A 57,671-nucleotide genomic window follows, 5' to 3' on the forward strand; every position below is an offset into this window, starting at 1 on the left:
TCTACGCGGTCATCCGCGAGCTGCAACGACTCCTCGCGACCTGGACCGGCGCCTGCCTCACCTGCCACCAACCCGTGAAGCCGTTACACCGCAACAAACGCCACAGAACCTAACAAAGCACTACTAGCGAGCCAGACGAACTGGGCGACCTCTTGCGGCCGAACGGCAGGAGCCGCGCGATCACCGCGATCCCCCGAAGATCCGCCGCATCGGCGGGGGCGTGTCACCGCGCCGCCGCCACTCCCGGGGGTAGCCCAGCGACACCTCCTCGAAGCGCACGCCATCGTAGTAGGTGGTGCGGGGGATGTGCAGGTGCCCGTACACGGCCACGGCGGCACGAAAGCGCAGGTGCCAGTCCGCGGTGGCGACGGTGCCGCACCACTGCGCGAACTCCGGGTACCACATCACCTCGGTAGGCGCCCGCACCAGCGGCCAGTGGCTGACCAGCACCGTGGGCAGCATGGGGTCGACGGCGGCGAGGCGCCGCTCGGTCTGCGCCAGTCGGGCGTGGCACCAGGATTCCCGGTCCGGGTACGGGTCCGGGTGCAGCATTCTCTCGTCGGTGCACACGACGCCGACGTCGTACGCTCGCCGCAGCGACTCCTTCTTCGTCATCCCCGGCGCCCGGAACGTGTAGTCGTAGAGCTGGAAGAGTGGAGCCACCGTCACCGGCCCGCCCGTTCCCCGCCACACCGGGTAGGCGTCCTCGGGGGTGAGCACGCCGTTGTCGCGACACATGCGCACGAGCGCCTCGTAGCGCGCCACGCCGCGCAGCTGTACGGGGTCGGAGGCGTGCGTCCACAGCTCGTGGTTGCCCGGGGTCCAGATCACGGTGTGGAACCGGCGGCGCAGTTGCCGCAGGATCGCCTCGACGTCACCGAAGATCTCGCCGACGTCGCCGGCCACGACGAGCCAGTCCTCGTCCGACTCGGGTCGTAAGTCATCGGCGACCTGCCTGTTCTCGGCGTACGAGACGTGGAGGTCGCTGATCGCGAACAGGGAGGCCACCTCTACCTCGATCCTTCCGTGTACCTGTCGCCCAAGCGTGTCGAACACGTTCCGGGATCGACAATGGACGACCACGATGCGCACCGTTTCGCGGAGGCGTCCGCGGTGGCCGCCCCACCCGCCTCCGGTGTTGAAGAGTCGGCCGTGCGCCCGCGCGCCCGGCCTCGGGCGTCATCTGACGATTCACCTGGCCGCACCAACAATCTCAGCGAGGAGATCCAGGAACCTCCTACTCCACGTTTCGATCGTCGACTGGTCGAACAGTTCGGTGGAATACTCGACCACGCCACGCAAGCCGTCGGCGAGAGGCGTGACGACCACCGCCAGGTCTCGCCGTGCGCAACCGAGTTCCTGGTCCGACACCTGCACGAGGAGGCCGGGCAGCTCGACCTGCGGCATCCCCGGGTTCATTCCGAACAGCATGGTGGCTACCGGCGGCGATCCGGTGTGCCACACGGGATCAACCGCCGCATAGATCGCGGGCAGGGGTGCTGGCTGGTGTCGGATCGCGTCGAGGAACGCCTGCTCGGTGCCGGCCACCAGTTCCGTAAAGGACGCCGCGGTCTCGAGCGGTGGCCGCAACAGCAGAGGGCTGGTGAACAGACCGACCACCGACTCGTAGCTCTGATCATCGCGGTGGGCGTAGGGGCACGCGAGCACGATGTCGCCGCTGCCGGTCAGTTCGCGCATCAGGGAGGCGTAGGCCGCCGCCAGGACCGGGAAGATTGTGCTGCCGCTGTTGGCCGCGAAGGCTGTCAGCAGCGCGGTCAGGTCCGCGGGGATGTCGAAGGTGAACTCCTCACCGCGGCCGGACAGGCGGGCCGGCCGTGGTCGGTCCGTAGGCAGCGACAACGTCCGGGGAGCGCCGGCGAGCTGGCGTCGCCAGTACGCGAGCACCGCGGGTTCCACCTGCGTGGCACGCTGCCGGCGCGCGTACTCCAGGTAGGTGGGGGCGGAAGGCGCTGGGACTGTTCGGCTCCCGCGCTGTGCCGCGGCGTACCCGAGCCCCAGCTCGTGGAGAAGCTGGAGCATGGACCACCCGTCGCCGTGCAGGTGGTGCACGACGAGCATCAGCACCCAGGTTTCGTCGTCGACCCGGGCGAGTCGGGTGCGGAGCCAGGGGCCGGCCTCGTCGGGGAATGCCTCCCGCCCGACCCGTACACACCAGTCGTCGACCTGGTCGGCAGGAAGGTCGGCCACGGGCAGCATCACCTTGCCCGCAGCCAGGACCTCCTGGGTCAACTCGCCGTCACGATCCACCAGTCGGGTCCGCAGGGCCTCGTGCCTCGCGACGAGCCCGTCGACCGCACGTTCGAGAGCGGGCAGGTCGAGCCGGCCGGTGAGGTCCATCCGTACCGCCATGTGCACGGCGGCCGGGTTGGGTGCCCGGCGCTGGCGGCGCCACATCAGCTCCTGCTGGTACGTCGCTGGCGCCCGGTCCAGGACTGCGTCGCCACCCGCCGGCGACAGGGCCGCCGCCATATCCCGGATGCCGCGGCTGCGCAGCACCTCGTGCACGCTCACCTTGACCTCGGCGAGCGCGGTCAGGCGGTTGGCCAGACGTACGGCGGCGAGCGAGCGGCCACCGGCCGCGGTGAAAGGGACGTCCACCGACATCTGGGGCAACGCCAGCTCGGCGCACCAGGCGTCGTGGACGAGCTGTTCCCGGCTCGTGCGGGGCCGCTCGTCGCCGGGCGCGGCGGCTGGCGCCGGCAGTCGGGTGGTGTCCACCTTGCCGGCTTCGGTGGTGGGCAGGGCGTCGAGCAGCACCCAGGCCGTCGGCATCAGGTGGTCGGGGAGGCGTTCGGCCAGCCGGGCGGCGAGCCGCGCGGTCCGGGTCTCGGCCGACCCGTCGTCATCATCGGTCACCACGTACGCGGCCAGGTAGGCATCGTCGCCCCTGTCGTGGCGTGCGATCACCGCCGCCTGCCGTACGCCGGGGAGCAGTGCCAGCTCGGCGGCCGCCTCGCCCGGCTCCACCCGATGTCCGGCAATCTTGACCTGCTCGTCCACCCTGCCGACGAACTCCAGGGTGCCGTTCCCGCGCACCCGGACGAGGTCCCCGGTGCGGTACATCCGGTCACCAGGCTGGTGCCGGTCCGCCACGAAGACGGCCGCGGTGTCGGCCGGTCGCCCCAGGTAACCCCGGGCAACCCCGGTGCCGCTCACGCACAACTCCCCGACCGCCCCCGTCGGCACCGGCAGGCCGGCCACGTCCAGGACGTGCAGCCTGTGATTGTCCACCGGGGTGCCGATGTCGATCGGCCCGGACCCGTCCGGCGACACCGGGCCGGCCGTGGTCACGATGCTGCACTCGGTCGGCCCGTATGCGTTGATCACCTCCGCGGGGAAACCGGCGGGTGGGCGGCGCCGCAACTGGCTGCCCCCGACGACCAGCGTCCGGAGGGTGGCGGACGGCCGGGCTGGTAGCGCGAAGACGAGTTCGGCCAGGGGTGCCGGCAGTAGTGCGACGGTGACGCCGTGGCGGGACCACTCGTCTAACAGGGCAGCCGGATCGGACCGGACCTCTGCGGGGACGAGGTGCACGGTGGCGCCGGCGGCGAGCGCCGGGTGGATCTCGGCGAGGTTCGCGTCGAAACCCAGCCCCAGGCCGTGCGCCACGGTGTCCGCCGAGGTGAGCGCGAGTGCCCGCACATGCCAGGACACCGCGTCCACGGCGGCCTCGTGCGGTACCAGGACTCCCTTCGGTCGGCCGGTCGAGCCCGAGGTGTACACGCACCAGGCGACGTGCTCCGGTGAGGGCACCCGGTCGGGCAGCGGCAGGGTGGGATCCACCGGCGCTTCCACGAGGACGTACGCCACATCGGTCGGGTGCTCGATCTCGGCGGTGGTGAGCAGCAGCCGCGCGCCGCTGTCCGCCAGCAGGGCGTTGACGCGGGCGATCGGCAGCGCCGGGTCGAGCGGGAGGAACCCGGCACCGGCCATCAGGACGCCGAGCTGCGCGGCGATCAACTCGGGCCGGCGTGGCAGGAGCACCGCCACGATGTCGTCCGGTCCCACCCCGGTGCCGGCGATTCGTCGGGCCAACAGCTCGGCCCGCCGGTGCAGCTCGCCGTAGGTCCACCGGGTCTGCCCGCAGACCACCGCGACGGCGTCGGGCGCGCGGGACGCCTGCCGGACGAACGGGTCGTGCAACCGATCGGCGAGCGGTTCGCCGCGTGGCCCACGAAGCTGATCGGCGGGCGCGTCCAGAGTTGTCGCCAGGCGGGACAGGTGATCCCCCGGCCGCCGGGTCGCCGCGTCGAGCACCCGTCCGAAGTAGTCGAGGAACCGCTGCACAGTGGTGCGGTCGAACACCTCGGTCCGGTACTCCACGTGGCAGTGCACGCTGTCCCGGTGGGAAAGGTAGATGATGAGATCGACCGGGGCCTTGTCCAGACCGATTCTGAGGGGCGTGGCCGTGACCCCGGGCAGGTCGAACGCGAAGAGTTCCTCGCCGCTCTCGTACTCGACGACAACGTCGAAGAGCGGATGGTGACCGGCCTGCCGGTCCAGGGCGAGTGCGTGGGCAAGGACGTCGAACGGGACGACGTGGTCGTACCCGTCGACCGCGCTGGCCTGGATCCGGGCGACCAGCTCCCGGAACGTGGGGTCGCCGCTGAGGTCCAGTCGCAGCGGCAGGGTGTTGACGAAGAACCCGACCAGGTTCTCCGAGCTCTCGTCCCGTCCGCTCGTGCCGGTGCCCACGACCAGGTCGGGCTGACCGCTGAATCGGAACAGCATCACAGCGAACGCGCTGAGCAGCGTGCTGAAGGCGGTAACTCCCTCTGCCCTGCTGAATCGCCGGATCCGGTCGCTCAGGTCGGGGGGGAGGTCCACGAAGAGGCTCTCGCCGGCGGCCGACGGGACGGCTGGCCGCTGCCGGTCGGACGGCAGGACCAGGGTGGGCGGCAGCGGGTCGAGCTGGTTGAGCCAGTAGTCGAGATGCTTGTCAGGCTCATCGGCGACGGCACGAGCCCGCGTGAGTTCCGGGTAGCTCACCGACAGCGGGGGCAGGTGCGGCTTACGGTCGGCGACCCGGGCCTGGTAGCACGCCGACACCTCTCGGGTCAGCACAGAGTACGAGCCGCCGTCGGTGGCCAGGTGGTGGAACGACATCACCAGTACGTGGTGCGTCGGGGAGAGGCGCAGAAGCTCGAATGCGAACACCGGGCCGTCGAGGAGGTCGAACAGCCGTACGCTCACCGCGGCCATCGCCGCCCCTACGACTGTCTCCTCGTCGGCTCCCTGGTGGTCGTGTACGGGGATGTCGACCTCCAGTCGCGGATGGATGATCTGGCGGGGCTCCCCGTCGATCTCCCGGTAGGTGGTCCGCAGCGGGGCGTGCCGGTCCACGACGTCCTGCACGGCGCCGCGGAGCGCAACCGGGTCCAGCGCGCCCTGCAGCCGTACCGCCGCACCCTCGGTGTAGGCCGAGGTGCCGGGATGGATCTGTTCCGCCAGCCACAGCCGCCGCTGACCCGGGGAGAGTGGTGCGATGTCGACGACGTCAGCCCTGGTCCGGGAAACCTGGCGGCGGGTCGACCGGCGTAGCGTGTCGATGACCGGCAGCCCGTTGCGGACCGCCTGCGCCGGCAGGCCGAAGTCGACGAAGCAGGCGACCTCGTCGGCACCGGCCTCGAGGATCTGGTCCAGCACAGGCCGGCAGCTCTCCGGCGAGCCGATGAGCGCCCGCTGGTCGCAGTACCGCTCGTAGGCTCGGGAGAGCACGAACCGTACGTCGTCGTCGGGGGTGTCAGCGAGGTCGATGTTCATCCCGAGGCTGTTGACCACCTGTCCGAGCAGGCTGAATGACGAGCGTAGGTACGCGCAGAACGGCTCGAACGCCGTCGCGCGGGCCTGCTCGGCGTTCTCGTCGAGGTACGTGTGCATCAACACCACGACCCGTCCGGCATCGGGGTCGAGCCCGTGCTCGGCGCGGGTGCGGCGGTACAGCGCGATGTTCTCTGCCAGCTGCGCGACGTCCTGCGTCATCAGATTGGTCACCACACCCAGATCGCGGCGGGCGGCCTCGCGGTAGCTGTCCGGGTTTCCGACGATGGCCGTGAAGATCGGCGGCTCGGCCTGCACGGGGCGGGGGAATAGCCGAACGTCGATGTCGTCACCGCTGCCGGAGCGGGCCCGGACGGCCTCGCCGCGCCACAGCCGCCGGACGGTGTCCAGGTTCTCGTACATCACCTGCTTGTGGCGTGGGTAGTTCTCCGGAAAGAACACGAAGTCGTTGGCGTGCCAGCCGGATGCACAGCCGATGCCGACCCGACCTCTGGAGAGGCGGTCCACCATGGACCATTCCTCGGCGACCCGGATGGGATGGTGCAGCGGCAGCACCACCGACCCGGCGTTGAGCCGCAGCCGGTGGGTCCGCACCGCGAGAGCTGCGGCGAGCACCGAGGGATTGGGAAAGATCCCGCCGAACGAGTGGAAGTGCCGCTCCGGCAACCACACGGCGTGGAAGTCGTGGGTGTCGGCGAACTCGGCCGCGTCCAGGATGACCTCGTACGAGTCGTCCCGGTCCTGGTCTGCGTAGTCGCCGAAGAAATAGAGGCTGAAGTCGACGGTGTCGGCCGCCTCGACGTCCCGTGCGTCAGGCACCCGCCGCGGGTGGACCGCCGGCCGCGGGACCGGAACAGGCTGCGGCGGTGGCACGGTTTGGAACGATGGGGCTGACGGGGCCGGGACCGCACTCCCGAGCAGAGCCAGCTGTTCCCGCATCAGTTCGAGCTGGCCGTGCACCACAGCGACGAGATCGGCCGACACCTCCCGGGTGCCGTCGACCGGTGACACAGGCAGCGGTGCGGGCAGCAGCGGTGCGGGCAGCAGCGGCGCTGCTGTCGCCGGCTCCGCCGCCGGTCCCGGCACCGTCACCCGCGAGGTCGACGGGGTGGGCGGACTCGACTGGGCCGCCGAGGTCGCCGCCGCCGAGGCACCGCCGACCACCGCCTCGGCGAGCAGGCGGGGCGTGCCGATGGCACCGAACAGGTCGCGTACCGGCATCCGGACGCCGAAGGCATTGTTGATCTCCCGAGACATGGTCATCAGGAGCAGCGAGTCGGCACCGGCTTGCAAGAACGTCTCGTCCGGGTCGATCTCGTCCGCGCCCACGCCCAGCCGCTCCGCGGTCAGGGCCAGAACCCGCGTCAGCGCCGAGTCCACAGCCTGGTCGGACAGCTCTTCCAGCGCTGGCGCAGCCGACGCGGCGGCCAGCGGCGGGGACCCGATGCCCTCCGCCGGCGCAGCGGCGGCCACGGACGAGGTCACATCCGCATCTGCGGGAAGCGTCACCGGTATCCGCGTCTCGGCCCAGAACCGCCGCCGCTGGAAAGGGTAGGCCGGCAACGACGTCCGCCGACCGCCACAGTCGGCGGTGATCGCAGCCCAGTCCAGCCCGACGCCCGCGACGTGCAGCTCGGCAACGGCCTGCCAGAGTCCGTCGACCGGCTCCAGCTCCTTCCGCTGGGATGGCACCCATCGCAGCTCCGACCCGGAGCCCCGGGCGATCCCGGTCAGCACACCGTCCGGCCCCGCCTCCACGACCGTCCCGACGCCCTGCTCGAGGAGGGTCCGCACCGCGGTGTCGTACGCGACGGGCTGGCGGGCCTGGCGGCACAGGTAGTCGCCGTCGAGCAACCAGCCCGGCCGCCGCAGCTGCCCGTCCACGGTGCTGACCAACGGCAGCCGGGTCGGTCGCACCGTCACCTCCTCGACCACCCGCCGGAACCGGTCGAGCACCGGCTCCACCGCCGCCGAGTGGAACGCGCGGTCCACCGAGAGCCGGCGGGTCACCACCGCGAGTCGTTCGGCACGGCCGGCCAGCGCCTCCACCGCCCCGGGTGGCCCGGAGACCACGTACTGGTTCGGACCATTGCGGGCGGCGACCTCCACCTCGCATCCGGTGAGTAGCTCCTCGATGACATCGGCGTCCGCCAGCACCGCCAGCATCGCGCCACGCGGCAGGTCCTGCTGCATGAGGCGACCACGGTGAGCGGTGAGCGTGACCGCGTCGGTCAGCGACAGTGCGCCCGCGACGACCAGGGCGGCGTACTCCCCCACGCTGTGCCCGAGGAGGTACCCAGGGTCCACCCCCCACGACCGCCACAGTTCCGTCAGCGCCACGCCGGTGATGACCAGGGCCGGCTGTGCCACCTCGGTCGGATGGGTGCCGACAACCGGCCGCTCCCGCAGCCGGGCGACAAGGTCGCCACCGACCACCCGCCGGTACGCCTCGGCCCCCTCATCGAGCACCTCTCGCACCACCGGAAAGCGCTCGGCGAGATCGAGGACGACCCTGGGCAGGTCCCCCTGGCCCGGGAAGGCCAGCGCGAACGTGCCAGGCGCGACCGAGCCGACCTGCCCGGCCAGCACCCTGCCGACGCTGCCGCCGCTCACGTACCCGTCCAGAGCGTCGGCCAGCGCGGCCGTGGAGCTGCCGCGAGCAACCAGACGGTGTCGCAGATGACGGCGACCCCGGCCTGCCGTCGAGATCACATCCGGCAGCGGCAGCCCCGGCTGGGAACGCAGCCGATCGCGGTACCGGACAGCGAGTTCCCGCAGCGCCACGGGGTCGGCCGCGGAGAGCGGCAGCAGTCCCGGCGCCGGATGAACCCGGGTCTCACCGGCCAGAACGGGCGCCGCCTCGGGCGGCTGCTCCACGAGCAGGTGGGCGTTAGTGCCGCCCACCCCGAGTGCGCTCACCGCCGCCCGGCGCGGGTGGGAGGCCTCCGGCCAGTCCGTGCGGCTGGTCGCGATAGTGAAGGGCCCACCGGACAGGTCGATCGCCGGGTTCGGCCGGGTGAAGTTGATCTGCGGAGGGAGCTGGGCGTCGCGGACGCTCATGATCACCTTGAGCAGCCCGGCCATGCCGGCGCAGCAATCCAGGTGACCGATGTTGGCCTTGACCGATCCGAGGAACGGTCGGCCGCCCGCGTACACCTCGGCGAGGGCGTGGTGCTCCACCGGGTCGCCGAGTGCGGTGCCGGTGCCGTGCGCCTCGACGTAGCCGATCGACTCGGCCGGCACCGCTGCGGCACCGAGCGCCCGTCGGGCGACGTCGATCTGGCCCGACACGCCTGGTGCGGTGAAGCCGACCTTGCCGGCACCGTCGTTGTTGACAGCCGAACCGAGGATCACCGCATGGATGCGGTCCCCGTCAGCGAGGGCGCGGTCGAGCGGTTTGAGGATCACCGCGGCAACACCGTTGCCGCCGACCGTTCCGTCGGCGTCGGCGTCGAACGGCCGGCACCGCCCGCGGGCCGACAGGATGGATCCGGGGGTGGACTGGTAGCCGGTCACCTGCGGTACGTGCAGCGCCGCGGCCCCGGCGATCGCCAGCTCCGCCTCCCCGTCGAGCAGGGCCCGCACCGCCAGGTGCACAGCGACCAGGGAGGTCGAGCAGGCGGTCTGCACGTTGATCGCCGGCCCGGTCAGCCCGAGGCGGTAGGCGACCCGGGTGGCCAGGAAGTCGGGCTGATTGCCGAGCGCTGCGCCGATGGAGGCCACCGGATCGGCGGACCCGGCAAACTCCCCGAGTTGGTGCCGCAGATAGGTGTGGTGCGGGTAGAGGTTCATCCCGCTGCCCGCATAGACCGCAGTGCGACGGCCCGGGCCGTCGCCCGGGTGCCCCGCGTCCTCCAGCGCGTGGTGGCAGGTCTCGAGGAACAATCGGTGCTGCGGGTCCAGCATCTGGGCCTCCCGGCCGGTGATGCCGAAGAATCCCGCGTCGAAGCCGGTGATGTCGTCCAGGGTCCCGCTCGCAGCGACGAAGTCGGGCGCGGTAGCGGTCTCCGGCGGAATTCCCGCCGCCAGCAGCTCATCCGGGGTGAAGGACCGGATGCTCTCCACCCCGGCGAGCAGGTTTGCCCAGTACCGCTCCACGGTGTCGGCACCCGGAAATCGGGCAGCCATGCCGATCACCGCGATGCGTCGATCCCGCGGCGGCGTCCCGATCGGCTCCGGTGACGGTGAGTTGGAGGCGGGGGCGGCGAGGTGGGCGCTGAGTGCCTCGACCGTGGGGTGGGCGAAGAGCGTGGGTGCGGAGACTCGGCGGCCCAGCACCCGTTCCAGATGCGACCGGAGCTGGACCATCTCGACCGATCCGACCCCGAGCTCGTAGAACGGCACGGCGGGATCGACCAGTCCGCCGGTCAGGTCGGCGAGGATGTCGGCCACCAGTGCGTGCACCTCCGCGCGGCCGTACGCGGCCGGCTGGCCATCGACCGGGGCAACCGCGCCGTCGACGGTGGAGCCCGCGCCCCCGTCGTGGTCCGGCGTCGGAAACTCCCCCGCCAGGTAACGCCGGCGCAGAGCCGCACGCTGGATCTTCCCGCCCGACGTCCGTGGGAACCCCTCTGCCGGTACCGCGAGGACCTGAGCCGGCGTGACCTGCCAGCTCCGGGCGACCACGGCGGTGACGGCCCGGGCCACCCGCGCGACGGGTACGTCCCCGTCGGAGACGTAGAAGATCACCAGCGATTCCGTGCCGGTCCGAGAGTTCGGTACGCCGACCGCGGCGACCAGCCCGTCGCGTACCCCGTTCACCCCGCCGACCACCCGCTCAACCTCGTAGCAGGGAAGGTTTTGCCCGTTGAGGATGATCAGGTCCTTGGCCCGTCCGGTGATCGCGATCTCCCCATCGCGCATGAACGCGAGGTCGCCCGTGTCCAGCCAGTCGTCTCCGTCCGGGAAGGCGAGCCGGGACGCCTCTGGATCAGCAAGGTATCCGCGAATGACCCGGGCTGACGCGAGCTGAAGGCGACCGATGCGGCCCTCGGGGAGTACCGCCCCGCTCTGGTCGACGATCCGCACGGTGGCCCCTGGGGCCGGGCGCCCGACGGACAGATACTCGGTGACGGTCTCCGAGGCGTCCTCCCCGGTTGCCCATTCCAGGTCTCCATCCAAACTGGCCGTACGGAGGCGGTGCCGGGAACCGGGCGCTCCGTAGGAGGCGTACGTGATCCCCGTGGTGGTTTCGGACATGCCCCAGGCTGGGCGCACAGCGGCCGCCGGCACCCCGCTGGCGGCCAGGAACGCCTCGATCGTCTCGGGCAGGCACTGCTCCCCACCGCTGACCATGCATCGCACCCCGCGAAGGTCCCACTGCCGGTCGGGCGTACGGGCGAACGCTTCGGCCACCAGCCGCAGTCCGAAGTTCGGCGCCCAGCTGTGCGTCACCCGGTGCCGCCGCATCAGCTCCAGCCAGCGCAGTGGGTCGGCGAGCACCAGCTCGGTGGCGACGTTGACAGAGGTGGCGCCGAGGAAGACGCCGGCGACGTGGTAGAGCAGCAGGCCTGCGGAGTGGTCCAACGGCAGCCAGTTGAGCAGCACGTCACTCGGGCCGATGTCGAGCATCTCCCGTGCGCCGATGGCATTCTCGGCGAGCGCCCGGTGCGTCAGTGGCATGATCTTGGGCGTGCCGGTGCTGCCGGAGGACAGCTGCAGGAGTGCCACCGCCGCGGGATCGGGGTCGGCATCGTCCTGTCCCGCCTCGCCGGAGATCCGCCCCTGCCGGCGATCACCCCCGACGGTGGTCAGCTCGGGCACCGCCACCACCCGGTCCCGCACCGCCAGGCGAGCGAGCACCTCGAGGTCATCCGAGCCGCCCACGACGACCGGCTCCCCCAGCTTGCGCCACGCGTGCAGGAGGGCACCGACACTCGGTGCGTCCGAGTCGTAACCGCTGAGAGCTCCCACGGTGAGCGGGACCATGCCCCCCAGCACGCAGCCGACGAAGACGGGCCAGAACTCGGCGCCAGACGTGATCCGCAGGATGACGTACGAGCCGGATTGCAGCCCGTGTGCCCGTAGACCGGCCAATGTGGCCTCTCCCCTGACCAACAGGCTTGGGTAGTCGAGGAACTGCTCGCGTCCGTCCGCGTCCACCACCCTGATACCGCAGTCGGGGAAGTCCCGGGCCGCCCGGATGAGCGCGGCCCGGAGGGTGCGGGAGTGAGTGGCATCGGTCGGCACGTCGCCCCCGTAGCTGATGGCGGTGCGCCGGTCGGGCGATGCTGAGTTCACGGAGCAACCTCGACTTTCTGCACAAAGGGTCGGTGCGGCCGGCGCTGCCGGGAGCGGACGTGGGTGATGACGAACACCACGGCGGCGACGAGCGCCAGCCCGTGCGCCGCAGCGACCACCGGCAAGGGGGGAAGCTGCCCGAGGGCGAATGCGCCGACGATCATGCCGAGGCCGAATCCGGCGTTCTGGACCGCTGCGGCCAGGCCGAACAGCTGGGCCCGCCGGGACGGCTCGACGTTCTGCAGGCGCATCGTGTAGCTGATCTCGGCATAGCCGTCCGCCATCCCGGCCATGACCACCACCACGGCCAGGAGCCACAGCGGCGGACCGGTGAAGGCGATGACGAACAGCACCGACATCGCGCAGGTGGCGACCCCGAAAGCCACCGGGGAGGTAGGTTCGGCGTTCCGTCGCCTGGCCCGCCACGCGAACCAGCGGCCGACGACCAGGCTGCCGACCGCCCACGCCGTGGTGAACAGAGCGGCAAGCGAGGCGGGTGCGTCGGGTCGGGTCAGACTCGCGTACACCGGCAACCCCACGTTGTGCGAAGCGGAGCCGAAAGCGTCGGCTGCCCGTACCGCGATCATCGCCAGCACCACGGGGGCGATCCCGGACAGCGCCTGCGAGAGACGTGGGCCACGCGGGCGGCCCGCCGGCCGCTCCCGAGCCGGCGCGATCGCCGGACGCCAGCTACCCACCCTGGTCAGCAGCAGCGCGGAGACGACGTAGGACGCTGCGTCGACCAGGAACGCGGCGTGGTAGCCGAGCAGAGTGACCAGCAGGCCCGAGGTTCCGAAACCGAGCAGCATGGCCGTCGAACGGACCGTGACGAGATGCGCGTTGGCCCGGGCGAGCCCTTCGGGCTCGACCAGTTCCGGAAGCCCGCTGCGCAGCGCGACCCCCCACTGGGCCTGACCGGCGCCGAGCACGACGGCGAGCCCGTAGAGCACCGCCGGCTTGGCCTCCATCGGAACCAGGACCAACAGCACGAGGACGCAGGCCGAGAGCAGGTCGGCAGTGACCATCAGGCCGGTCCGGCTGTAACGGCCCACGAGCACTCCGGCAATCGGCGCCATGAGGACGCCGGCAGCCAGGCGGACGGCCATGAAGAGCCCCGTCTGCACCGTGGAACCTGTGACGTCCAGGGTGAACAGCCCCAGCGCCACCATGTTGAGGAAGCTGCCGTAGGTGGACGATGCCTGTGCGGCCAGGACTAGGCGGAGGGGTCGTGCCGTGCGGACCCCCGTCGTTGGCAGTCGCAAGCTATGCCGCCCTCGTGCCGCTCGTCGGAACCGCCCGGATCAGCCGTCGCATGACTGCTTCAGGTCCCGGAGATGGCGCAGCCCTTCCATGACCGTCGAGTCGGGCAGTCCGAAGTCGATGAGACACGCGATCTCGTCGACGCCGGCCGCGCGCAACTCCTCGACCCGCTTCCATCCGTCCTGCACGGTGCCGAACAGACCGGTGTCGGCGAGGTAGCGCTCGAATGCCTGCTCGAGCAACTCGTTCACCACCGCCTCGACCGTGACGGGATCGAGGTCGTCGTCGGCCGGCATGTGCGACATGAGATCCAACGAACTCCGTAGGTATTCCTTCATCGGAGCCTCAACCAGCGAACGCACCTCCTCACGAGAGGTCCCGAGCAGGGTGTGCAGCATGACGACCACGTTCGGCTGGGCGGACATGGCCTCCGCGGCCTGTCGGTAGACCTCGATCTTCTGCGCCAGCTCCTCAATGTCCTGACCGAACAGGTGGGTCAGGACACCCGCGCCGAGGTGTCCGGCGACCTCGAAGGTCTGTGGGCTGCCACCGCTCGTGATCCAGATCGGCAGTTCGTCCTGCACCGGCCGCGGGTACAGCTGCACCTGCCGGGTCTGCCCCTTCCCGTCCACCACATTTGCCGGCTCGCCGGCCCAGAACGAGCGGACCTGACCCACGGTTTCTGCCACCACCCGCGCGCGCTCCGCGAACGCCTCCGGGCGGAAGGCGAAGTCGACCGGGTTCCACCCGGGAGCGAAGGCGACGCCGGCCCGTCCGCCCGACAGATTGTCGACCATCGACCACTCTTCTGCTATCCGCAGCGGATGGTGCAACGGTGCCACCACGCTGCCGGCGCGGACCTTCACACGCTTGGTGACCGCAGCGACGGCGGCACCGGTCACCGACGGGTTCGCATACGGGCCACCGAAAGCGTGGAAGTGCCGCTCCGGCGTCCACACCGCCTCGAACCCGTGCTCATCGGCGAACCGTGCCCCGTCGATGAGGAGACGGTAGAGACCCGCGTCCCGTCTCGGGGCCGCATCCGCGAAGTAGAAGAGACTGAACTTCATGCTGTGGTAACTCCTGGCTCGGAGCAGTCATCTGCATGAGTGCTGGCCGGTTGACTATTCCGCTCGAGTCGCGGGTCGACGCTCCCAATGCCGGAACCAATTGGCATCCATCCACCTTCCGCGGTCGACACCGACGGGTCCATCGTGGCGTGCGACGGGTGGGCACGCTTACTCTCGTTTGCTGTCCGTCACCCGATCCTCGTGCTGCTCACAGGACCTGACCCACCTCGGTACGCGGGAGCAGGTCCGCACGAATGACTGGCTCATCGGCCGACCCGGTCGACGGGTGCGGAAAGCGCCGCAGCAACCCCAGGGCGGACACATCGACCGGCGATATTCGCCGCTGCGGCAATTGGCGAGAGGCTGTGCTTTCGAGAAATCAGCAACATTTCTCAGGCCGGCGTCAGACACGACGGACCGGACGCACCGAGGGTGCGGACGAGGCCGGCCGAGACCTCACACCAGCGACGCCACCGCACGCGCTCGCACGCGCTTTCAACGGACGGAGTACTACCGATGGCGGACCGCCCCCATGGATCGCCCGGCAGCGTGTCGCTCGACGACCTCTGGTGGGAGGCAGCCGGGCCACCGGAGAGCGAGGAGGACGAGGCCGAGGGTTTCCTCACCCTGGGTGGGCAGTCCCTCGCCGCCCTCCGGTTCGTGGCTGCGGCGCGGGAGCGGCTGGGCCAGGAGATTCCGCTGGCCCTGTTGATGCGTGACAACGCGTCTCTGGCTGAGGTGCGAGCACGGGCCGTTCCCGCGCCGGCGCCGGCCCCCGCGGAGCAGCGCCGCGCCCACGACCGCTCGCCGCTGGCCCCCAGCCAGCGCCGGCTGTGGGTGCTGAGCCGGCTGCACCCCGAGTCGGCCGCCTACAACGTGGTGACGGCGCTGCGCCTGCGCGGCCATCTTCAGATCGACGCGCTGCGCGCCGCTCTTCGTGACGTCGGAGGGCGCCACGACGCGCTGCGCGCGTGGGTCACCGACGCGCCGGAGTTGCGGTACGACGACGGTGCGCGGCCGGAGTTGGCGGTCGAGGAGGCCGACGGTGTGCTCACCGACCCGGCGGTCGGGGAGTTCGTACGCCGGGTCGCGGCGGTCACGATCCCGATGGACGAAGCGCCCATGCTGCGGGCGGGGTTGCTGCGCTCGGCCGACACCACGGACGCGTGCTTGGTGCTCTCGATGCATCACATCATCTCCGACCAGGCCACGGCGGACATCGTCGTGGCCGACCTTGCCACCGCGTACGCGGCCCGCTCGGCCGAAAAGGCACCCACCTTCGATCCCGCCCCCAGCTTCGCCGAGTACGCCGAGGCCGAAAACCGGATGGTAGGCGGCACCGCCTGGCGAGCCGACCTGCGTTACTGGCAGGACCTGCTGGCCGAGGTGCGGGACACGCCAAAGTTGCCGGTCGCTCAGCCGATGGCCCCCTCGTTACGCGGCGCGAAGCAGGAGGTGGCGCTGGGTGCCGAGCGGACGAGCCGGGTGGATCGGTTCCTGCGTACACACGGATTCACTCCGGCGGTGCTCCTGCTGGGTTGCCTGGCCGTGGTCCTGACGCGCTGGAGCGCGACGGAGCAGGTGGTGATCGGTATGCCGGCCAGTCGGCGCCGCACGGAGACGGAGCACCAGGTGGTCGGCTTCCTGATCGAGACCGTCCCGCTGGTGTTGGAGACCGGTGGTCGCTCCGATCTGCTCGACGTCCTGCGTCATGTCCGCGACCGCCACGTCGGCGCCATCACTCACGCCACCCCGACCTTCGACGCCCTGCTCGCCGAGCTGAACCTGCCCGTACGTCCTTTCGGCAATCCGTTGTTCCAGGTCTGGTTCAACGACCTCACGCAGAGCGCTGAGCTGCCCCGACTTCCGGATGTCGAGGTGCGGGCGCAGCCGGCGCCGGGAACGGGTGCGCTGTTCGACCTCAACCTCTACCTGCACCGCGACGCCGACGGGTTCCGCCTCGAGCTGGTCCGCGCCGAGGACCGGGTCCGGACAGGTGTGGCCCGGGAGCTGCTCGATCAGTGCCTGCTCGTCCTCGACCAGATGCTGATCGACGCCCACGCGTCGCCGCGGGCGGTCTCCCTGGTCAGCGCGGACCGGCGGGCGCACTCGCCGTTGGCCGACCCGGCACCGGCCATCGCAGGTGCCGACGCCTGGTCGTCGGCGCGGGCCCTGCGCGGCAGCGGTGACGACACCGCGCTGCACACGGTCGAGGGTCCACTGAGCTACGGCGTGCTCGACGCCGCCGTCGAGGACCTTCGTGCCCGGCTGAGCGCCGCCGGTGTCACGCCGGGGCAGGTGGTGGAGATCCGGGGCCGCCGCAGCGCCGGTCTGGCCACGGCGCTGCTCGCCGGCTGGCGCGCGGGGGCGGTGCTCGCGTTGGTCGACGCGGCCCTACCCGAAGCTCGCCTGGCCGAACAGCAGCAACAGCTCCAGCCTGCTGCCGTGATCGACGTACCGTCGGAGCCGCGAGCGGCGCCCGCGCTCCGCAGCGGCGTGCCGGAGCCGCGGACGCTGCCCGGCGCGAGTCACATTCTGTTCACCTCGGGCAGTGGCGGACGCCCAGCCGGCGTGGTGGTCGGTCCGCAGCCGTTGAGCGCGGCGCTTGCCTGGTACGGAGCGACGTTCCGGCCGACCGCCGCGGACCGGTTCGCGCTCGTCGGCGGGATCGGTCACGACCCGGTGCTGCGCGATCTGCTCGTCGCACTGCACGCCGGGGCGAGCGTCGCGGTACCCCCGGAGGCGGTGCTCGCCGACCCGGCCGCACTGCTGCGCTTCCTCGCCGATCAGCGGGTCACCGTGCTGCACGGCACCCCCGGGCTGTTGGAGATGCTCGTCGCGGCGCACCACTCCGCGCCCCAGGTCCGGTTGGACATGCTGCGGCTCGTCCTCAGTGGGGGCGCACCACTGACCGCCGGGCTGGTCCGGCGGCTGCGGAAGCTGACCCCGGCCGCCGTGGTCAACGGCTACGGCACCACCGAGACGCCGCAGCTGGCCGCCTGCCACCAGGTGATTGGTCACGGCGAGTCCGCCGAGGAGGCGCTGTCACGGTGGGCCGACGACGAGGTGCTGCCGCACGGGCGCGGCGTGGCGGGCAACGAGCTGCTGGTCCTGGCGGACGACGACCGGGACGTCGGAACAGGTGAGCCGGGCGAGATCGTGGTGACGGGTCCCCTGCTCGCCGAGGGATACCTGGACGACGGTCGACCTGCGGACCGCTTCGTCACCGGCCCGGACGGTCGACCAGCCTTCCGGACCGGCGATGTCGGCCGCGTCGACCCGGACGGCGGGGTCCAGTTCGTCGGCCGGCGGGACCGCCAGGTCGACGTCGACGGTCACCGCCTGGACCTGGCCGAGGTGGAGAGCGCCGCGCTGCGCGCGGGTCCGGTGGCACAGGCCGTCGCCGGGACCATCGCCACCGCGGCCGGACCGGTCCTGGCCCTGCAGGTCGTCCCCCGGCCCGAAGCCACGATCGACCCGCAGGCGCTGCGATCGCACCTGCTGTCGCTGCTGCCGAGGCACGCCATGCCTGCCCGGATCGACATCCGGCACCGCCTCGCCACCAGCGCCAATCACAAGGTGGTGTTCCACCCCACCGAACTATCACCCACGGACACCGGCGACACGGCGGTGCGGCAGCGTGGCCGGGACGTCCCAGCCACCGACACCCAACGCTGGCTGGGCGATCTCATCGCCGGGGTCATCGGCCGGCAGATCGGTCTCGACGAGCACTTCTTCGAAGCCGGTCTCACCTCGATGAGGCTGCTGCAGGTGCACGCGCTGCTGGCCGATGCGATGCCCAATCCGCCTCCGGCAACGGCGTTCTTCGCACATCCGACCGTTCGCCAGGTCAGCGCGCTGCTCGCCGGAGCGGACGCAGCTGCCGGGCCGGTGGTGCCCCTGCGTTCCGCGGCCGGGCTCGGGAGTGCCGGTGACCGACGCCGGGCCGTCCGAACCCAGTTGAACCAGGACCGGAAAGGGAGGTCGGGGGATGACCGATGAACTCGAGCCCATCGCGGTGATCGGCATGGCCGGGCGGTTCCCGGGCGCCGACGACGTGGAGCAGCTCTGGCAGAACCTCATCGCGGGTCGGGAGTCTGTCCGCTTCCCGTCGGAGGACGAGCTGCTGGCTGCCGGAGTTCCCCGCTCCACCCTGGACGATCCGACGTACGTGCGGGCGGTCGCCGAAGCCGCGCAGCTGGACATGTTCGACGCGGCGCTGTTCGGGATGACCGCGCGGGAGGCCCGCACCAGCGACCCGCAGTTGCGGCTGTTCCTGGAGACGGCGCACGCCGCCGTGGAGAACGCGGGCTACGACCCGGACTCCGTGACCGACGTGGGGGTCTTCGGCGCCGCCGGCACCAACCGGTACGTCGACCTCTACCTGCGCCCGAAGCCGGGGACGCCCACGGGCATCACCGGACTCGCGGTCGGCACCTGGAACAACCTTGGCTCGCTGGCCACCATGGTGTCGTACAAGCTGGATTTCACCGGGCCGGCGATGAGTGTGCAGACCGCGTGCTCCAGCTCGCTGGTCGCCATCCATCAGGCGGTGGCCGCCATCCGCAACGGGGAGTGCGAGATCGCTCTCGCCGGCGGCGTCGAGGTCGAGATGCCGGTGACCCACGGGTACCGGTGGGCGATGGACGGACCGTTCAGCCGGGACGGGCACTGCCGGCCGTTCGACGCCGCCGCCAGCGGCACGATCTTCGGTAGCGGCGTGGGTGTCGTGGTGCTCAAGAAGCTCTCCCAGGCGCTCACCGACGGTGACGCGGTCCGGGCCGTCGTGCGGGCCACCGCCGTCAACAACGACGGCGCCCGGAAGGTCGGCTTCACCGCCCCCGGCGTGACCGGCCAGACCAACGTGGTGCTGGAGGCCATGATGATGGCCGGAGCGGACGTGAACCACGTGGGGCTGGTCGAGGCGCATGCCACCGGGACGATGCTCGGCGACCCGATCGAGGTCGCGGCCCTGCTGGCCGCGTACCGCCGACTGGGGCACCCGGGTGACGGCACCGTGGCCCTCGGCTCCGTCAAGGCCAACGTCGGTCACCTGGGGCACGCGTCGGGCGTCACCTCGTTCATCCGCGCCGTGCTCAGCCTGGAGCGGGAGCGGATCGCGCCCACCATCAACGTGAGCGCCGTCAACCCCAAGCTCGAGCTCGACGGCTCGCCCTTCCACCTGCCGAGCGAACCCACCCCCTGGCCGCGCCGCTCCGACCGGCCCCGGCTGGCCGCCGTCAGTTCCCTCGGCATCGGCGGGACCAACGCCCACGCGGTGCTGCAGGAAGCGCCCCTACGGGTGGCCGAGCCCGCCGTCGCCCGGCCTCGCCTGCTGGTCTGGTCAGCAGCGACGACCACCGCCCGGGACACCTACCAGGAACGGCTCAGAAGCCATCTGGCCGACCACGGTGAGCGGACCTTCGCGGCGACCGTCTTGACGCTTCAACACGGCCGCCGCGACTATCCGCATCGGGCCGCCCTGCTGGCCGAAAACGCCGCGGAGGCGGTCACCGGCCTCGCCGCGGGCGACGTCAACTCCGTGGTCCGGGGCTCCGGAGACCGGCGGGAACTGGCCTTCCTCTTTCCGGGGCAGGGCGCTCAGCACGCCGGCATGGTGCAGGACCTGTATCAGCAGGAGCCACGCTTCGCCGAGGCGCTCGACGAGACGCTGCACCTGTTCTCGGCGGCCGGCACGGACGTCGCGCACGCCTGGCGTACGGGCGACGACACCCAGTTGGCGGCCACCATCGTCGCGCAGCCGCTGCTGTTCGCGGTGGAGTACGCCCTGGCGCAGCTGTGGCGCTCCTGGGGCGTCGTGCCGCACCGCCTCCTGGGCCACAGCATCGGCGAGCTCACCGCGGCGGCGGTCGCCGAGGTCGTCAGTCTCTCCGACGCCGTCGCGCTGGTGGCGATCCGTGCGCGGGCGATGAACCGGATGCCGGCGGGTGGCATGCTCGCGGTCGCCGCCAACTCCGACGACCTGGCCGACCTGCTGTCGGTGGAGGTCGGGATCGCGGCGGTGAACGGGCCCCGACAGACCGTGCTGGCCGGTCCGCGCGACGCGCTGGAAGGCCTTGCCGGCACGTTGCGGGAACGCGGCCTGCGCAGTCGGCCGATCCGCACCGCGCACGCCTTCCACACGGAGGCCATGCGGGAGGCTGCCGACGAGTTCCGCTCCGCTTTCGGCGACGTCGCGCTGCGCGCGCCGCGTATCCCCATCGTCTCCGCCGCCACTGGCGCGACGATGACCGCGCAACAGGCGACGGACCCGACGTTCTGGGCCGATCAGCTCGTCGATCCGGTGCTCTTCGGACCCGCGCTGGAGCATCTGCTCACCCAGGGGCCGCACATGCTGATCGAGGTGGGGCCGGGCCAGACCCTCAGGTCGTTGAGCCGGTCGCACCACGCCCTGGCCGACGGGGGCCACCTGGCTGTGGCGTCCCTGCCGCCCCGGCGCCCGAACCCCGGCGAGGACCAGAGTGCGGTTCTGCGTTCCCTCGCTGCCGTCTGGACCGACGGGCACGACGTGGACTGGAACGCGGTGGGTCACGGAGAACAGGTCGTCCGTACGCCGCTGCCGGTCTACCCGTACCAGCGGGAGCGGTTCTGGGCGGACCCGTCCGCGACCGCTGCGGTGGAGGGAACGTCCCCCGCGCCCGACAACCCACCGACGTCCGAGAGGGATCACAGCGTGGCGGCACCCGACACAGACGACCCGACGGAGGAGCAGTTGACCGGCGACACCCCCGCGGACGAGTCCCCGTTTTCGGTGCCCTGCTGGATACCGGCGCCCCACCGAGCGGACGGCAGCCCCGACACCGCGCCGTACGCGCTGTTGCTGGCCGAGGAGGACCGGGCACGCGATCTGGCCATTGCCCTGCAACGGGCCGGGATCAGGATGGTGCCCGTCCCGGCCACCCGGGAGTCCGGCTCGACCGAGCGCTCCTTCCACCTGCCCGTCCGACGTCAGGCTGAGCTGGGTGACCTGCTGCGGGACGTCGCGGCTGCCGGCCGGCAGCCGCTCATGCTGGTGCACGCGTGGGGTCTTTCCGGTACGGCTGCCGAACGCACCGATGTCGCCGCGCTCCAGCGCCCCTTCCGACAGCTGCACGAGGTGGCGCGGCTGGTGTCCCGGGTCTCCGGTGTGGCCGACGGGGCTCGGATCGTCGTACTGACCCGCCAGGCCGTCGACATCAGCGGCGCCGAGGGCGTACGCCCGGAGCACGCCCTGCTGCCGCCCTTGGCCGCGACGATCGCGGAGGAGGACCGGCGACTCACCATCCGACTGATCGACCTCGGCGAGCGGGTAGCCGACGACGATCTCGCCGCGGAGCTGGCGGACCAGGACGGATCGCCGGTCGTCGCACTGCGCGGCGAATTCAGGTGGGTGCCCGCCGAGCGGCGGCTCGAGGTGGTCTCCGGTACGTCACCGACGGTCCGGCGTAACGGCGTGTACCTGATCACCGGCGGCGGTGGAGGGATCGGCATCGAGGTGGCCCGCGGGCTCGCGAGGACCGGTCAGCAGCCGGTTCTCGTCCTGGTGGGGCGCAGCGGGTCGGTGCCGGGCGAGGTGGTCGACGAACTCGGCGCGCTCGGCGCGACGGTGGAGGCCCACGGCTGCGACGTCGCGGACGCCCCCGCACTGGGTCACCTGGTCGACGAGGTGACCAGCCGGTGGGGGCCCGTCAATGGCGTCCTGCATCTGGCCGGCCGGATCGGCTCCGGCACGGTCCAGTTCACCGACGCGGCGGACAGCGAGGCGACGTTCGCGCCCAAGATGGCCGGTGCGCTCAGTCTCGAGTCGGTCTTCGCCAAACGCCAACGGCTGGACTTCTTCGTCTGCTTCTCCAGCAGGGCCGCGCTGGGAGGTCAGTCGGGGGGTGCCGACTACGCCGCGGCCAACGCCTATCTGGACACCTTCGTGCGCGACACGCCTCTCGTCGCGGATCGCCTGCTGAGCATCGACTGGCCGGCGTGGCAAAGCGTGGGCATGGCTGCGGGCGGAATGCTCCTCTCCGCCGCGGGAAAGGCTCCGGCTCGCCCGTGGCAGACGGTGCTGAGCGCGGAGAACGACCCGGTGACCGACGAACACCGGCTGGGCGACGTGCCGGTGGTGCCGGGCACCCGACACCTCGACCTGGTCGTCGACGCCTTCCGGGCCGAGATCCTGGACGGGGCGGACGAGCCGGTCCAGCTGAACGACGTCGTGTTCCAGCGGATGCTGGAGCTGACCTCGCCGCGGCGGGTGGAGGTGGCCTTCCACCCGGACGGTGAGAACTGGTCCTTCGCGGTCTCCTCGGCACCGCTGACCACGTCCTCCCCCACCGACGTGCAGACCCACGTACGAGGGCGGGTCGCCGCGTGGCGGCCTGACGCGGACGCTCCGGCACCGCGCCACATCGACCTGGCGGAACTGCGCGCCACGTTGACCGAGCACCGCCCCCTGCCACCGTTCGGCACCGACCGGCAGGCCTTCACGCTGGGCCCGCGCTGGCGCACCTATCAGCAGGTCCAGGCCCACCCGGCCGGTGACAGCCAACTGCTCGTCCTGGCGCTGCCCGAGGAATACCAGGACGAGGCCCTTCGACACGCGGTCCACCCGACGTTGATGGACGCCGCCACCACGTCGGTACGGGACCTGGACAAGGACGACATCCACGTCCCCTTCATGTACCGCTCGGTGGTGGTGCACGGCCGGTTGCCGGGTCGCATCCTCAGTCACATTCGCCGCCGGCCGGACGCCACGGCCAACAGCATCATGGCGGACCTCGACGTCCTCGACGAGGACGGCACCGTGCTGGTCGAGGTGCGGGGCTTCACCATGCGCCGCGCCACCGATCCGGCCGCCCTGGTGTCACCTCGGGGGGCCGACGGCGCCGCCGAGAGCGTGGGCATTCCGCCCGAGATCGGTGTCGACCTGTTGATGACCCTGTTGGCGGCGCGCACACCCCGACAGGTGGCGGTCCGCCGGTTCCGCGACGGTCGTCCCGAGCCGTCGTCCGCGGACCTGTGGACGACGGCGGCGCGGGAGGAAACGCGGGCACGGCGGCCGGTGCCGGTTCCTCGGCCACCCACACCGGCGACCGGCCGGCACGGCCCGTCGACGCCAGCGGTCGCCATCCCGACGGCGACGCCCGCACAGGCGTCCGCCATCGCCGAGCCGCCACCGCCACCGCCACCGCCACCGACGATCGCCGAGCCACCACCGGCACCGTCCGAGCTGGCCGACCAGGTCCGCGAACTGTGGACGGCGGCGACCGGCGTCGTCGACCTCGGCGACGACCAGGACTTCTTCGCGCTGGGCGGCGACTCGCTGATCGCCGTGGAGCTGATGTCACAGGTCCGGGACCGCTTCGGTGTGGACCTGAGCATCGGCGCCATCTTCGACTATCCCACCCTCGGCAGCTTCATCGAGGAACTGCGCCGACTGGGAGCGGGCCGATGACACGGCGGCAGGGTCGGGGGTGCCGGCGGTGACGGGCGAGCACCTGCTCCGCCTCGGCGGCAGCGACTGGTCGATCTGGAAGCAGTCGGTGCTGCGAAGCGCCGGCTTCCCGGCGGCCGAGGTCGACCGCCTCAGCAACGTCGAGCTGGCGTCGGCGGCCGACCGGTCCGCGACGGGCGAGGGCAGCCGCGAGGACTACCAGGCCGCCTATGAGCGCGCGACGGCCCAACTGTCGGAGCAGATCCGCCACATCGCCCGCGACCCGGCGTTCCGCGAGGCGGTGGCCTGGCAGAACCGGGCACTCATCGCCGACTGTGTCGACAAGGCCGCCGCCGGGGAACCGCGCAACGTCCGGGGCCGCAATCACGAGTCGACGATCGCCAGCTACTGGCAGCGCTACTGCGTCAAGAACGACACCATCGGCTTCTTCGGTCCGGTCGGCTGGGCGCACTGGTCCGCCGACGACGCGGCGACACACGTCACGCCCGGCCCCGATCTCCTCGCCCGACGCACCACCTACTTCGAGGTCTGGGCGGTGGACGCCGTCGCGCATGCCTTGGAGCAGGACCCGCAGCTGTTGCCGTGGCTGCCGCCCCGCCGGGTCAGCTCGTTCGACCTCGTCGGTCGGACGCTGCACCGCAGCAGCCGGCCGCCGGTTCAGCTGACCGAGGCGGAGGCCGAGCTCATCGACCTTTGCGACGGCGTGAGGACCGCCCGGGAGATCGCCGACGATTTCCTCTGGTCGGGCCACCCCGAGTTCCGCACCGAGCAGGACGTCTTCGACCAGCTCGTCACACTGCGGGAGCGCGGGCTCCTGCACCTCGGCCTGGAGGTAGCGGTCTCCGCCCACCCCGAGCGGGAGCTGATCGAGCGGCTCGACCGGGTGGGCGACCCGGTGGTGCGCAGGGAGGTCCTGGATCGCGTGGGCCGCCTTCTGGACGCCCGGGACGCGGTCGCCGCGGTGGCCGGCGACGAGGCGAAGCTCGTGGTCGCGCTGGAACACGCCGCCGGGGTGTTCGAAGAGATCGCCGGGGTGCAGGCGGCCCGGCGGCCGGGGCAGACCTACGCCGGACGCACCATCCTCTACGAGGACACCGTGCGCGACGTGGACGTCCGCCTCGGCGCCACGGTCCTCGACGCGCTGGCCCCACCGCTGGCGCTGCTGCTGCAGAGCGCGCGCTGGTTCGTCGCCGAGGTGACGCGCGAGTACCGCACGATCTTCGACGACGCGTACGAGGCGGTGCGCGCGCGCACGGGCGACACCCCGCCGTCGCTGGCGGCGGTCGTCGCGGCCGCCACCCCGCAGTTGGCCTTCTCTCTCCGGGAGCTGCCACGACCGGTGGCGAGGGTCGCCGCGGAACTTCAACGCCGGTGGCAGGAGATCCTGGCGCCCTCCGTCGACACGCCCTCTCACCGGGTGCGCGCCGAGGACATCGAGGATCGGGTCGCCGAGCTTTTCGCGGCCCCGGAGCCGGCCTGGGCGGCTGCCGTCCACCACGCTCCGGACCTGATGATCGCCGCCGACGGGCCCGAGGCGGTGGCCCGCGGCGAGTTCCTGCTCGTCCTCGGCGAGCTGCACCTGGCATCGAACACCGTCGAGAGCCGCCTCTTCGTCGAGCAGCACGAGGATCCGTCCTGGCTGTTCCGGGCGGACGAGGCGGACCACGGCGACCGCCGAATCTACCTGTCCTCGCCGAAGCACTGGCAGGCAACGAACTCCCGCACCTACCCGCCGTCGGCGTTGCTGTCGCCCCGGTACACGTACTGGTCGCTGCACCCGGACGCCGGCGGCACCCCGGGAAAGCCGCTGCCGGCGGCACGCCTCGTGGTGGAGCGCACCGACGGCCGATTGGCGGTCCGTACCCGCGACGGTGTCCGGCGCTTCGACCTGCTCGAAGTGGTGGGCGAGCTGCTCTCGGCCGCCACGGTGAACGGGTTCAAGCCGCTGCCAACCGCTGCGCACCGGCCCCGCATCGCCATCGATCGGCTCGTGCTCGCGCGCGAGTCGTGGACGCTGGACGCCACCGACCTACGATGGGCGTCCATCAAGAAGGAGCCGGACCGCTTCCTGGCGGCTCGCGCCTGGCGCGCCGAGCTGGGCCTGCCGGAGAGAGCGTTCTACAAGGTACCGGTCGAGGACAAGCCGGTCTTCGTCGACTTCACCAGCCTGGTGTTGGTGAATCTGTTCGCCAAGGCGGTACGGCGGACGGCCGAGGCGCGGCAGACCACTTTCACCGTCTCCGAGATGCTGCCGGACGTCGGCCAGACCTGGCTGACCGACGGTCACGGCGCTGGCTACACGACGGAGGTGCGGATCGTGGCTGTCGATCCGGCCGCCGGCGCGAATTCCACCGATCCTCGCACCGGAAGGGGTGAATAGGTGCTCGACGAAGAGCTGATCAACTATCTCCGTCAGCTGCTGCCCGATTACATGGTGCCGGCAGCGGTCGTGACGCTGGACGCCCTGCCGCAGACGCCGAACCACAAGGTGGACCTCAACGCTCTGCCGGCGGTCACTGTCGAGTCCCGTGCCGACGGTTCGCCCCGCGACGACCTGGAGCGGAACCTGGCCGGGTTCTGGGGGCAGCTGCTCAATCGCGACCAGGTGGGCATCCACAACGACTTCTTCCGAACTGGCGGCAACTCACTGCAGGTGATGCGGGTGATCGCGCACGTGCGCAAGACGTACGGGGTCGGTGTGCCCGCCAGTTACCTGTTCGAGCAGCCGACCGTGGCGGCCCTCGCCGCGCGGGTACGGGAAGCGTTGGCCGCGGGACCGGCCGACGCGGGAAGGCAGGACTCGTGAGGTCGACCAGCGAGCCGTCGTTCGGGCAGGAGCGGATCTGGCTCCTGGAGCAGCTGCTGCCGGACACGGTGATGCATCACCTCACCATGGCTTACGAGATTCGGGGGCCGCTCGACCCGGCGGTGCTCAGCCGCGCCGCCGAAGCCGTCGTGGAGCGGCACGCGCAACTGCGCACCACCTTCCACGAACGCGACGGCCGTCCCTTCGTGACGGTGCACGACAGCGCGCCACCTGTGCTACGCGTGGTCCCGGTGGCGTCGCTCGACCAGTGGGAGGGCCGGGCCGAAGAAGAAAGAGCCGTGCGGTTCGACCTCTCAGAGCTACCGCTGATGCGGATCACCCTCTACCCGATCGGCGACGACCACCACGTCCTTCTCATCGTCCTGCACCACATCCTCACGGACGGGGCGGGCATGGGCGTGCTCCTCGACGAGCTCTCCGACGCGTATGCCGGGCTGCACGACGGCGGCCGGTGGCAGCCGGCGGATCTGCCGACCACCTACCAACAGCACGTGGCGCAGGAACGGACAGCTGCGACGGACGGCTCCTGGACAAAGGACCTCGCCTACTGGCGCGAGCGCCTGCACGACGCCCCTGCCGTTTTCACGATGCCGGGCGCGGCCCCGCGCCCGAGTCGACCGACGCTGTCGGCGCACGCGGCGCAGGCGTCGCTCACCGATGCCGACGTCACCGCGCTGCAGGAGTTCGCCCGTCGACACCGGGTGTCGCCGGCGATGGTTCTGTCGGCCGCGTGGGTGGCCACCCTGAGCCGACACTGTGGGGACCGGGACATCCTGGTGGGCACCTCGGTGTCCGGACGCGACCGGGCGGAACTCCGAGGGCTGATCGGGCTCTTCATGAACGTGGTGACACTGCGGGTGCAGGCGCCCGCCGGCACGAGCTTCGCCGACCTGGTCACCCGGGTACGCGACGAGACACTCACAGCCATGGTGCACCGGCGTCCACCGTTCGCCGCGGTGGTGGCCGAACTGGGCCGCGAGCGGAGCCTCGCGTACAACCCGGTCTACCAGATCCTGTTCAACAACGCCTCACGGTCGACGCAGGCGTTCGCCGGCGTGCCCGAACTGACCTCTCGGCGGCTGCCGTTGGCCTCCGCGGCCCTCCAGACCGACCTCGAACTGGTCGTGGCTCCCGAAGCCGACCAGCGGACGCTGCTGAACCTGGAAGCCAGCGCGGACATCTACGAAGAGGCCACCGCCGCCCTCCTGCTGGAGCACATGGTCAACCTCCTCCGCCACGGAATGGCCGCGCCGGACACCCCGGTGGACCAGCTCAGCCTGGTGACCGAGGAGCAGCATCGGGACCTGCTCCGCCTCTGCGCGCCGCCACGCACTCCCCTGCCCGACGTGGGCAGCGCCCTGGAGCTGATGCTCGCCTCGATCGACAAGAATCCCGACGCGCCCGCGGTGCACAGCGGGAGTCGCCGGTTCACCTACGCCGAGCTGGGGCGGCACGCCGGGCAGCTCGCCGAGCGGCTGGCGCGGGAGGGGGTGACCCGCGGCGACGTGGTCGCCGTCCACCTCGACCGGTCCGTCGAGGCCCTGCTCGCGATACTGGCGAGTTGGCAACTCGGCGCGGCGTACCTGCCCGTGGATCCGACGTACCCCCGTCGCCGGGTCGAGTTCATCCTGCGCGACGCGCGGGCTCAGGTGATCGTCTCCGGCCCGGGCACCGCGCCGGACACCTTCGCCGCCCTCGGCACGCGGGTCGTCGTGGTGGACGAGGTCGACGGCGACGCCGCGGACGGCCCGCCGCTGACCGTCAGCGCGGGGGGCGACGGCGAGGACCCCGCGTACGTCATCTACACCTCCGGCTCCACCGGCCAGCCCAAGGGCGTGAACGTGCCGCATCGCGCGGTGGTGAACTTCCTGACCTCGATGGCGGAGCGCCCGGGGCTGACCCACGACGACGTGATGCTCGCCCTGACCAGCCCGTCCTTCGATATCTCCGTGCTGGAGCTGCTTCTGCCCCTGATGGTCGGCGCACGGATCGCGCTCGCCTCGACGGAGGACGCACGTGACCCCCAACGTCTGCTCGACCTGGTCACCAACGAACGGGTGACCGTGATGCAGGCGACGCCGGTGACCTGGGACGCCGTCCTGGCCCTGGCCCCGGCGCACCTGCGACTGCGCCTGGCGCTCTGCGGCGGCGAGGCGCTCACCCGCCCGTTGGCCAACCGGCTCTGCGCGGTCGCCTCCCAGGTGTGGAACATGTACGGCCCGACGGAGACGACCGTCTGGTCGCTGATCGCCCCGGTACGTCCCGGACCTGACGACGAGGTCGTGCCGATTGGCCGCCCGATTCGCAACACCTCGGCCTGGGTGCTCAACTCCGACGGTGGTGTCCTGCCGGCCGGTGTGGTGGGCGAGCTGCACCTGGGCGGGAGTGGACTGGCGCTGGGCTACCGGGGTCGTCCGGGCCTGACGGACCAACGCTTCGTCGCCGGCCCTCCGGAGACCGGCACCGAGCGCCTCTACCGGACCGGCGACCTGGTCCGACTGCGTCTCGACGGCGACTTCGAGTTCCTCGGGCGGGCCGATTCGCAGGTCAAGATCCGGGGCCACCGGATCGAGGTGGACGAGATCGCCAGCCTGCTGCGCCGGCACCCCCGGGTGAGGGACGCCGTGGTGGTGGCCCGCGACGACGGTGCCGGCAACCGCCAACTGGTGGCCTACGTGGTACCCGCCGGGCTCAGCGCGCCGACTGCCCAGACAAACGAATCGAGATGACGATGCAGTCCACATGGCGGGTTCTCACCCCCGGGCTCAGCGATCGCGTACTGCTCACCGTGGACTTCGGTCCCGGTCGTCGCGAGGCCGGCTTCAGTGACCTGGTCGCCAACCTCGCGCCGGAACTGGTCGTGTGGGAGCCGGTGTTCGCTCCGCAGACCGCTGACCCGGTCACCGGCACAGATCCGCACGGCTGCGTCAGTCGCTGGCTCGACGACGTCAGGAACGCCGGGCTGGAAGTCTGCGGGGTGCTCGGCTACTGCGCCGGGGGCGCGTTGGCCCGCCAGACGGCGGACCTGCTGCGCACGAGGGGCCTGCCTGAGCCACCGGTCGTGCTGCTCGACCCCAGTCACGTCGACGGCGACCTGATCCAGGAGCTCTTCGCCACGTCGGTGCAGGGTTATGCGGAGCTGCTGTCGGAGGACCAGATTCGGGCCGCCCTCGCGGCCGCGGCCGGTTTCACCGGCGCCCTCGGGTCGAACATCGGCACACAGGCTCCTGCGGAGCTCGCCGAGGCCATGCGCAGCCTCCAGGCCCTGTACGACGGCGTCGTGCAGACCGTGTGCGACATGTTGGACGCCGACGAGGAGGTGAGCCGCGGGTTCTCGGAGCGGTTCGCCGCCTTCCTCAGCTACCTGGTCACCGCCGGACGTGCGAGCGCGGCGCGGGGCGGCTCGGCGACGGTCATCGTGTCCGGAAACCACCACCTGCCCGACGGGTTCGGCGTCGAGAAGCACCGCCTCCCCGTGTCCCGCGCGGCACTGCTGGCCGACCCCGCCGTCGCCCGTATCGTGGCGGAGGCACTGCGGTAAGCAGCGAGCTTCTCGTCCACCACGACCTAGCTGTGCTGACCGACCAGCCGTCGCCGCCGCACACCGCCGAGCCATCTGCCGACGCCTCCTTATCGAAACGGCTGCCGTAACCGGGTCCCCGGTCGCCCGTGGCGGAAGCCGCCGGGTCATCGCCGTGGCGCTGGCCATTGTAGGATTGGATCGACTCCGACCAGTGATCGGGCGATCTCAAGTGAGCCGCCCTCGCCTGATTGAGAGTTGCTCACGGGCCGCGCGGAACGTGGAGCACTCTCGTGGAAGTTCCCTGTCGGGAGGTGATTGCCCTACGGAGGAAACCGGCACTGATCGAGGGTTCGTAGCCGTGCCAGCGACGTCACCAGTTAGCCTCATTTGCGCTAGTCAAGTTCGGTCACGGGGCTGCGCGGGCGGCCCTGATTCCGGCACACCGACGGCTGTGGTTGCTCACACGCGAGATCGAAAACGACTCGCAGACGGGACACAGTGGCGGATGCCCAACTGGTACGTCGGTCCGACGGCCAGTGACACGTTTGCCTTCACGATGGATCACGATGCCACGACAGGCGACTTGCGGAGCTGCGGCACCGGGCATATCTGGTGTTCATCGGCTGAAGACACTCGCCGGGAGGTCCCCCTTGGCCGTCACTTTCCTTCATCATGAGGTCACGGCAATTCGGTCGACATTCAGCCCCCGAGTGCCTGCGCCGCGTCTCTCCTCGACGCGGATTCGGGCAGTCCACGGACAGCGGGCCGCTCAGTTGTTCAGCGCCAACCGCAGTTGCTGCCGATCCTGGCCGGCTTAGTCGGTGGCGTGGGCACTGACACTGACTATTCGTCCGCGCGCCATACCTCGCGCACCTCGGCGTCGCGCCGTCCCCGCGGGTCCCGCACCTGATGCGGTTCGACCTTCTCGCCGGCCTGCGCAGGCAGTGGCCGCTTGAGGTGCCGAAGGACGCCAGCATTCCCATCGGCGACTGTCGACGACGGGGCGCGGGCCGACGGCCAGGTCCACGCCGCGCCGGTGCCCGTCGAACGACTTCAGCACCGACTGAACGGGGGCTCGCGCCGACGCAGGTGCCGCTGATCAACGGGCTCAGCGGGCACCACACGGACCCGAAGGTCGGACGCCTTTCACCAATGACCTGCCGGAGCTACTGACTCATTTACCCGGTGTTCATCATCGATGCACCTGTATCCATGTCGAACGCTCGGCCAGTACGCCGATCACCGCTTCCGGCGAGGACCGATTCCTGGCTCGCAACGACGACCTCGGCTCCTGGCCGCCCCCGTCAAGCCTGCCCTCGCGCAGACCAAACGTCGACCCATCCTCCGCCGGTCAGCACGCACCCCCGCCCTTCGGCCCACGGTGAAACTTTCGGACGCGTCGATGACGCCACGGAGCCTGCCCGTCGGCGAGTCACGTGCACCGAACCCAATCTCGTCCGTCCCCTTGGGAACACGATCGACGCGATGATCGAATACCGACTGATCCCTTTGACCGACGCGCCGCCTGACGGGGGGTCGACGCTCTTCAGGCGGTCCCGATGGTGGCGTGGCGAGACAGCGTCGTGGCACCGGAGCGAGGCGGGCCACCCGAGACGAACGCCATGCGACCAACGGTTCGGCCAGCAGTTGTGTGCCTCAGGATCTCAGTGCCCACGCTCCGCCTCCTTCGGGGCAGGAAAATGACGGAAGATCGGCGTCGTCAACGCGTCGACGCGTCGGGATAATAGAAATTCATGTCGCCCGGCCGGCCGGATATTCGAAGACCTTGAGTGAACACTTCCCGGTGCGGAAATTACCTCTCCTATGTTGCTCTGGAAGAAATCGTCCAGATATCGATAATTGCCCCGGTCGGCAGGGGCATCGAGCGATCGGACACGCCCTTGTCCAGCTGGAGGCGCGGCAACCGACTCCACCCCGAACCAGTGCCGATCGTCTCACCTGACGGTCGAAGAAAATCTTGAGGTGTGCCCTGACCTGGTGCTTAGTCGAGGAGCAGGAGGTGGTGGCCGATCGAGGTCCAATCGGCGGGACTCGACGCAAGAACGCCACTCGATCTAGGATGGATGTCGAGGTAGTTCGATACGACCCCTGAACCAGGAGAGGGAGGCGATCAGTGCATATCGGACCTTCCCGTCGCAAAGAGCACTACCTGGCGCACCTGTTCAGGTGAAGGCAAATTGTCGGGTCTCGTGCTGAGACGCTGACCGGCCTACGGTTTTCTCGGCGACGAGAAGTCGTTTGTGTCGAATAAATTACTGGCAACTGACCAGTAACAAAAATAGCCGCCAAAACACACATTACATGCCATGGGGAGGGCAGTAGTCATACTAGATTTCGACGTGCGTCCAAACCGTAAGCCCTTGTCCCACACCGACCGACAAGCGCTGCTCAGCGCACCGGTCTTCGGTAAGGTGTTCACCGACCACATGATCACCCTGCGCTGGGACGCCGAGCGCGGGTGGCACGACGGACGCCTCGAAGAGTTCCAGAGCATCGCTCTGCCACCGTCGGCATCCGTCTTCCACTATGGGCAAGAGATCTTCGAAGGCATGAAGGCGTACCGCCAGCAGGGCGGGTCGATCGCGCTGTTCCGCCCGGAGCGCAACGCCGCCCGGTTCAACGCCTCCGCCCGGCGACTGGCGATGCCGGAGATCCCGGTGGAAACCTTCGTGAGAGCCATCGAGCTGCTGGTCCGCCAGGACCGACAGTGGGTGCCGCACGGTGCGGGCACCAGCCTCTACCTTCGCCCCTTCATGATCGCGACCGAGCCCACGCTGGGGTTCACCCTCCCGTCCCGCAGCTACCTGTTCTGCGTGATCGCCTGCCCGGCGTCCGCCTATTTCAGCACCCGGACCGGCCCGCCCGCACTGACCGTGTGGCTGTCGCAGGAGTACGCGCGCGCCGCGTCCGGCGGGACCGGCGCCGCGAAGGCCGGCGGCAACTACGCCGCCGCCTTCCTCGCCCAGCGAGAGGCGGTGGACCGAGGCTGCGACCAGGTTGTCTGGCTGGATGCGGTCGAGCACACATGGGTCGAGGAGATGGGTGGGATGAACCTCTGCTTCGTCCAACAATCCGCGGCCGACGAACCTGCCTCCCTCATGACCCCCGCGCTGACCGGCACCCTTCTGCCGGGGGTGACGCGGGATTCGCTGCTCCAGCTGAGCGGGCGGCTCGGCCTCGGCCGCAGCGAGGGGCGCATCAACGTGCAGCAGTGGCGCAAACAGTGCGAGGCTGGCCAGATCACCGAGGTCTTCGCCTGCGGTACGGCGGCGGTCATCGCACCGGTCGGACGCGTACGCGGGGCGAGCGACGAGTGGACGATCGGCGACGGTCGCCCTGGTCCCGTGACCATGCGACTTCGTGACGAACTGCTCGGCATCCAGTACGGCCGCATCCCCGATGACCTGGGCTGGACGCGCATCGTGTGCTGACGGTGAGGGACTCTTCTGTCGGGCTCCGACAGGAGAGGTATCTCTCCGCACGCGTCTGGCGGCCCATCGGCAGGTCCGCCGATCCGGCATGACCGTGGGCCACCACCAGCGCGCTGCGGCAACGAGACCTGCTCCGACATCTGACGCGCCGGTCCGGGTACGCCATCGGTCCGGTCGCGTCGTCGCAGGCCCACAGCGCCTTCATCGAGGAATGGGCCACTGAACCTTCCACGAAGACCTGGTTTCGGGGGTTTCCGAATGACATCACAGATGCCATGAAGCTGATCAGTTCCATGCCGTCGGCCGAGGAGGCTCAACGCGAAGACGCAGTGCCGGGGGTGGCACGTCTGCGGCTGGTGATTCTGGGCGTGCTGCTTGCGGTACAGATCAGCGCAATCCTGATCGCACCCATGCCGTCGGGGCGGGTGGCCGTCAGTCTGGTCGTGGTCACCACCCTGGCAGTCCTGCAGACCCGTCACATCAGAGTGACAGCTGCGGGCCCACCGTGGCCGCGGATGGGGCTGTTGGCCGTCGAGGCTCTCATCACCTACCTGCCGATGCTGGCCGTCGGCGCGGTCTGGCCCGGCACGGGGGGATTCCTCGCAGCGTCGGTGCTGCTCGTGGTTCCCGGTCGAGCCGCATGGGCGCTGTTCACCACCGTGGTCATGAGCACGGTCGCGGCCGCCGTGACGATAGGGCCCGGAGTCCGGTACGCCGGCACGATCGCCATGGCCAGCATGGCCATCGGCCTGACCATCTATGGCATGTGCCGCCTCAACGTGATGATCAAGCAGGTGCAGGGCAGGCACACCGAGGCGGTACAACTCGCCGTGGTCAGAGAGCGGATGCGCTTCGCCCGGGACCTGCACGATCTGCTCGGCTACAGCCTGGCCGCGATCACGCTTCGGGCCGAGTTGGCCGGACGGCTCACGAAGAGCGACCCGGCCACGGCCAGCGACGAGATGCGCGACGTGGTCGCCATGGCACGGCAGGCCGCCGCCGAGGTGCGGCAGGTGGCCGACGGGTACCGCAACATCTCGCTGGCCCAGGAGGCGGCGGCTGTGGCCTCGCTGTTCGCCAGCGCCAACGTCACGGCGCGGGTCGAGGTGAACTGCGGAGTCCTGCCCGACAAGGTGGACTCGGTCCTCGCCATGCTTCTGCGTGAGCTGACCACGAACATCCTGCGGCACAGCAGTGCGCGTAACTGCTGGATCACTCTCGAACAGAGCGATGAACACGTGACACTCTCCGTCGCGAACGACGGGGTTCCGCGGACCGCAACCACCTATCGCGACGGCGGCGGGTTGGAGAACCTCGCCTTCCGCCTGCAGGCGGTCGGCGGGACATTGAGCGCGTCGGTATGCGGTGACGGCCGATTCCACGTGCTCGCGGAGGTCGCCGTCAAGGCTGACGCGGCCCTGGGCACCCGGATACATCGCGTCGGATGCAGCTCGTCGTCGGCCCGGCATGCGCCGGCCGCGTGAATTGAGGGGAGTTGCGCGTGCTGCGGATCCTGCTCGCCGAGGACGTCGCCATGGTCCGCGGGGCGCTGGTAGCCCTCATCGAACTGGAGCGGGACCTGAGGGTGGTCGCGGCCGTCGACAACGGCGCGGACATCGTCTCCACGGCGCTGGACTGCCGGCCCGATGTCGCGGTCCTCGACGTCGACCTCCCGGGTCTGGACGGCCTGTCGGCGGCAGCACAGCTCAGGACCGAACTGCCCTGCTGTCGCACCCTCATCCTCACGAACCTGGGACGGTCCGGAACGGTCAGCCGCGCGCTCACCGCCCAGGTGTCCGGCTTTCTGCTGAAGGACTCTCCGCCGGAGGACCTGGCCAACGCCATTCGTGCCATCGCCCTGGGCCGCCGGGTGATCGACCCGCAGCTGGCCCTGTCCGCTTGGGACTGCGGCCAGAACCCGCTGTCCACACGGGAGCACGAGGTGCTGCGAATGACGGCCAGAGGTGCGGACCCGGTCGAAATCGCCGCTACTCTGCACCTGTCGGTTGGGACCGTCCGCAACTACCTCACAACGGTCGTCACCAAACTACATGCCCGCAATCGAGTTGAAGCGGTCAAGATGGCTTACGACTCGGGCTGGCTGCCCTAGGGCGCCGACAGTCGACCGGGCGGGAATCCGCAACTCCGAGTGATCGTGGATTGCTGTTTTTGTGAGCAAGGTCCGAGGTGGAGCGGCGTACGACCCTCCCGCAATCTGATCACAGGTCAGCAGAACAGCCTGCGGCGCAGCACGCAGAACCACGTTCAGCACAACCTGCGGCACAGCCGGTGAACCGGCGCTGCCGCTCCTTTGAGCTGCGTAAGCGACTCTGACGGAGGCGGCCATGAGGAAGCAGTACTACGAATACCGGCACGTCGTCGGCTTCGAGGAGACGAACCTCGTTGGCAGCGTCCACAACGTCTACTACACGCGTTGGCAGGGCCGGTGCCGCGAGATGTTCCTGCTCGAACACGCTCCGGGCGTGCTCGACGAGTTGAGTGACGACCTGGAACTGCGCCCGATCGAATCCGAGTGCGAACACCTGGCCGAGGTTTCTGCCTTCGACGAGGTGGCGATCCGGATGCGGCTGAAGGAGCTGACGCAGACCCAGATCGGCTTCGCCTTCGACGTCGTGCGGGTACGCGAGGGAGTGGAGGATCTGATCGCTCGGTGCCGCGAACGCGTGGCGTGCCTGCGTGGTGCCAACGGTACCGCCACCCCGGCACAGGTACCGCCGCAGCTCGCGTCGGCGCTGAGTGCCTTCGCGGTTGCCCCCACCACGCAACCCCGGGGCAGCGGCACCGGAGGCAGGGCATGAGTGTCGCCGCGCATGGCCGACGGACCTTCCCGGGGCCACCGCCGTGGGCGACGCCCGGGTTGCTGCGCAAGCTGTGGGGTGACCGGCTGGGTCTGCTGTCCGATGCGGCCGACAGGTACGGCGACGTGGTCCGATTTTCCATGGGGCCCAAGACGCTCTACTTCTTCAACCATCCGGATCACGCCAGGCATGTGCTCACCGACAATGCCGCCAACTATCACAAAGGGCTGGGCCTGGCCGAAGCTCGACGGCGGATTCTCGGCGACGGCCTGCTCACCAGCGAGGGCGAGACGTGGCGCGGTCAGCGGCGCGTCATCTCGCCCGCCTTCCGCCGGGAGCGCATCGCGGGTTTCGCCGGCGTGGTGGCCGACGCCGGCGCCCAGCTGACCGAGCGCCTGGAGGCGCAGGCCGGAAACGTCGTCGATGTGGCCGAGGAGATGACCGCGCTCACGATGGATGTGCTCGGCAGGACCCTGCTCGACGCCGACCTGAGTCCGCTGAGCTTCCTGGGGCCCGCGTTCGAGGCCGCGCAGGAGCAGGCAATGTTCGAGATGGTCACGCTGGGCGCGCTGCCGTTGTGGATGCCGCTACCGCGCCACCGCCGCTTCCGCGCCGCCAAGCGGCAGATCGAAGACGCGGTGCGAACGCTCGTCGAGTCCCGCAGACATGACACGGGCACGGACGGGTCCGACCTCATGTCGGTGCTGCTGCGCGTCAGCGAGAGCGGGCAGGACGCCGATGCCCGCTGGCGTGGGCTGCGCGACCAGATCGTGACGATGCTCCTGGCCGGGCACGAGACCACGGCCAGCACGTTGTCCTGGGCCTGGTACCTGCTCAGCCGGCATCCGCGGGCGGCCGAGCGACTGCGTGCCGAGGCGATCGCGGTCCTCGGCGACCGCACCCCGGAGTACAGTGACCTGGTCAAACTGCCGTACACCACGATGGTCATCCAGGAGACGATGCGGCTCTATCCCGCGGTGTGGGGGTTACCGAGGGTGGCCCTGGCCGCCGACGAGATCGGCGGATACCCGGTCCCTGCCGGCGCGGACATCATGATCAGCCCCTACACGCTGCATCGGCACCGCGACTTCTGGGACGAGCCGGACCAGTTCCGGCCGGAGAGGTTCGCGGCCGACGCCCCGCCTGTCGGCCACCGGTACGCCTACATACCCTTCGGGGCGGGCCCCCGGGTCTGCGTGGGAAGCCACCTCGGCATGCTCGAGGCGACCCTCATCGCGGCCATGGTCGCGCGCCGCTTCCGGTTCGAGTTTGCCGGGCCGACCGACCCGGTGCCCGAGGCCATGCTGTCGCTCCGGATCCGCGGTGGCCTGCCCGTGCGGGTGAGGCGGGCCTGACCGCTGCGGCGTCTCCGTGGCGACCGACCGTCGGGGCCACGACGTGACGGCGGAGGTCGCCGGGCGGTTCGGGCTACGACGCGAGCCAGACCGGCTCGAAGTCCAGTGCGCCGGCCAGGATCGCCTGATGAAGTCGCTGTAGCCGCGGGCCCGGCTCCACACCCAGTTCGTCGCGGAGTACGGCCCGTATCTGCCGGAAGGCCTCCAACGCGTTACCGGCCCGCCCGGAGCGGTAGTAGGCGACCATCAGCAAGGCGTAGAAGTTCTCGTGCATCGGATGCTTGGCCACCAGCATTGTCAGCTCGCCCAACAGGTCCGCATGACGGCCGAGGTCGATGTCGGCCTCGATCCGGCGTTCCAGCACGCCGATCCTGTTCTCCTCGAGCGATCCGACCTCCGCACGCAGGATCCGGCCGACCGGGACGTCCACGAGGGCCGGCCCGCGCCACAGTGCCAGTGCGCAACCCAGCAGTTCGGAGCTGCCTTTCGGGTCTCCTGAATCCACGGCTCTGCGACCTGCGCGTGCGAGGTTGTCGAACTCTGCCACGTCGGTCTCGCACAGCTGCCCGTCGAGCTGGTAGCCGGAGTGCCTGGTGCCGAGCAGCCGTCTCGCCCAGTCCCGGTCCCGGGCAGCCGTCGCCAGCTTGGCCCTCAGCTGGAATATGTAGGTTTGCAGGGTGGTGGCGAAGCTGCGTGGCGGCTGGTCCCCCCAGAGTTCCTCCACGAGTGTCTGTGTGGTCACCACCCGCCCGGCGTTGAGCGCGAGCAGCACGAGGATCTGGCGCTGCTTGGGCGCGTTCGGCATCACCGGCTGGTGGTTCAGGTGCGCGGACACCGGGCCCAGCAGTTGGAAGACGACCTTCTCATTTTCCCTGTTCATTTCTCAGCTCCAAGAGTTGACACCGGATGACTTTCGGTTGCTCGATCGTCCCTCGAGCGGAACCCCAGCTCCCAGAGATCTGGTCACGACCAGGAGGGTGAAAAACTCACCCCACAAACATGACATCGCAACGTGCGACCACCAATGGCCGAGCCTGTGACGAAGTCGGGCGACGAACAGCAACCGAGAGTAAGCACCCCCGCATTCCTCACGCCACGATGGAGAGGTGACGCGTCGGTGTCACCCGCGGAAGGTGGATAGATGCCAACTGTCTTCGGCTCGATGCGCAGGCTCATGCTGAGCCCTCAGCTCGCCGACGTGACCTTCGCCAAACGGGGCTTCCCGGGCGAACCGTCCCCCGGCGTACGACACCTGGAGGCTGTGCCCCAGGCCGTCATCTGCGGGTTCGAGTGGGGAATCGATGCCCGCGACCAGTGGGAGGTCGAGCGCCGGCTGGATCTGGTGAGCGAGGAGATGCGCGGATTCGCCTACGAGGGGGTGACGATGGCCTTCACCGTTCTCGACGCAATGGGACGTGGCCACCGAACCCGCGATCTGCTCCTCGGGCCCGGGCGTCCCCATGTTTTCCTCGCATACATCGGTATGGGTTTCGCGATGGCACGATTGCCCAGGAAGTTGTGGAACAAGGCAGTTCCCGACCTCGCCGGCGACCCCTATTACCCGACGATGAGCTGGTTGGCTGTCGACGGGTACGGATTCGATCGCGCATATTTCGAGACGCCGCGCTGGGTCGAGGCGCAGAAGGTGCCGAAGCCCTATCCCTGGGAAGGTTCGCCGGACTATTTCCTTCGAGCCGTCGATCAGGGAGTCGGACGGGCCCTGTGGTTCATCTGTGGTGGCCGCGTCCCCGATGTCGCCGCCGCGGTGGGGCGTTTCGCCGAGCACCGCCAGCCGGACCTGTGGAGCGGCGTGGGGCTGGCCGCGACCTTCGCCGGAGGAAGCGACGCGGAGGGCCTGGCCGCCCTGCGGCGGGCCGCCGGCGAGCACTGGGCGCAGTTGGCACTGGGCGTGGTGTTCGCGGTGAAGGCGCGTACCCACGCTGGCCTGGTGCCGGACTACACCACCGCGGCCTGCGAGACCCTGGCCGGTCTCACCGTGGACAAGGCGGGCGCGCTCGCCGACGCCACGGCGGTGCACTCCCCTGGATCGGCGCCCGCCTACGAGCTGTGGCGCCAACGGATCCGGGCACACTTCGACAACGCGTGACCGGTGACAGCTCGTTCCCGAGCTGTCACCGGTCCGCCGGTCTGGTGGAGGCCGCCGCCGGCCGCCGGCCCTACGAAGGGGCCTGGTACGAGGACGAGGCGCGATACCTGAACCGACCCCGGTCGATGGCCACGGTCCCGTCTCCCCTGGCTGTCCGGAACGAGGCGGTGCCGTCAGCACCGCGCCAGATCGAGACGACCAACGAGTCGCCTGGGGTGACCGGGGCGGTGAACCTGCCCGACATCGCGATGAAGTTCGCCGGGTCGGCGCCGCACAGTTGATGCAGCAGCATCCGCCCGGTGAAGCCGAAGGTGCACGGACCATGCAGGATCGGCCGGCTGAAGCCGCCGCGTGCGGCGAATGTGGGGTCGCTGTGCAGCGGGTTCCGGTCGCCGGAAAGCCGGTACAGCAGTGCCTGCTCCGGCCTGGTCCGCTCCACCACCTGGTGGTCCGGGTCCCGGCTCGGCGGCTCCCACGGCTCGGAGGTGCCGCGGTCGCCGCCGAACCCGCCCTCGCCCCGGATGAACATCCCTGACCGGGTGGTGATGTAACGCTCGCCGGTGGCGGGGTCGACCGCGACGCTCTCGGACTCGACGAGCGCACCCGAGCCCTTGTCGTACATGCCGGTGACGGTGGGCGAGGTGAGCACCGTGCCGCTGACCGGTAGCGGCCGGTGCAGCTCGACGTACTGCTCGGCCATCACCAGTTGGGCGCGATCGAAGTCACCGATGCTGCGCGCCGGTGGGATCTGTGCGATCACCACGCCGTAGGTGGGCAGCACCCTCTGTGCGATGCCGTCGCTGTTCTCGGTCGTGAACTGGAGATCACGCAGTGGATCGCCGAGACCCGCGCCGACGCCCAGGGCATACAGCAGCGCGTCCTTCGAGGTCCAGGTTCGCTCGCACCGTTCCCCCGGTTCGCCGACGAGACTGTGATCGAGCGACATCACGACCTCCAGACGGTGACGCCAGGGCGTCGGCTACAGGCTGACGGCGAGGTCATTGGGGGTGCGGCGGGGAGGCCCGTCGCAGTACGAGTTGTAGGCGTCGAGGATCTGCTGTGCCCGTCGGGTTGCCTCGGCGAACCTGGCGTGGGGCTCGGCGCCATTGGTCAGGACGTCGTGCATCGCGCTGGTGATCTCGCCCATGATGCCCGCCTGCCCTCCGAGCAGAGGACCCAGCGCCGCCGGCGAGCCGTCCGCGGCCTCGAGCTGTTCGCCGGCCACGCGAAGACGCGGGTTGTCGCGGTACCAGCCCTCCTCGTGGAGGACGTCGACCGCCGCCCTGCTGATCGGGATGCGGTGGTGGCGTTTGGCCCACTCCGCGGCGTTGCTCGGCCGGTTCAGGTACTGGATGAACGCCAGCGCACCATCCTGTTTCACCTGGCTCAGGCCCGCGGCGAGCCACAGCGCGAATCCGCCCATCATGTTGCCGGCCAGGGGAACATCGTCGTTGTAGGGCATGGGGCTCACCGCCACGGTGAACCCGTGCCGCTCACCCCGGTCCAACAGGTGCGACGCGTCCACCGAGGAGCTGAGGAAGAGCCCGATCCGCTGCTCCTCGAACGCGGCGTAACCGCCCGCGAAGTCCAGGAGCTCGCCCGTGTAGAGGTAGTGGCCGTCGCGGTGGAGGCCTTGCCACCACCGGACGTAGTTCATCATCTCGGCCGAGGCCAGGTTCACCTTCTCGGCGCGGCCGGACCGACCGTTGTCGCGATCCGTGATCAGTCCACCCTGCTGGGCGACCGACTGGAGGAAGACCCAGTAGAAGTTGGGCCAGGCGATGCCGTGCATGGGCCCCGGCAGCTTGGCGAGTGCCTCGCAGGCCGCCGTGACCTCGAGCCAGGTTCGGGGCGGCTCGGTGATGCCGGCCTTGGCGAGGAGGTCCATGTTGGCGTAGAGCACAATCCCGGAGGCCGTACGCGGGATGGCCATCAGCTCGCCCTGGTAGCGGAAGTAGTCGCGCGCCGCGGGCACCATGTCGTCGAGCACGACGCGCTCACCGAGGATCTCGCTCCGCCCCGCGATGGCTCGCCCGACGGGCGTGAACAGGGGGTTTCCGTCCGGCCCGAGCATGTCCATGGCGGCGCGGGTGGCGGTGAAGTGGTACTCCGCGATGTCGGGCGTCTCCCCGTGCTCCGCCGCTCGCGCCACCTCGGCGGGCATCGTACGGAAGTCGTGTCGGTTGATCTCGACCTGGTACTCCGGGTGCGCCTCGTTGAACTCAGAGGCAGCGGAGACCGCGATGTCCGTCTCGTTGGTTGCCCAGCTGGCCGGATCCGTCAGCCACACATTGATCTTGGTCTTCGGCTGTTGCGTCATGTCAGCTCCTTCATCCATGCCGGCAGCGCGGGGTGGTGAGCAGGCGTGAATCGATCGTGTCAGCGGGGCGCAGTCGACCGCGCCTTCGGTTTTGCTCACCCCGGCAGAGGTCGGGCAATCGTGAAGGTTGCCGCTCCGCGCCACCGTGCTCTGATGGCTACGGCTGTTCGAACCCAGCGCGAAGGAGGCAGGATGCGCCACACCGTACGGACGTCGGATGGTCGGCTGTTGGCCGTCGAGGAGTGGGGCGATCCCGCCGGCTGGCCGATCCTCGCCCACCACGGCACGCCGAGTTCCCGGAGAGCCGCTTTCCACGGTCCGTGGGTGCGCGACGCCGCCCAGCGAGGGCTGCGGCTGATCAGTTACGACAGGCCGGGCTACGGTGACTCCTCGCCAGGGCCGGGCCGCACCGTCGCCGACACCGCCGACGACGTCCGCGCGATCTGCGCCGAGCTGGACATCGACCGCCTGGGGACGTGGGGGTTTTCAGGCGGCGGGCCGCCCGCGCTGGCGTGCGCCGCCCTGCTGCCGGATCTGGTGACCGCCGCCGTCGTGCTCGCCGGGATGGCGCCGTTCGAGGCCGAGGGCCTCGACTGGTTCGCCGACATGTACCGGGACGACGTCGACGACACCCGCATGTACCTCACCGACCCGGACGCGGCGCGAAAGAAGATGGACCAGGACCGGGAGGAGTTCCTCCTCGCGTCGGCGGACGATGCGGTCGACGCCGACGCGTGGACGCCCGCCCGGGAGGACGCCGCGGTCACGCTCGGCAGGTACCACCAGTTCCTGTCCTCCTGCCGGAGCGCCGGCCTGGCGCCGGGCATCCAGGGATGGTGGGACGACAGCGGCGCCCAGGTACGGCCGTGGGGGTTCGACCTCGCCGACGTCGCTGCCCCGGTCCTGCTCATGTACGGCCGACGGGACGTCTTCGTGCCGTTCGCGCACGGCGAATGGCTGGCCCGGCAGATTCCCGGAGCGGACGCCCGGTGGTTCGACGACGACGGGCACGGGACGCTGGCGCAGAGGCGCCTGCCTGAGGCGCATGCGTGGCTGGCCGAGCGGAAATAGCCCGGTCGCGGCCGGGGTCAACCTCGACGGTGGGGCGGCGGGTGACCGCCGCCCCACTCCCATCCGGCAGGCGCCCTGGCCGGGTTCAGGTGACCCGAACTGACGTACCGGCCAGCGCCGCGGCCACCGCGTCGAGGCCGGCCGAGATGGTGAAGACCGCGCCGGGCCGGTCCACCTCGACCGGAGCGGCGGGCAGGTTCGCGCCGGTCACCCAGGCGACCACCGTCTCGTCCGGAGCGACCAGCCCTGCGGCGCACGCCCGGCGCAGACCCGCGACCGCCGCGGCCCCGGCAGGCTCAGTCGCGATCTGCGCCGCGTCGGCCAGCAACTCGACCGCGTCCAGGATCTTGGCGTCGCTGACGGTGACGAAGTCGCCGCCGGAATGACGAACCTCGTCGATGGCCCAGTCGCCGAGCATCGGCTCGGGAACCTCGATGCCGTCGGCGACCGTGCCCGGCCACCGCGCCGGCGCCTGGACGCCATGCCACTGCGCGGCCAGCGGCGCGCAGTCTCGCGCCTGCACCGCGACCACCCGGGGAACCCTTTCCAGCGCGCCGCAGGCGACCAGTTCCCGGAAGCCCTTGGCCGCGCCGATCAAGGTCACACCGTCACCGACGGGCAGCATCACCACATCCGGCGTACGGTCGCCGAGCTGCTCCCAGACCTCGAAGGAGGCCGTCTTCTTGGCCTCGATGGTCAGCGGATTCAGCCCGGTGCAGCGGTCCAGCCAGTGGAAGTGGGCCGCGGCGCGCCGGGACAGCTCGAACGCGGCCCGATAGCCCTCGCGGACCCTGAAGACGTACGCACCCATCGCCGTCATCAGCTCGACCTTGGCCGGCGCGCAGTCGGCGGGCACGAAGATGACGACGGCCATTCCCGCGGCCGCGCCGCCGATGGCGGTCGACAGAGCGGCGTTACCGGTCGACGCCGTCGAGACGACACCGACGCCGACACGCAGTCCCTGGTCGATCACGAGAGCCGTCGCCCGGTCCTTGTTGGAGGCGCTCGGTCCCACTGTCTCGTCCTTGAGCCACAGCCCCGGCAGTCCGAGCCGCTGCCGCAGCTCCCGCACCGGACGCAATGGCGTGCCGCCGACCGGTAGCGGGTACCGGGTCGGCACGTCGGGGCGTGGCAGCAGGCGCTGATACCGCCACATGCCGGCCCCGGAGTCGGGGCCGGGCAGCAGCGTCCTGTCGTAGTCGTAGGTGTACGTCTCGTGTCCGTGCACACCGGACTCCAGCCGTGGCTCACCCACCGGTGCCTCCTTGCGGGTCAGTCCTCGAAGAAGTTCGCCACCGTGACGGTGCGCGAATCGCTCTTCGCCTGGTCAAGCACGATGGCGCCGAGTGCGATGTCGAGGACGCCGAGACCGAACGGCGAGAACACGACCGGTTCCCGCGTTCGCAGTTCGCACCTGCCGAGCAGGACGTCGGCGAGTGTTCCCGTGACGAAGTCGCGTCCGCCGGAGAGCTCCTCGGCCAGATGGGGTGAGGTCTGCGCGCGCAGGCAGTGATCCACGTCGTCGACGATGTTCTGTGCGGCGAGCAGGGTCTGCGGGTGGATGTCGCGCAGCGAGATGTTGAGGACGGTCTGTCCCGGTGCGAAACGCAGGGTCTCCGGCAGGTAGGGCTTTCCCGCGGTGGTCGCGAAGACGATCACGTCGCAGCCGAGTGTGGCATCCAGGTCCGCGACACCGCCGGACCCGGGCCAGTGCTTCTCCCCGTGACCGACGAACTGCTGGGCCCGCTCGGGCACGAGATCGTGGCACAAGAAATGGGTCACCGGCAGCCCTGTGTGATGGAGGAAGTCAGCGATGGTGCGCGCGATCACGCCAGCACCGACGAAGCCGACACTGGCCGGACCGTTCCCAGGTCGAAGAGCTCGCGCCGCCAGAGCTGCGGACGCGGCGGTACGCACGGCGCTGATCTGTGCCGACTCGAGACACGCCACGGGTCGACCCGTCCGGTCGTCGTTAAGCAGCAGCACGGCTGACGCTCTGGGCAGGCCCAGTTCGTGGTTGCCGGGGAAGCTGCTGATCCATTTCAGCCCAGGCATCCCGACCTCGCCGCCCAGGTACGCCGGCAGGGCGATGATGCGGTCCGCCGGCCGGTCCGGGAAACGAAGGAAATGGCTGGACGGGTTGACGGTCTGACCTCTGTCATGGGCGAGATACGCCTTCTTGACCGCGGTCAGGACGGCGTCACGGGAGCCGCTCAGCGCATCGACAGCGACCGCGTGCGGCACGATCTGAAACATTCGGACTCCTCACCACCGAGCCAGGACCGAGTCGATTCTTGGGAAGTGCTCAGCCACCCACTTCTCGGAGTAGATGGTGTCGACGTACCGTTCCCCGGTGTCTGGCGAGATGGCCACCACCGGTTTCCCGTTCCGGAACGTCGGTGCCAGGCGACGCACCGCGGCGAGCACCGTACCGGTGGACCCACCGACCAGCAGTCCGTACCGGCGCGCCACGAGGTGGCACGCGGAAACCGTCTCGACTTCGGGCACCACCACCCGCTCGTAGTCGCCGCCGTCGACGAGCAGCTCGGGACGGAGGCTCGCGCCCAGGCCGGGAATGAGGCGCGGAGCGCCCTGATCCGCGAAGAGGATCGATCCTTCGGAGTCGACGGCGATGATCCGGGTGGTCGGGCGGTGCTCGCGGAAGAACTCCAGACAGCCCATGAGTGTGCCGGAGGTGCTCACCCCGATGACCACGGCACCAACATCGGGCAGTTCGTCGAGGATGCTGCGGGCTGTCTGCCGGTAGTGCGCAGAACTGTTGGCCCGGTTGGCGTACTGGTTGGGCCAGAACAGCTTCCGGTCCTGCTTCAGCTGGGACCGGATGTAGTCGATCCGGGTTTGCAGGAATCCACCGTTGGCGTCCCGTTCGTTGACGACCACGACAGTGGTGCCCTGCGCCCGCATCGTGCGGATGGCGGCCGCGTTGGTGTTGGGATCGGCGACGATCGTGAGACTGATCCCCCGGGTGACGCACACGGTTCCGAGGGCGATACCGAGGTTGCCGGAGGACGATTCGATCAGCCGGTCGCCGGGGCCGATGCCGGATCTGCTGATCAGGTCTTCGATCAGCCCGACGGCGGTCTTCAGCTTGATGGACCCGGCGGGATTCAGGCCCTCCAGCTTCAGGTTCAGATCGACCCCGGGGACGAACCCGGCCAGGTCGAGAAAGATGTCGTCGGTGACGATGTCGTACGCAGCGTTGAAGATCATCGGTCCTCGCTACGCCAGTGGTACGCGGGCGGCATCAGTCGGTGGGCCGGCACCGTACCCGCTGGGCTCTCAGCCATCCTGGGAGCGGACGAGGCTTGCTGGACGCATATCTGTCCAGTGATCCTCGATGTACTCGAGGCAGGCAGAGCGGGAGTCGTCGTCATGGACGACGACCCAACCGTCGGGACAGGCGATGGCGGCGGGCCACAGTGAGTACTGGGCTTCGTCGTTCACCAGAACGCGATATCGAGCGTCGGCGTCGTCAAACGGGTTGGACACGGGTGCTCCTCGCTTCGCTGTTGATCACTTTCGCTCGAGTGCCGGGCCAGCCGTCTGCATCGATCGTGCGCGCTGCGGACAGACCGGGCACCTTGCCCGTTGCCGACCAGCTCATCGACGGGATCCGGTGGTCGCGGCGCCGACCAGCACGTCGATCCGGTCGGCCAGATCCTTGAGCACCGGCGAGTCGACGAGCACCCGGACGCTGAAGTCCACGTTCCAGGCACGCCGGGCCGACAGCACCAACCTGGTCGCGAGCATCGAGTCCCCGCCGAGGTCGAAGAAGTTGTCGCCACGGCCGACGACGTCGACCCCTAGGACGTCCGCCCACATCCGGGCCAGGGCGAGTTCGGTCTCGGTGACAAGGTCAGCCTGCACGTTCTGTTCCTCGCCTTTCGTCTCGGTCGAGACCCCGGCGGTGATCCCGTGGAGGAAGTCGAGGACCGCCGCCCGCGCCTCGGCGTCGGCAGCCAGCTCCGGTCGGTCGCACGACACGCGGACGGTTCGGAGGTCGGTCGCTCCCAGCCAGCCGGCGTCGGCCGGATGACCCTGTGAGATCACCTGCAGGATCGGGCCCCGCGGCGCCGGCTGCTCGTCGTGGTGCGCGGCTACGAGGAACGTGAGCCATTCGACGTAGACGCCGACCACGCCCTCGACCGGACCGCTGACGTCGGCGTCGCCGAACCCGAACGCGGCCAGGGCCAGCCGCGCACGAAGGCGCAGGTCCTCCCCGATGCGCTTCACCAGCGTCTCGGGAGTGGCGAGCAGTCCCTCGATATCGAGCAGCTGCGGCCGCTCGACATTGGGCGCTCGGCCCTCGACCTGACGCACGACCTCGTGGTACTCGTGGAGGATCTCGGACGGTGGAGTCTGCTGCGGGTCGAGCAGCACGATGGGCACGGGACCGGCAGGGCCCGCCAGGAGTGCGGCCATCGCGACAGCCAGTGGCGCGGCGGCGCAGTACGCGACCAGGGCAACCGGGCGATCTGGTCGCTGCCGCGCGAAGAGCTCGTTGGCGTACGCCGGAGTCGTGAGCGCGGTCGGCATCGGGGACGTCAGCAGATCCTGGCAATCGAACCCGGATCGGTCGAGATGCATCTCGCTGATGTGTGCCTCGGGTCGCCGACCCGGGTAGTCGAGGACAAGAAGCCTTGGATTGGCGGACACGATCTCATCACTTCCCTGCGTCGGCGGCTACCGCAGATCGGTTGCCCGGAGCCAGCAGCCGCGCGACGGCGGCTCGGTCGGCCTTTCCACTCGGCGTACGTGGGAGGGCGGGCAGCACCGTGATGGATGGTGGGACCGAGTACCAGGGAAGCTCCTCGCGGAGGGCGGCGAGCGCGGTGGCCGCGTCGAACTCCGCGGTGGCCGCGACCGTCACGGCTGCTCGTAGCTGACGGGAGCCGGCGCCCATGCTCACGGGGACACAGACGGCTTCCACCACTCCCGGCTGTCTGCCCAGGCATGCCTCGATCTCGAGCGGGTTGACCCGGTACCCGCGGATCTTGACTTCGTCGTCGGTACGACCGAGAAAGTGCAGCACCCCGTTCTCCACGCTCACCAGGTCGCCGGTCCGAAACGCCCGGGTGTGCCCGTGTGCTGTCCGGGCGACCTGCACATACCGCTGCGCGTTCAACTCCGGCTGGCCCAGGTATCCCAGTGACAGTGGCGATCCGGCCACGAGCAGTTCACCGATCTGCGAGTCACCGGGCTCGGCGGTGTCCAGCAGGATCTCGCAACCCGGCAGTGGCAGACCGATCGGCGACAGCGCGGGCCACGAGCTGCTCTCCCCGGCCAACGTGTGCACCGATACCGTGTGCGACTCACTCTGGCCGTAGTGGTTGTTGAGAGCGCACTCGGGCAGGCGCTGGAAGAATTCCTTGATCGCCGGCGTGCAGACGAGTTGCTCGCCGGCGGTATTGATCTCGCGGAGGGCGAGGTTCGCCAGTGAGTCGAACGCCGTAGCCGCTGTCGCCAACATGTGCAGCGCGACGCAGGGCAGGAACAGCCGCTCGATCCGCTCTCGCGCTAGCCAGTCCAGCAACTCGATCGGGTCCTGCCGCAACTCCTCGGGCATGATGACCAGCGATCCGCCGCCGCCGAGCGTACTGAGCGTCTCCTGGAACCAGATGTCGAAGTTCAGCGGCGCGAACTGCGCAGTGCGCAGGTCCTGGCGGACGGAGTGGTGCCGCTGCCAGTGCGCCATGTTGTCGATACAGCTGTGCGGGAGAGTCACCCCTTTGGGGTTACCGGTCGACCCGGAGGTGTAAATGACGTAGACGGGCGTGTCCGGCGTGCACGGGACGAAGGTCAGGCCAGCCCCTGCCATCCGCTCCACCTCGGTCCACGCCGGGATGCTGACCCGACGAGGCGCCGGCAGCTCCGGGTCGGGCCCCGTGTGCAGGAGGACCTTCGCGCCGCTCTCGGCGAGCATGTAGCCGAGACGCTTGCGGGGAAAGTTGCTGTCCAGCGGTAGGTAGGTGGCGCCCGCGCCGACGACGGCCCAGGCCGCGGCCACGATCGCCGCGGACCGAGGTCCGGTGACGGCAACGGTGTCGCCCGGGCCGACACTCGCTTCTCGCAGCAGACCGATGATGCGGGCGATCCATGCGGCCAGTTCATGGTAGGTCAGCTGGTGTTCCGGGTCGCTCACGGCGAGTGCTCCGGGCTGGCGGCCGACCGCACGCTCGAACGATTCGAGCACGCAGGGCGGCTGGGACACCCCTCCCCAGAGTCCGGTCTCGATGATCATCGGTGCTGACCTCCCTCGAACGCGCTCACGGTCTGCCCTTCCTGCCGGATCCCCTCGACGAGCTGGTGCACGGCGCGGTCGACGTCGAACTGGGCGCGCTCGAAGCGTTCCGGGGAGGTGAGGTAGCCGTTGTAGAACGTCGCACCCTCACAGAGCAGCCCGAAGACCCAGATCCGGGAGGCCGAGCTGCCGTCCTCTCCGACGGGATGACCCTGATCGTCGACATCGATGGAGGACACGACAGGGCTGTCCGGCTTGAATCGCCGGACCATGCCCCGCCGGGCCATCGCCCCGACCACGGTCGGGTCGTCCCGCAGGGATTTCAGGCGATCGGTGTAGCCCTGGTAGAGCCAGTCCGCGCTGACCGTGCTGCGGACCGGAAACGCCGTCGAGGACAAGGCCCAGGTGCGACTGTCGTCATCCCAGCTCACCAGGGGATTCGGCCCCAGGGACATCGACACCACACCCGAGCGGAGCAGCGTCAGGATGTTGGCGGACCGCTCCTTCTCCGGGCCGATCACCAGGCGGTTGATCGCTTCGACGTGGTAGCGGTAGAACCGGTCGAGCGAGGCGTCCGTCAGTCCGCCGAATTCGATCGCGTACCTGATGGTGTCGCGGACCTCGCGACACATCTCGGTTGCCGCCTTGAAGGGGCTGCCGTCGAATCCGCGGGCCGCGTTCGCTATGTCGGCCGCCATCCAGGACTCCAGCGATCGCTGGTACGTCTCGCCGTCGGCCGCCGCCGCGGAGTCCTGGGCGCTCGGGGTCGGGCGCCCGTGGTAGGCCGCCTCGGCGTCGAATTCGGCCGGCCCGGGCAGCTCGGCGAGTTCGTCGAGGCGCCCCTCGACGGCGGCCGCGCGCGCACGGAGAAGAAAGGCCTCCGCGTCCTGGGCACCCGCCTGTTGCAGGAGCGCCGCCCGCCGGTACGCCACCCGTAGTTCGAGCAGGAGCAGCGGCAGAACATCGCGGTCGAAGTCCAGTTGCGGCGCCCGGGTGCGCAGCCCGTCGACCGCCGACCGCGTGAACGCGACCGGTTCGTACGACACGACTGACGACGGCGCGGGTCGCGCGCGATACGGCAGGCCGGAGCGGGAGAACACGACGATGCGGGGCTCACGACCGCTCGCCACATACCGCTCGGGTAGGACCGTCCGGTCGAATCTGCCGCCCCGCCCCACCGTCAGCGCGAGGATCGCGTCCGTTGCCGTCAGACCGAGGCCCGCGATGGCGACGGTCTCGGACGGCTGTACGGATGCGAGTTGTCCAGGCAGCGGGTACGGCGAACCGATCAGTCGGTCGGCAGAGGCATCCTGATCGCGCTGCGGTTGGGAGGGGCGTTGGCCGACTGTCACGAAGACGTGGTCCGCCTCGACGCGGTCACCGTTGTCGAGACAGAGGATCGAGGTGTCACCCTTCTGCTGGAGGTCCACCGCGTTGGACGCGTGCCCGATCAGGCGCACGTTGTCCGGAGCGTTGTCCCGCAGATACTGGTGAAACCACAGCAGATACTCGCCGAAGACCCGCCGCGGCAGGTTGTCGTTCGGCCTCACCGAGCGCCCGTCGGCTCCTACCGTGAAGCCGTCGGCTGCCACCCGCATCCCGCGTTCCCGCGCCCACTCGAAGAGGTTCGGGCCGCGCATCGCGGGCGCGTGCGAGACGGATCTGGCGGAGGGAAACATCGAGGCGTACGCGCACGCGTGATTGAGCAGAAGATAGTCCGGCTGATGAATGTCGTACTGCCGCGGCTGGGCCGGGTTGGAGTCCACGAGGTGCAGGTCGAACGTCAGATTCTGATCGGCGAGGGCCGCGTGGCTGATGAGACGCTCCAGAACACTGAGCCCTCGGACACCGAGGCCCACGATCGCAACAGTGACCGATTTTCTCCGTTGGTCCGGCGCGTAGTACTCACCCATCGAAGACCCTCCAGGTAGGCAGTGATGGGCCAACGACCGCATACCGCACCGACGGCCCTCACTGACGATTTCAGTACCGCACGACCTGTCACACCTTCGCGATTGCCGCCGTCAGCTCCGCTGATCGCGGCAGAATCGTGACTACGTCCCCAGATCAGCGGCTATCCGCCCCAGCACCACCGGGGAGTTCTCGAAAATCGCGAAGTGATCGCCGTCCAGCACGAGCTGCGCGTACCGGTCGCTTGTCTCCTGCTCCCATCCGGCGACCTGGTCCGGTGCCGCGAAGTGGTCACGTGTGCTGGCGAAAGCCGTGATGGGGATTGGCAGGCGGGGTTCGGGGTGGTAGCTGTACATCTCGTTGACGTGGAAGTCGGCGACGAGCAGCGGCTGGATCAGCTCCAGCATGAACGGCTCCGCCAGGATCTCCTCGGGTGTCCCGCCGAGCCGGCGCAGCACCACCGCCAGCTCGTCCGCCGGCAGCCCGGCAAGCTCGGTCCTGATCATCGGCATGCTCGGCGGACGCCGGCCGGCGACGAAGAGGTGGACCGGCAGCGGTCCGTTCAGACGACGGATCTCCCGCACAACCTCGAAGGCACACAGGGCGCCGGTGCTGTGGCCGAAGATGGCGTACGGCGGTCGCACCGTCCTGATCACCTCCGGGGCCAACTGCCGGGCCATCTCCACCGCCGACGTCAGCGGTTGTTCGGAGCGCCGGGTCTCCCGCCCGGGCGGTTGGACGGGGCAGCCGGCAATCGTCGCCGGCAAGCCGCGACCCCAGGCCCGGTAGACCGCCGCCCCCGCACCGGCGTGCGGCAGGCACAGCAGGCGGACCGAAGCCTCCTCTCCCGTCTCGAACGGGAACCACGGGTTTCTGGGACGTACCCGCCCGGTGCTCCGCCCCGCGCCGCTACGCATGGCGAGGCCCGGCGGCGGCGGCAGCGGCAGCGGGAATGTCGGTGGCCTCGTCGGCGTCGAGCCTCGGGCGGGTGACCGCGAGCGAGGTGCCGTCCGCTTCAGCGCTCACGGCCGCGTCCCGATCTGACTCGACCGGCGGGCCGCGACTGCCGGGCGATCTCGTGCAGTGCCGCGCGGTCGACCTTGCCATTGGCGGTCACCGGATACTGCGCCAGGCCGCGGACGATCTGCGGCACCATGTACGCGGGCAGCAGTTGACGCAACTGGGCGTGCACGCCCAGGGGGTCGTCCTCCGGTGGCCCCGACGGATGCGCGTCCGATCTCGGGACCTGATACACCAGCGCCAACCGCCGTGGCAGGCCCTCCAGGTTGGTCATCGGGAAGGCGATGCAGTTCCGCACGCCCGGTAGCGAGCCGGCCACCGACTCGATCTCGGCGAGCTCGATCCGTTGTCCGCTGATCTTGATCTGGCGATCACGCCGGCCGCGGTAGTGCAGGACACCGTCGTCGTCCCAGACCCCCATGTCGCCCGTGCGGTAGAGCCGCACCGGAAGCCCGTCGAGGTCGATAATCGGGAACTTTTCCAGGGTCAGCTCGGGCTGCCCGAGGTAGCCGGTCGCCAGGCCCTGGCCGGCGATGCACAGCTCGCCCTCCTGACCGGGTTCGCAGCGTTGATCGCTCTTGTCGAGCAGCACCACGCTCGTACCCTGCACCGGTGTGCCGACCGGGATCCCCCCCGGCACGTCGCAGTCCGCGGGCACCAGCCGCCGGAGAGTTGTGATCATGCAGCTCTCGGCTGGTCCGTACGCGTTCCAGAGCGGGAGGTCGGGATGGCGGCTGAGGAAAGCGCGCATGTGCTCCGGCGACGCCTTCTCGCCACCGGTGTAGACGCGGGCGAGGCCGCCGAAGCAGTCCGGGGCCTCGTCGACGAACATGTTGAACACGGACGTGGTGATCCACAGCGTGTCGACGCCGTGCCTCGACACGATCTGGCGCAGCGTGTCGGGTAGCAGGTAGTTCTCCGGGATCAACACCACAGTGCCGCCCGTCGTGAGCTGCCCCCACAGCTCGAAGGCGTACATGTCCCAGGCCAGCGCCGCTACCTGCGGGGTCGTGTGGCCAGGCCCAAAACCGTCGAGGCCCGGGGAACCGAAGAGCCGGGTCACCGCCTGGTGCGGCGACAACACACCCTTCGGTACGCCCGTCGTGCCGGACGTGAAGAAGACGGTCGCCGGCGCGTCCGGTGGCACCGGTGCCGGGTGGAACGGTCGTGCGCGCCGGGCCGCGCCGTCGATGCCGCCATCCGACGGTTGGTAGCGGTCGAACCGGCCGTCCCACTGGTTGTCCGTGCTGATGACCACCGCGGGCGCGATGAGGTCGAGGATGATCCTCTGCCGCTCCACCGGCCAGTTCGGGTCGAGATTCGTGTAGGCCGCCCCCGTCTTGAGCACACCCAACTGGAGCGCCACCATGTCCGGCGACCGATCCAACAGAATCGGCACGACCTGCCCCGGCCGGACACCGCGATCATGCAGGTCGACGGCGTAGTCGTTCGCGGCCGCGTCGAGCGTGCCGTAGCTGATCCTCCGGTCGTGCCAGACGAGTGCGGTGGCGTCCGGGTCACGCGCGGCCTGCCCGGCCACGGCGGCGTGGATCAGCGGCTGAGGGCTGGGATGACCGGTCATGCGTCGGCTGCCAGCTCTGGGCGCCAGCCGCGTCCGTCACGGTCAACGAACTGTTCCGGATATCTGCTCATGGGGTTCCTCCGAGATAGGGGCGCGAATCTGCGCTTCGGCAAACGACAGCGAGAGGTGCTTCCATCCGTCATCGTCGGAAGGCGCCCCCGCCGGTGCTACTCACCCGTTGCGGCCGGCCCGACCCGCTCGCCAGTGGAAACATCGCCCAGGTATTCGTTGACGGCGCCGACCGAGGGGTTGCTGAAGAACTGTTTGAGAGACAGCTCCACGCCGAAGCGCTCGGTGATCTTCGCGAGGAGAACCGCTGCCAGCAGAGAGTGGCCGCCCAGATCGAAGAAGCTGTCCCCGACTCCCACCTGGTCGACACCCAGCACCTGCGCGAACAACTCACACAGACGCTCCTCCTGCGGCGACGCCACCCCGTCACGAACTGGAGCGCCGGAGTCCGGAGACGGTGACGTCAGCTCGTCCAGTTGCCCCGCGAACTCCAGGGTCCCGTCCGGACGCCACCGCACCAGGTCGCCGGTCCGGTACATCCGCTCACCCACACCGAACGGGCACGCCACGAACTGCTGGGCCGTCCGCCCTGCCTGGCCCAGATATCCTCGCGCCAGCCCCGCACCCGCCACGTACAGCTCTCCGAAAACACCCGGCGGGACCGGCCGCAAGAGGCTGTCGAGCACGAAGACGCGCGTGTTCCAGATCGGACGTCCCATCGGCACGACAGCACCCGACTCATCGCCGACGCGGTGCGCGACGCTGCCGATGGTGCATTCCTCCGCTCCGTACTCCCGGTGGATCTCCGCACCGCCGTGTGACCAGTCGCGCGCCACCGAGGTGGGAAGTGTCTCGCCACCGATGACCAGCACCGTCTTTCGGTCCGCCGCCCGGTCCTCGTGCCCGGCCATTGCCCGCAGATCCGACGGCTTCAGCCGCACGGGAGCCACCGGGCCGGCCGCGCCGTCCAGGAAGGCGGTCAGCGGCTCGCCGCCGACACCCTCCGGAATCAGCACGACCGTGCCCCCGGCCAGCAACGGCAAAAGGATCGAACTGATGGCGAGGCCGGACGACAACCCGGGGCGAACCGGGGCCGCGCTTTCCCCGTCGACCCGATAGGTGGCGCTCGCCCAGGCGCAGTAGTTGATGACGCCCCGATGGGTGACGGTAACGCCCGCAGGGGCACCCGCCACGTCAGAGGTGTAGACCACGTACGCCGGGTGGGTGGGCCGCAGCGCGGCGGTCCGCTCGTCGTCGCAGAGGGCAGTCCCCGGCACACTCGTCAGGGCGTCGCGCGTACCGGCGGCATCCAGGATCATGACCGGGGGGCCACCGGCCGCGGGCAGCCCGGCAGCAGTGGCGTGGGCATCGGTGATCACCACCGTCGGGCGAGCGTCAGTGAACATGAACTCGACCTCGCCGGCGGGCTGGTCCGGGTCGACCGGCAGGTGGGCCGCACCGGCCTTCAACACCGCCAGCAGCGCGATGACCAGAAGCTCACCGTGCGGCAGTGCGATCGCCACCGACTTCTCCGGGCCGGCGCCGAGAGCGACCAGATGGCGAGCGAGCTGGTTGGCCCGGTGGTCCAGCTCGGCGTAGGAGAGCTGGTTCCCGCCGCAGACCACCGCCGTGGCATCCGGCGTCCGGGCCGCCTGCTGTTGGAACAGCTGCGGCAGGGTGAGCCCGGGCACCGCCCGGCCGGTGTCGTTCCAGTCGTGCAGGATCCGCTGCCGCTCGTCATCCGCCAGCACCTCGTATTCGCCGACCGGGCGGGACGGGTCGTCGACGACCTGGCGCAGCAGTCGCGTGAGTCGTTCGGCGAGAGCCTCGACGGTCGATTCGTCGAAGAGGTCCTGCGCGTACTCGAAGGTGCCCCGGATACCCGCGGGCGAGCCGTCGGCGTCGTACAGCGGGCGGACGAAGAGCGACAGGTCGAACTTGGTCGTCTCGTGACCGAGCGGCGTGGGCTCGATCCGCAGGCCGGGCAGCTCCCACCTGCCGGTGGCCGCGTTGTCGGAGACGAGCATCACCTGGAACAACGAATGCCGGGACACCGAGCGGGCCGGATTGAGGATCTCGACCAGGCGCTCGAACGGCACGTCCTGGTTGGAGTAGGCGGCGAGGTCGGTCTCGCGGATGCGGGCCAGCAGATCGGCGAAGGTCGGGTCGCCGCTCAGGTCGGCTCGCAGCACGAGGGTGTTGACGAAGAACCCGACCAGATCGTGGACCGCCTCGTCGGAGCGGCCGGCAACCGGCGTGCCGATCGGGATGTCGGTGCCCGCGCCGCAGCGGGACAGCAGCGCCGCCAGCCCGGCATGGAGCACCATGAACAGGGTCGTCCTGTGTTGGCGCGCCAACGTTGCCAGGTCGCTGTGCAGTTGCGCGTCCAGTGTCACCACGACCATGCCACCGTGGTCGGTCGGTTCGACCGGCCGCGGGCGGTCGTACGGGAGTGCCAGTTCGTCGGGCAGGTCACGCAGAGCCGACGTCCAGTAGTTCACCTGTCCGGACAACATGCTGCTCGCCTCACCGCTGTCGCCGAGCAGGCCGCGCTCCCACAGGGTGTAGTCCGCGTACTGCACCGGCAGCTCTGGCCACCCTGGCGCGTGGCCGCCCGTCCGGGCCCGGTACGCCTCGGCCAGATCGCGCACCAGGATGCCCATCGACCATCCGTCACAGGCGGTGTGATGGGTCATCAGCAACAGCACATGCTCCTGCGGTGCCAGCCGGAACAACCAGGCCCGGACCGGCAGCTGGGTCGCCAGGTCGAAGACGTGTCGTGCCGCCTGCTCCAGAAGGCTGGGCAGGGTCGCCTGGTCCGTCTCCACCACCGTCAGTTCCGGCGCCGCCTCGGCGGCGTCCACGATCTGCTGGTACGGCTGACCGGCCACCACCGGAAAGATCGTCCGCAGCGACTCATGTCGCCGGACCACGTCCCGCAGCGCCGACTCCAGTGCGCCCACATCCGGCGAGCCCTCAAGCCGCCAGGCGAACGGCATGTTGTAGACCGGGCTCGGCCCGCTGAGCCGGTCCAGGAACCACAGTCGCCGCTGAGCGAACGACAGCGGCAGACGCTCCGGCCGCGCCGTGGCCACCAGCCGGGGCCGGGAATTGCCGGCCCCGTCCAGGGCTCTGGCCAGCTGCGCGACGGTCGGATTCGAGAACAGCGTACGGACCGCGACCTCCACGCCGAGCACCGCGCGGATGCGGCTGATCAGCCGGATGGCCCGAAGGGACTGGCCGCCCAGGTCGAAGAAGCTGTCCTCGACCCTCACCCGGTCGACGCCCAGCACCTGCGCGAACAACCCGCACAGGATCTCCTCCCGCGCGGTGGTCAGGTCCCCCAGTACGCCACCGGCGTCGAAGCGATTTGCCATGCTCATTCCCATCCTGGCTGGAACGAATCGATCCGCGCCGGCCACGCCATAGGTGGAATCAGCTGCCCGCTCATCGCGCGCAGCACTCTGGGAGCGTCACAGCCGCGCTACCGACGGCCATCTCCGCTCTTGCTCGACGACCGCCGTGCCGACCACTGTGGTGGGAAGCGTGGCCGGGCAGCGTGGCCGGGCAGCGTGGCCGGGCAGCGTGGCCGG

General features: G+C 70.0%; 29 protein-coding genes and 1 pseudogene. 13 read left to right on the forward strand and 17 right to left on the reverse strand.

Translation table 11 applies throughout. The annotated features are described in order from the left end of the window. Positions 1-180: 180 nt before the first annotated feature. The 4 genes from DLJ59_RS18265 to DLJ59_RS18280 form a co-directional block, all read right to left on the reverse strand. Positions 181-1,008 carry a metallophosphoesterase family protein gene (locus DLJ59_RS18265; RefSeq protein WP_124773849.1) on the reverse strand — a complete coding sequence of 276 codons (828 nt, stop codon included), beginning with the start codon at positions 1,006-1,008 and terminating at the stop codon, positions 181-183. A 183-nt stretch (positions 1,009-1,191) separates the two neighbouring features. Continuing rightward, entirely contained in the window at positions 1,192-12,042 is a 10,851-nt protein-coding gene (locus DLJ59_RS18270; protein WP_158630861.1) for a non-ribosomal peptide synthetase/type I polyketide synthase, read from the reverse strand. Next, positions 12,039-13,304, reverse strand: a complete 1,266-nt coding sequence (locus DLJ59_RS18275) for an MFS transporter (protein WP_124773851.1) — start codon at positions 13,302-13,304, stop codon at positions 12,039-12,041. Before DLJ59_RS18275 ends, DLJ59_RS18270 begins: the two co-directional genes overlap by 4 nt. A gap of 39 nt (positions 13,305-13,343) precedes the next feature. After that, positions 13,344-14,372, reverse strand: coding sequence for a MupA/Atu3671 family FMN-dependent luciferase-like monooxygenase (locus DLJ59_RS18280; protein ID WP_124773852.1), 1,029 nt, complete (start codon positions 14,370-14,372; stop codon positions 13,344-13,346). A 516-nt stretch (positions 14,373-14,888) separates the two neighbouring features. Between DLJ59_RS18280 and DLJ59_RS18285 the strand changes: the two genes are divergently transcribed. From DLJ59_RS18285 to DLJ59_RS18335, 11 genes are all read left to right on the forward strand, one after another. Continuing rightward, the gene (locus DLJ59_RS18285; protein WP_124773853.1) at positions 14,889-18,374 is read left to right on the forward strand and encodes a condensation domain-containing protein; all 3,486 of its coding nucleotides are present in this window, start codon (positions 14,889-14,891) and stop codon (positions 18,372-18,374) included. After that, positions 18,364-23,820, forward strand: a complete 5,457-nt coding sequence (locus tag DLJ59_RS18290; RefSeq protein ID WP_124773854.1) for a type I polyketide synthase — start codon at positions 18,364-18,366, stop codon at positions 23,818-23,820. The genes DLJ59_RS18285 and DLJ59_RS18290 overlap by 11 nt, the downstream gene beginning before the upstream one ends. Before the next feature lie 28 nt (positions 23,821-23,848). Next, positions 23,849-26,200, forward strand: a complete 2,352-nt coding sequence (locus DLJ59_RS18295; protein ID WP_124773855.1) for a lantibiotic dehydratase — start codon at positions 23,849-23,851, stop codon at positions 26,198-26,200. Further along, positions 26,201-26,626: a phosphopantetheine-binding protein gene (locus DLJ59_RS18300; RefSeq protein WP_208648746.1), complete on the forward strand. Its 426-nt coding sequence runs from the start codon at positions 26,201-26,203 to the stop codon at positions 26,624-26,626. It begins immediately after the preceding gene. Then, entirely contained in the window at positions 26,623-29,376 is a 2,754-nt protein-coding gene (locus DLJ59_RS36970) for a non-ribosomal peptide synthetase (protein ID WP_124773856.1), read from the forward strand. Before DLJ59_RS18300 ends, DLJ59_RS36970 begins: the two co-directional genes overlap by 4 nt. Continuing rightward, positions 29,373-30,188 (forward strand): hypothetical protein, encoded by an 816-nt coding sequence (locus DLJ59_RS18310; RefSeq protein ID WP_124773857.1) that lies wholly within the window; start codon positions 29,373-29,375, stop codon positions 30,186-30,188. The genes DLJ59_RS36970 and DLJ59_RS18310 overlap by 4 nt, the downstream gene beginning before the upstream one ends. A 2,309-nt stretch (positions 30,189-32,497) precedes the next feature. Continuing rightward, complete coding sequence (locus DLJ59_RS18315) at positions 32,498-33,622, forward strand: branched-chain amino acid aminotransferase (protein WP_124773858.1); 1,125 nt, start codon at positions 32,498-32,500, stop codon at positions 33,620-33,622. Positions 33,623-33,897: 275 nt separating this feature from the next. Next, positions 33,898-35,106, forward strand: a complete 1,209-nt coding sequence (locus DLJ59_RS18320; protein WP_124773859.1) for a sensor histidine kinase — start codon at positions 33,898-33,900, stop codon at positions 35,104-35,106. Between the two features lie 17 nt (positions 35,107-35,123). Next, positions 35,124-35,732 carry a response regulator transcription factor gene (locus DLJ59_RS18325; protein WP_124773860.1) on the forward strand — a complete coding sequence of 203 codons (609 nt, stop codon included), beginning with the start codon at positions 35,124-35,126 and terminating at the stop codon, positions 35,730-35,732. A gap of 235 nt (positions 35,733-35,967) precedes the next feature. Further along, on the forward strand, positions 35,968-36,441 hold the full coding sequence (locus DLJ59_RS18330; protein ID WP_124773861.1) for an acyl-CoA thioesterase: 474 nt from the start codon (positions 35,968-35,970) through the stop codon (positions 36,439-36,441). Next, positions 36,438-37,796 carry a cytochrome P450 gene (locus DLJ59_RS18335; protein ID WP_124773862.1) on the forward strand — a complete coding sequence of 453 codons (1,359 nt, stop codon included), beginning with the start codon at positions 36,438-36,440 and terminating at the stop codon, positions 37,794-37,796. Before DLJ59_RS18330 ends, DLJ59_RS18335 begins: the two co-directional genes overlap by 4 nt. A 73-nt stretch (positions 37,797-37,869) precedes the next feature. Here the strand turns inward: DLJ59_RS18335 and DLJ59_RS18340 are convergent, their stop codons facing one another. After that, positions 37,870-38,676, reverse strand: a complete 807-nt coding sequence (locus DLJ59_RS18340) for an AfsR/SARP family transcriptional regulator (protein WP_124773863.1) — start codon at positions 38,674-38,676, stop codon at positions 37,870-37,872. A 261-nt stretch (positions 38,677-38,937) separates the two neighbouring features. Here DLJ59_RS18340 and DLJ59_RS18345 point away from each other — a divergent pair, with 261 nt between their 5' ends. Continuing rightward, on the forward strand, positions 38,938-39,903 hold the full coding sequence (locus tag DLJ59_RS18345) for a DUF1702 family protein (RefSeq protein ID WP_124773864.1): 966 nt from the start codon (positions 38,938-38,940) through the stop codon (positions 39,901-39,903). Positions 39,904-39,973: 70 nt separating this feature from the next. Here DLJ59_RS18345 and DLJ59_RS18350 read toward each other — a convergent pair whose 3' ends face one another. Together DLJ59_RS18350 and DLJ59_RS18355 are read right to left on the reverse strand one after the other, a co-directional pair. Next, complete coding sequence (locus DLJ59_RS18350) at positions 39,974-40,849, reverse strand: MaoC/PaaZ C-terminal domain-containing protein (protein ID WP_124773865.1); 876 nt, start codon at positions 40,847-40,849, stop codon at positions 39,974-39,976. 33 nt (positions 40,850-40,882) lie between these two features. Then, positions 40,883-42,223 (reverse strand): extracellular solute-binding protein, encoded by a 1,341-nt coding sequence (locus DLJ59_RS18355; RefSeq protein WP_124773866.1) that lies wholly within the window; start codon positions 42,221-42,223, stop codon positions 40,883-40,885. 192 nt (positions 42,224-42,415) lie between these two features. On the opposite strand from DLJ59_RS18355, the gene DLJ59_RS18360 reads away from it, so the two are divergent. Then, entirely contained in the window at positions 42,416-43,294 is an 879-nt protein-coding gene (locus DLJ59_RS18360; protein WP_158630862.1) for an alpha/beta fold hydrolase, read from the forward strand. 85 nt (positions 43,295-43,379) lie between these two features. On the opposite strand, the gene DLJ59_RS18365 is transcribed toward DLJ59_RS18360, so the two are convergent. The 10 genes and pseudogenes from DLJ59_RS18365 to DLJ59_RS18405 all read right to left on the reverse strand — a co-directional run bounded on the left by DLJ59_RS18365 (position 43,380) and on the right by DLJ59_RS18405 (position 57,461). After that, positions 43,380-44,549 carry a threonine synthase gene (locus DLJ59_RS18365; protein WP_124773868.1) on the reverse strand — a complete coding sequence of 390 codons (1,170 nt, stop codon included), beginning with the start codon at positions 44,547-44,549 and terminating at the stop codon, positions 43,380-43,382. A 17-nt stretch (positions 44,550-44,566) separates the two neighbouring features. Continuing rightward, positions 44,567-45,550: a 2,3-diaminopropionate biosynthesis protein SbnB gene (gene sbnB, locus DLJ59_RS36975; RefSeq protein ID WP_208648747.1), complete on the reverse strand. Its 984-nt coding sequence runs from the start codon at positions 45,548-45,550 to the stop codon at positions 44,567-44,569. A 9-nt stretch (positions 45,551-45,559) separates the two neighbouring features. Beyond that, positions 45,560-46,525, reverse strand: coding sequence for a 2,3-diaminopropionate biosynthesis protein SbnA (gene sbnA, locus DLJ59_RS36980; protein ID WP_208648748.1), 966 nt, complete (start codon positions 46,523-46,525; stop codon positions 45,560-45,562). Between the two features lie 69 nt (positions 46,526-46,594). After that, entirely contained in the window at positions 46,595-46,804 is a 210-nt protein-coding gene (locus DLJ59_RS18375) for an MbtH family protein (protein ID WP_124773869.1), read from the reverse strand. Between the two features lie 111 nt (positions 46,805-46,915). Beyond that, positions 46,916-47,851 carry a phosphopantetheine-binding protein gene (locus DLJ59_RS18380; protein ID WP_158630863.1) on the reverse strand — a complete coding sequence of 312 codons (936 nt, stop codon included), beginning with the start codon at positions 47,849-47,851 and terminating at the stop codon, positions 46,916-46,918. 127 nt (positions 47,852-47,978) lie between these two features. Next, complete coding sequence (locus DLJ59_RS18385) at positions 47,979-49,556, reverse strand: AMP-binding protein (RefSeq protein WP_124773871.1); 1,578 nt, start codon at positions 49,554-49,556, stop codon at positions 47,979-47,981. Positions 49,557-50,905: 1,349 nt separating this feature from the next. Beyond that, positions 50,906-51,511: pseudogene (locus DLJ59_RS38315) on the reverse strand (FAD/NAD(P)-binding protein); the annotation flags it as partial. Between the two features lie 99 nt (positions 51,512-51,610). Continuing rightward, positions 51,611-52,384, reverse strand: a complete 774-nt coding sequence (locus tag DLJ59_RS18395; RefSeq protein ID WP_124773873.1) for a thioesterase II family protein — start codon at positions 52,382-52,384, stop codon at positions 51,611-51,613. Positions 52,385-52,482: 98 nt separating this feature from the next. Then, entirely contained in the window at positions 52,483-54,069 is a 1,587-nt protein-coding gene (locus DLJ59_RS18400) for an amino acid adenylation domain-containing protein (protein ID WP_124773874.1), read from the reverse strand. Between the two features lie 167 nt (positions 54,070-54,236). After that, complete coding sequence (locus DLJ59_RS18405) at positions 54,237-57,461, reverse strand: condensation domain-containing protein (protein ID WP_158630865.1); 3,225 nt, start codon at positions 57,459-57,461, stop codon at positions 54,237-54,239. Positions 57,462-57,671 lie beyond the last annotated feature (210 nt).

Origin of the sequence: Micromonospora inaquosa (assembly GCF_003857055.1) — a bacterium.
Classification (GTDB): Bacteria; Actinomycetota; Actinomycetes; order Mycobacteriales; family Micromonosporaceae; genus Micromonospora; species Micromonospora inaquosa.

Bases quoted from the DNA above. Each gene is read 5' to 3' on its own strand.
- DLJ59_RS18310 (WP_124773857.1), top strand. From the start codon at position 29,373: ATGACGATGCAGTCCACATGGCGGGTTCTCACCCCCGGGCTCAGCGAT.
- DLJ59_RS18285 (WP_124773853.1), top strand. From the start codon at position 14,889: ATGGCGGACCGCCCCCATGGATCGCCCGGCAGCGTGTCGCTCGACGAC.
- DLJ59_RS18355 (WP_124773866.1), bottom strand. From the start codon at position 42,223: ATGACGCAACAGCCGAAGACCAAGATCAATGTGTGGCTGACGGATCCG.
- DLJ59_RS18380 (WP_158630863.1), bottom strand. From the start codon at position 47,851: ATGCCGACCGCGCTCACGACTCCGGCGTACGCCAACGAGCTCTTCGCG.
- DLJ59_RS18345 (WP_124773864.1), top strand. From the start codon at position 38,938: ATGCCAACTGTCTTCGGCTCGATGCGCAGGCTCATGCTGAGCCCTCAG.
- sbnA (WP_208648748.1), bottom strand. From the start codon at position 46,525: ATGATCTTCAACGCTGCGTACGACATCGTCACCGACGACATCTTTCTC.
- DLJ59_RS18395 (WP_124773873.1), bottom strand. From the start codon at position 52,384: ATGCGTAGCGGCGCGGGGCGGAGCACCGGGCGGGTACGTCCCAGAAAC.
- DLJ59_RS18385 (WP_124773871.1), bottom strand. From the start codon at position 49,556: ATGATCATCGAGACCGGACTCTGGGGAGGGGTGTCCCAGCCGCCCTGC.
- DLJ59_RS18350 (WP_124773865.1), bottom strand. From the start codon at position 40,849: ATGTCGCTCGATCACAGTCTCGTCGGCGAACCGGGGGAACGGTGCGAG.
- DLJ59_RS18400 (WP_124773874.1), bottom strand. From the start codon at position 54,069: ATGACCGGTCATCCCAGCCCTCAGCCGCTGATCCACGCCGCCGTGGCC.
- DLJ59_RS18360 (WP_158630862.1), top strand. From the start codon at position 42,416: ATGCGCCACACCGTACGGACGTCGGATGGTCGGCTGTTGGCCGTCGAG.
- DLJ59_RS18340 (WP_124773863.1), bottom strand. From the start codon at position 38,676: ATGAACAGGGAAAATGAGAAGGTCGTCTTCCAACTGCTGGGCCCGGTG.
- DLJ59_RS18290 (WP_124773854.1), top strand. From the start codon at position 18,364: ATGACCGATGAACTCGAGCCCATCGCGGTGATCGGCATGGCCGGGCGG.
- sbnB (WP_208648747.1), bottom strand. From the start codon at position 45,550: ATGTTTCAGATCGTGCCGCACGCGGTCGCTGTCGATGCGCTGAGCGGC.
- DLJ59_RS18330 (WP_124773861.1), top strand. From the start codon at position 35,968: ATGAGGAAGCAGTACTACGAATACCGGCACGTCGTCGGCTTCGAGGAG.
- DLJ59_RS18320 (WP_124773859.1), top strand. From the start codon at position 33,898: ATGAAGCTGATCAGTTCCATGCCGTCGGCCGAGGAGGCTCAACGCGAA.
- DLJ59_RS18405 (WP_158630865.1), bottom strand. From the start codon at position 57,461: ATGAGCATGGCAAATCGCTTCGACGCCGGTGGCGTACTGGGGGACCTG.
- DLJ59_RS18280 (WP_124773852.1), bottom strand. From the start codon at position 14,372: ATGAAGTTCAGTCTCTTCTACTTCGCGGATGCGGCCCCGAGACGGGAC.
- DLJ59_RS18335 (WP_124773862.1), top strand. From the start codon at position 36,438: ATGAGTGTCGCCGCGCATGGCCGACGGACCTTCCCGGGGCCACCGCCG.
- DLJ59_RS18315 (WP_124773858.1), top strand. From the start codon at position 32,498: ATGGGGAGGGCAGTAGTCATACTAGATTTCGACGTGCGTCCAAACCGT.